This window comes from Rhodoblastus acidophilus, from assembly GCF_009720655.1.
In the GTDB taxonomy this organism is placed as follows: Bacteria; Pseudomonadota; Alphaproteobacteria; order Rhizobiales; family Beijerinckiaceae; genus Rhodoblastus; species Rhodoblastus acidophilus_A.
Genome location: NZ_WNKS01000010.1, coordinates 1 through 55140, shown reverse-complemented (window position 1 = coordinate 55140; position 55140 = coordinate 1). Strand labels below are relative to the sequence as shown.

54 protein-coding genes, 4 tRNA genes and 1 pseudogene (1 of these 59 only partly in view) are annotated in these 55140 nt (G+C 64.3%); 39 read left to right on the top strand and 20 right to left on the bottom strand.

Features of this window, described 5'->3' with window-relative positions; genetic code table 11:
* From GJ654_RS12195 to GJ654_RS12185, 3 genes are all read right to left on the bottom strand, one after another.
* Positions 1–412, bottom strand: the 5' portion of a protein-coding gene (locus GJ654_RS12195; RefSeq protein ID WP_155446433.1) for a DsbA family protein. Its footprint begins 206 nt before the window's first position; the window shows 412 of its 618 coding nt (coding positions 1–412); it begins with the start codon at positions 410–412; its stop codon lies off the left edge, out of view.
* A gap of 55 nt (positions 413–467) precedes the next feature.
* On the bottom strand, positions 468–1016 hold the full coding sequence (locus tag GJ654_RS12190) for a ferritin-like domain-containing protein (protein WP_196305536.1): 549 nt from the start codon (positions 1014–1016) through the stop codon (positions 468–470).
* Positions 1017–1175: 159 nt separating this feature from the next.
* A complete protein-coding gene (locus GJ654_RS12185) occupies positions 1176–1649 on the bottom strand; it encodes a methyltransferase family protein (RefSeq protein ID WP_155446432.1) in 474 nt (157 codons plus the stop codon).
* Between the two features lie 131 nt (positions 1650–1780).
* Between GJ654_RS12185 and GJ654_RS12180 the strand changes: the two genes are divergently transcribed.
* Positions 1781–1966: a YgaP family membrane protein gene (locus GJ654_RS12180; protein WP_155446431.1), complete on the top strand. Its 186-nt coding sequence runs from the start codon at positions 1781–1783 to the stop codon at positions 1964–1966.
* Positions 1967–2037: 71 nt separating this feature from the next.
* Here GJ654_RS12180 and ftsZ read toward each other — a convergent pair whose 3' ends face one another.
* The 6 genes from ftsZ to GJ654_RS12150 form a co-directional block, all read right to left on the bottom strand.
* Complete coding sequence (gene ftsZ / locus GJ654_RS12175) at positions 2038–3756, bottom strand: cell division protein FtsZ (RefSeq protein ID WP_155446430.1); 1719 nt, start codon at positions 3754–3756, stop codon at positions 2038–2040.
* A gap of 320 nt (positions 3757–4076) precedes the next feature.
* Positions 4077–5387 (bottom strand): cell division protein FtsA, encoded by a 1311-nt coding sequence (ftsA, locus tag GJ654_RS12170; protein ID WP_155446429.1) that lies wholly within the window; start codon positions 5385–5387, stop codon positions 4077–4079.
* A complete protein-coding gene (locus tag GJ654_RS12165) occupies positions 5384–6448 on the bottom strand; it encodes a cell division protein FtsQ/DivIB (protein ID WP_155446428.1) in 1065 nt (354 codons plus the stop codon). The genes ftsA and GJ654_RS12165 overlap by 4 nt, the downstream gene beginning before the upstream one ends.
* On the bottom strand, positions 6415–7338 hold the full coding sequence (locus GJ654_RS12160) for a D-alanine--D-alanine ligase (protein ID WP_155446427.1): 924 nt from the start codon (positions 7336–7338) through the stop codon (positions 6415–6417). Before GJ654_RS12160 ends, GJ654_RS12165 begins: the two co-directional genes overlap by 34 nt.
* Before the next feature lie 187 nt (positions 7339–7525).
* Entirely contained in the window at positions 7526–8434 is a 909-nt protein-coding gene (locus GJ654_RS12155) for an FkbM family methyltransferase (protein WP_155446426.1), read from the bottom strand.
* Positions 8435–8439: 5 nt separating this feature from the next.
* On the bottom strand, positions 8440–9114 hold the full coding sequence (locus GJ654_RS12150) for an alpha/beta hydrolase (protein WP_155446425.1): 675 nt from the start codon (positions 9112–9114) through the stop codon (positions 8440–8442).
* A gap of 89 nt (positions 9115–9203) precedes the next feature.
* Here GJ654_RS12150 and GJ654_RS12145 point away from each other — a divergent pair, with 89 nt between their 5' ends.
* Positions 9204–9662, top strand: a complete 459-nt coding sequence (locus GJ654_RS12145) for a hypothetical protein (RefSeq protein WP_155446424.1) — start codon at positions 9204–9206, stop codon at positions 9660–9662.
* A 316-nt stretch (positions 9663–9978) separates the two neighbouring features.
* Positions 9979–10104, top strand: coding sequence for a hypothetical protein (locus GJ654_RS21470; RefSeq protein ID WP_264586237.1), 126 nt, complete (start codon positions 9979–9981; stop codon positions 10102–10104).
* Positions 10105–10110: 6 nt separating this feature from the next.
* Here GJ654_RS21470 and GJ654_RS12140 read toward each other — a convergent pair whose 3' ends face one another.
* From GJ654_RS12140 to GJ654_RS12120, 5 genes are all read right to left on the bottom strand, one after another.
* Positions 10111–10656, bottom strand: a complete 546-nt coding sequence (locus tag GJ654_RS12140) for an NADPH-dependent FMN reductase (protein WP_155446423.1) — start codon at positions 10654–10656, stop codon at positions 10111–10113.
* A 76-nt stretch (positions 10657–10732) separates the two neighbouring features.
* Entirely contained in the window at positions 10733–10930 is a 198-nt protein-coding gene (locus GJ654_RS12135) for a hypothetical protein (RefSeq protein ID WP_155446422.1), read from the bottom strand.
* 90 nt (positions 10931–11020) lie between these two features.
* The gene (locus GJ654_RS12130; protein WP_155446421.1) at positions 11021–11581 is read right to left on the bottom strand and encodes a hypothetical protein; all 561 of its coding nucleotides are present in this window, start codon (positions 11579–11581) and stop codon (positions 11021–11023) included.
* On the bottom strand, positions 11581–12582 hold the full coding sequence (locus GJ654_RS12125) for a patatin-like phospholipase family protein (protein WP_264586238.1): 1002 nt from the start codon (positions 12580–12582) through the stop codon (positions 11581–11583). The genes GJ654_RS12130 and GJ654_RS12125 overlap by 1 nt, the downstream gene beginning before the upstream one ends.
* Positions 12567–14390: an extracellular solute-binding protein gene (locus tag GJ654_RS12120; RefSeq protein WP_155446420.1), complete on the bottom strand. Its 1824-nt coding sequence runs from the start codon at positions 14388–14390 to the stop codon at positions 12567–12569. The genes GJ654_RS12125 and GJ654_RS12120 overlap by 16 nt, the downstream gene beginning before the upstream one ends.
* Positions 14391–14624: 234 nt before the next feature.
* On the opposite strand from GJ654_RS12120, the gene GJ654_RS12115 reads away from it, so the two are divergent.
* Entirely contained in the window at positions 14625–15344 is a 720-nt protein-coding gene (locus tag GJ654_RS12115; RefSeq protein ID WP_155446419.1) for an invasion associated locus B family protein, read from the top strand.
* A gap of 152 nt (positions 15345–15496) precedes the next feature.
* On the opposite strand, the gene hspQ is transcribed toward GJ654_RS12115, so the two are convergent.
* Positions 15497–15838 carry a heat shock protein HspQ gene (gene hspQ, locus GJ654_RS12110; protein WP_425540384.1) on the bottom strand — a complete coding sequence of 114 codons (342 nt, stop codon included), beginning with the start codon at positions 15836–15838 and terminating at the stop codon, positions 15497–15499.
* Positions 15839–15949: 111 nt separating this feature from the next.
* Positions 15950–16996, bottom strand: a complete 1047-nt coding sequence (locus GJ654_RS12105; protein WP_155446418.1) for an HpcH/HpaI aldolase/citrate lyase family protein — start codon at positions 16994–16996, stop codon at positions 15950–15952.
* Positions 16997–17085: 89 nt separating this feature from the next.
* Here GJ654_RS12105 and GJ654_RS12100 point away from each other — a divergent pair, with 89 nt between their 5' ends.
* The 31 genes from GJ654_RS12100 (at position 17086) to GJ654_RS11950 (ending at position 47724) form a co-directional block, all read left to right on the top strand.
* Entirely contained in the window at positions 17086–18651 is a 1566-nt protein-coding gene (locus GJ654_RS12100) for an NAD(P)H-hydrate dehydratase (protein WP_155446417.1), read from the top strand.
* Positions 18652–18741: 90 nt separating this feature from the next.
* Positions 18742–18826 (top strand) — tRNA-Leu (locus GJ654_RS12095).
* 79 nt (positions 18827–18905) lie between these two features.
* On the top strand, positions 18906–20255 hold the full coding sequence (gene tig / locus GJ654_RS12090; protein WP_155446416.1) for a trigger factor: 1350 nt from the start codon (positions 18906–18908) through the stop codon (positions 20253–20255).
* A gap of 326 nt (positions 20256–20581) precedes the next feature.
* Entirely contained in the window at positions 20582–21217 is a 636-nt protein-coding gene (locus tag GJ654_RS12085) for an ATP-dependent Clp protease proteolytic subunit (RefSeq protein ID WP_155446415.1), read from the top strand.
* Positions 21218–21497: 280 nt separating this feature from the next.
* Entirely contained in the window at positions 21498–22763 is a 1266-nt protein-coding gene (clpX, locus tag GJ654_RS12080; RefSeq protein ID WP_155446414.1) for an ATP-dependent Clp protease ATP-binding subunit ClpX, read from the top strand.
* A gap of 246 nt (positions 22764–23009) precedes the next feature.
* Positions 23010–25436 (top strand): endopeptidase La, encoded by a 2427-nt coding sequence (gene lon / locus GJ654_RS12075; RefSeq protein WP_155446413.1) that lies wholly within the window; start codon positions 23010–23012, stop codon positions 25434–25436.
* 300 nt (positions 25437–25736) lie between these two features.
* On the top strand, positions 25737–26015 hold the full coding sequence (locus tag GJ654_RS12070; protein ID WP_155446412.1) for an HU family DNA-binding protein: 279 nt from the start codon (positions 25737–25739) through the stop codon (positions 26013–26015).
* A 176-nt stretch (positions 26016–26191) separates the two neighbouring features.
* Positions 26192–26267 (top strand) — tRNA-Val (locus GJ654_RS12065).
* 46 nt (positions 26268–26313) lie between these two features.
* Entirely contained in the window at positions 26314–26982 is a 669-nt protein-coding gene (locus tag GJ654_RS12060) for a hypothetical protein (RefSeq protein ID WP_155446411.1), read from the top strand.
* Between the two features lie 484 nt (positions 26983–27466).
* Positions 27467–27543 (top strand) — tRNA-Asp (locus GJ654_RS12055).
* Positions 27544–27851: 308 nt separating this feature from the next.
* A complete protein-coding gene (locus GJ654_RS12050) occupies positions 27852–28214 on the top strand; it encodes an NADH-quinone oxidoreductase subunit A (protein ID WP_155446410.1) in 363 nt (120 codons plus the stop codon).
* Complete coding sequence (locus GJ654_RS12045) at positions 28205–28789, top strand: NuoB/complex I 20 kDa subunit family protein (protein WP_155446409.1); 585 nt, start codon at positions 28205–28207, stop codon at positions 28787–28789. Before GJ654_RS12050 ends, GJ654_RS12045 begins: the two co-directional genes overlap by 10 nt.
* A 139-nt stretch (positions 28790–28928) precedes the next feature.
* Positions 28929–29570 carry an NADH-quinone oxidoreductase subunit C gene (locus tag GJ654_RS12040; protein WP_155446408.1) on the top strand — a complete coding sequence of 214 codons (642 nt, stop codon included), beginning with the start codon at positions 28929–28931 and terminating at the stop codon, positions 29568–29570.
* A complete protein-coding gene (locus GJ654_RS12035) occupies positions 29570–30106 on the top strand; it encodes a DUF2059 domain-containing protein (protein ID WP_155446407.1) in 537 nt (178 codons plus the stop codon). Before GJ654_RS12040 ends, GJ654_RS12035 begins: the two co-directional genes overlap by 1 nt.
* Before the next feature lie 8 nt (positions 30107–30114).
* The gene (locus GJ654_RS12030) at positions 30115–31305 is read left to right on the top strand and encodes an NADH-quinone oxidoreductase subunit D (protein WP_155446406.1); all 1191 of its coding nucleotides are present in this window, start codon (positions 30115–30117) and stop codon (positions 31303–31305) included.
* Positions 31302–31511 (top strand): hypothetical protein, encoded by a 210-nt coding sequence (locus GJ654_RS12025; protein ID WP_155446405.1) that lies wholly within the window; start codon positions 31302–31304, stop codon positions 31509–31511. Before GJ654_RS12030 ends, GJ654_RS12025 begins: the two co-directional genes overlap by 4 nt.
* Positions 31508–32176 carry an NADH-quinone oxidoreductase subunit NuoE gene (gene nuoE / locus GJ654_RS12020; RefSeq protein ID WP_155446404.1) on the top strand — a complete coding sequence of 223 codons (669 nt, stop codon included), beginning with the start codon at positions 31508–31510 and terminating at the stop codon, positions 32174–32176. Before GJ654_RS12025 ends, nuoE begins: the two co-directional genes overlap by 4 nt.
* Before the next feature lie 10 nt (positions 32177–32186).
* Positions 32187–33488, top strand: a complete 1302-nt coding sequence (nuoF, locus tag GJ654_RS12015) for an NADH-quinone oxidoreductase subunit NuoF (protein ID WP_155446403.1) — start codon at positions 32187–32189, stop codon at positions 33486–33488.
* Between the two features lie 120 nt (positions 33489–33608).
* Positions 33609–35666, top strand: coding sequence for an NADH-quinone oxidoreductase subunit NuoG (gene nuoG, locus GJ654_RS12010; RefSeq protein WP_155446402.1), 2058 nt, complete (start codon positions 33609–33611; stop codon positions 35664–35666).
* Between the two features lie 4 nt (positions 35667–35670).
* Positions 35671–36681, top strand: a complete 1011-nt coding sequence (gene nuoH / locus GJ654_RS12005) for an NADH-quinone oxidoreductase subunit NuoH (protein WP_155446401.1) — start codon at positions 35671–35673, stop codon at positions 36679–36681.
* 7 nt (positions 36682–36688) lie between these two features.
* Positions 36689–37177, top strand: a complete 489-nt coding sequence (gene nuoI / locus GJ654_RS12000) for an NADH-quinone oxidoreductase subunit NuoI (protein ID WP_155446400.1) — start codon at positions 36689–36691, stop codon at positions 37175–37177.
* An 89-nt stretch (positions 37178–37266) separates the two neighbouring features.
* A complete protein-coding gene (locus GJ654_RS11995) occupies positions 37267–37878 on the top strand; it encodes an NADH-quinone oxidoreductase subunit J (RefSeq protein ID WP_155446399.1) in 612 nt (203 codons plus the stop codon).
* Positions 37879–37889: 11 nt separating this feature from the next.
* A complete protein-coding gene (nuoK, locus tag GJ654_RS11990) occupies positions 37890–38198 on the top strand; it encodes an NADH-quinone oxidoreductase subunit NuoK (protein WP_155446398.1) in 309 nt (102 codons plus the stop codon).
* 7 nt (positions 38199–38205) lie between these two features.
* The gene (gene nuoL, locus GJ654_RS11985; protein ID WP_155446397.1) at positions 38206–40206 is read left to right on the top strand and encodes an NADH-quinone oxidoreductase subunit L; all 2001 of its coding nucleotides are present in this window, start codon (positions 38206–38208) and stop codon (positions 40204–40206) included.
* A complete protein-coding gene (locus tag GJ654_RS11980) occupies positions 40207–41718 on the top strand; it encodes an NADH-quinone oxidoreductase subunit M (protein ID WP_155446396.1) in 1512 nt (503 codons plus the stop codon).
* 12 nt (positions 41719–41730) lie between these two features.
* Positions 41731–43167, top strand: a complete 1437-nt coding sequence (nuoN, locus tag GJ654_RS11975; protein WP_155446395.1) for an NADH-quinone oxidoreductase subunit NuoN — start codon at positions 41731–41733, stop codon at positions 43165–43167.
* A gap of 3 nt (positions 43168–43170) precedes the next feature.
* Positions 43171–43941, top strand: coding sequence for a biotin--[acetyl-CoA-carboxylase] ligase (locus GJ654_RS11970; RefSeq protein WP_264586239.1), 771 nt, complete (start codon positions 43171–43173; stop codon positions 43939–43941).
* 11 nt (positions 43942–43952) lie between these two features.
* Positions 43953–45620, top strand: coding sequence for a ribonuclease J (locus tag GJ654_RS11965; protein WP_155446394.1), 1668 nt, complete (start codon positions 43953–43955; stop codon positions 45618–45620).
* Positions 45621–45776: 156 nt separating this feature from the next.
* Entirely contained in the window at positions 45777–46181 is a 405-nt protein-coding gene (mce, locus tag GJ654_RS11960) for a methylmalonyl-CoA epimerase (RefSeq protein WP_155446393.1), read from the top strand.
* On the top strand, positions 46182–46613 hold the full coding sequence (locus GJ654_RS11955) for an acyl-CoA thioesterase (RefSeq protein WP_264586240.1): 432 nt from the start codon (positions 46182–46184) through the stop codon (positions 46611–46613).
* A 58-nt stretch (positions 46614–46671) separates the two neighbouring features.
* Positions 46672–47724 carry a potassium channel family protein gene (locus tag GJ654_RS11950; protein ID WP_155446392.1) on the top strand — a complete coding sequence of 351 codons (1053 nt, stop codon included), beginning with the start codon at positions 46672–46674 and terminating at the stop codon, positions 47722–47724.
* A 7-nt stretch (positions 47725–47731) separates the two neighbouring features.
* Here the strand turns inward: GJ654_RS11950 and GJ654_RS11945 are convergent, their stop codons facing one another.
* Together GJ654_RS11945 and GJ654_RS11940 are read right to left on the bottom strand one after the other, a co-directional pair.
* Entirely contained in the window at positions 47732–48778 is a 1047-nt protein-coding gene (locus GJ654_RS11945; RefSeq protein ID WP_155446391.1) for a COX15/CtaA family protein, read from the bottom strand.
* Between the two features lie 136 nt (positions 48779–48914).
* Entirely contained in the window at positions 48915–49478 is a 564-nt protein-coding gene (locus GJ654_RS11940) for a Spy/CpxP family protein refolding chaperone (RefSeq protein WP_196305535.1), read from the bottom strand.
* Positions 49479–49606: 128 nt separating this feature from the next.
* On the opposite strand from GJ654_RS11940, the gene GJ654_RS11935 reads away from it, so the two are divergent.
* On the top strand, positions 49607–49816 hold the full coding sequence (locus GJ654_RS11935) for a DUF2842 domain-containing protein (RefSeq protein ID WP_155446389.1): 210 nt from the start codon (positions 49607–49609) through the stop codon (positions 49814–49816).
* Between the two features lie 7 nt (positions 49817–49823).
* Here GJ654_RS11935 and GJ654_RS11930 read toward each other — a convergent pair whose 3' ends face one another.
* Both GJ654_RS11930 and GJ654_RS11925 read right to left on the bottom strand, forming a co-directional pair.
* Positions 49824–52343: a cation-translocating P-type ATPase gene (locus GJ654_RS11930; protein ID WP_155446388.1), complete on the bottom strand. Its 2520-nt coding sequence runs from the start codon at positions 52341–52343 to the stop codon at positions 49824–49826.
* Between the two features lie 90 nt (positions 52344–52433).
* The gene (locus GJ654_RS11925) at positions 52434–53471 is read right to left on the bottom strand and encodes a polysaccharide deacetylase family protein (protein WP_155446387.1); all 1038 of its coding nucleotides are present in this window, start codon (positions 53469–53471) and stop codon (positions 52434–52436) included.
* Between the two features lie 54 nt (positions 53472–53525).
* On the opposite strand from GJ654_RS11925, the gene GJ654_RS11920 reads away from it, so the two are divergent.
* The 3 genes and pseudogenes from GJ654_RS11920 to GJ654_RS21235 all read left to right on the top strand — a co-directional run.
* Entirely contained in the window at positions 53526–54653 is a 1128-nt protein-coding gene (locus GJ654_RS11920) for a GNAT family N-acetyltransferase (RefSeq protein ID WP_155446386.1), read from the top strand.
* Positions 54654–54693: 40 nt separating this feature from the next.
* Positions 54694–54769: transfer RNA gene (locus tag GJ654_RS11915), tRNA-Lys, on the top strand.
* Between the two features lie 213 nt (positions 54770–54982).
* Positions 54983–55140, top strand: a pseudogene (locus GJ654_RS21235) (IS630 family transposase); the annotation flags it as partial.

Below are 55140 nucleotides of genomic sequence, written 5' to 3'. Positions count from 1 at the left end.
CGCCCAGCGCCTTGGTCATGTCCTCCTCCGTGCGCGGTCCCGACAGGGCCATGAGGGTCTTGTGGGCGACCTCATGCTTGCCTTGGTAGCGCGCTGCCAAAGCGAGCTTGGCGCTGACCACCGAAGTCTTCGAAAGAATCGGCCAGTCCTTGTAGATCAGTTTTATATGGCCGTCGTCGCGCGCGAGGCGCGCCAGTTCCGGCATGGCCTTGCGGCAGGAGGGGCAGAGATAGTCGAAAAAGATGACGATGGGGACGTCGCCCTTGGGGTCGCCGCCGACCGGCGCGTCGGGATCGTCGAGGATGGCGCGGACGTCCACCGGGCTTTTTTTGGCCTGAGCCAGCGCGGGCGCGGCGCCGAGCGCGGCGGCCAAGACGACAATTCCATTGCGCACGATCAGCCGGCGATCCATCAGTTCTCCCCTTCCGCGGAGGTCAGGTTTGCGCCTTTCCGCGACGTCCCGCAAGCTATGCCGGCGCCTGCGTCAGCGGCCGCTTCATCCGGTAAGCTTCGGCGAACGAGCGGAAGGCCGGCAGATGGCATTCGCGCGACGCCCGCATCAGGGCTTCAAAGACTTGCGCGATGACCGGATAGGCCGCGACCTCCGGAAGAAGCTCTTCCGCATAGAGGCGGTCGTTGCGAATCTCGTCCTCGACCGCCGCCTCGCAGGCGCAGGCCAGCGTGCCGGGCACGCTCTCCAGAATTTCGGGGCTGTCGAGATGGGGATTGGGCGGCGTCGGCGCGCCATAGGCGTCGAGGATGCTGGTCAGGGCGGCGGCGTGGCGCTCCTCGGATTCGGCGATGGGCAGGAAGGGCAGGGCGTAGGGAAATTTGCCGAGCACGGCGCGATAAAAAGCCTGGGCGCGGTATTCGTCGTCGAGCGCGCGGAGCACGGCCTTGTGCGCCTCGGCGGAGAGCGGCGTTTCCGGGATGCCGATCGTCGGCGCGCACGCGGCGCGCAGGCTCGCCGCCTTGCATCCCCACCAGCCCTGACCGCCAGAATGACCGCACCGCATGACGGACCCCAACGAAATTCTTTTTCGCGCCCGCCGGCCGTGAACCAGGGCGCGCGTCGAACGAGAAAAAATCGACGGAAAGATTGGGCCGGTCAAGCTCGAGCGTCAACAGCGTTCGGCGGCGACCTGTGCGATCAAACGACGCAAGGCCGACGCAGCTTACCAGAACCAGCGGGGCGTTTTCGCCGCATAGGAACTCCACGCCGCTCCAAAGCGGGCGGCGAGATGCGCCTCCTCCCGGCGGATCGCCAGGCGCTCGACGAAATAAGCGGCGGCGAAGGCGAGCGGCACGAACCACAGGGCGCCCAGCCCCAGGCCGATGCCGAGCGTGACCAGGGTGTTGCCGAAATAGATCGGGTTGCGCGTCCAGGCGAACGGGCCGGAGGTCACCAGATGCGCCGCGCCATGGTTGGGCATGATGTTGGTGCCCGCCGAGGTCATGGTTCCCATCGCCCAGAGGTCGAGCGCGATCCCGGCCGCCGCCATCACCCGGCCGATCGTCAGCGCCCAGTGCGGCAGCACGTCGCCTGTGGGCGCGAACTGCTCCAGGGCGAAGCCGACAATCCAGGCGATGCCAAAAATGACGGGAGGCCAAGGCAGCACGTTCGGTCGCGAATGAAGATCGAGGGTCAAGCGACACCGCCTTCTTTTCACATGAGCCTAACGGATCGGCGCCTGGAGTAAATGACGCCGAACGCCGCAGCCCGCTTGATTTGACTCTCATACATTAATATAATCGAATATATAAGACAAGGAGCCCGCTCATGACACTCAACAACGCTGTTCGCGCGCTGGCCGGGACGATGGTGCTCGTCTCGGTCGCGCTGGTCTATTTCGTCTCTCCCTGGTTCCTGCTGTTCACGATCTTCATCGGGCTCAACCTGATCCAGTCGGCTTTCACCGGCTTCTGTCCGCCGGAGTTCCTGTTTCGCAAGATGGGCCTGAAGTAGGGCGGTCCCAAGGCCATCGTCCCCAAACAAAAAAACCCGCCTCGCGGCGGGTTTCTTGTTGGTTTCTCGCCTCAGCGGCTCTGCCGGCGCAGGAAGGCCGGGATTTCCAGCTGGTCCTCCTCGGGGCGCGGCAGGGCGCGGCCGTCGGCGGGGCGCTGCTGTTGCGGGCGCGGGGCATATTCGGCGTGGACGGGCGCCGGCCTCTGCTGCGCGTAGCCCTGCGGCGGGGCGATCTGCGGCTGCGGGGCGCCCTGGTGGGCGCGCAGCTCGTCGGCGCGGCTCATGCCGAAATTGGCGAGACGCTCCAGAAGGGTGCGGCGCTTGGTCTCGGGCTCCGCCTCGACCGGCTGCTGGCCGCGCAGAAGATTCTGGCCGGGAATCGGCAGGTCGTCGATGCTGGGCATGCGGCGGCTTTGCGGCTGTTCGGCGGCCGGCGGAATGTACATCTGCTGCTGCGGCGCCTGGGCCTGGCGAACCTGCGGGACGGGCGCAGGCGCATGATAGGGCTGCTGCGCCACGCGGGTGATCTGCACGTCGGCGTGCTGCGGGGCGTAGCCCTGGTCGGCCGGCGCGGGGTAGTAGGCTTGCGCGGCCTCCATCTGCGGGGCCGGAGCGGGCTCCGGCGCATACATCGGCTCCTGGGTCGGCGCGGACATCTGCTGCGCGGGCGTCTGCTGGATCGGCATCTGGGCCGGCGCCGGCGGCTGGCCCTGGGCGCTGCGGGCGGCGTTCTCGGCGCGGGCGGCGGCCTGGGCGGCGGCCTGGGCGCGCAGGCGCTCGCCGGCTTCGGCGAGGCGCTGCTCGTTAACGTCATAGGCGCCCAGCGGCTTGTCGATGCCGGTGGCGACCACGGAGACGCGGATGATGCCGTCGAGGCTGGAATCGAAGGTCGCGCCGAGGATGATGTTGGCGTCCTCGTCCACTTCCTGGCGGATGCGGCTGGCCGCCTCGTCCACCTCGTAGAGGGTGAGGTCGTTGCCGCCGGTGATCGAGATCAGCAGGCCGCGCGCGCCCTTCATCGACACTTCGTCGAGCAGCGGGTTGGCGATGGCGGCTTCGGCGGCGAGAATGGCGCGGCGGTCGCCGGAGGCTTCGCCCGTGCCCATCATCGCCTTGCCCATGTCGCGCATGATGGCGCGGACGTCGGCGAAGTCGAGGTTGATCAGGCCTTCGCGCACCATCAGGTCGGTGATGCAGGCGACACCGGAATAGAGCACCTGGTCGGCCATCGAGAAGGCGTCGGCGAAGGTGGTGCGCTCGTTGGCGACGCGGAACAGGTTTTGATTCGGGATGACGATCAGGGTGTCGACGGCCTTGTGCAGCTCTTCGATGCCCTGGTCGGCGACGCGCATGCGCCGGGCGCCCTCGAACTGGAACGGTTTGGTGACGACGCCGACGGTGAGGATGCCCATGTCGCGGGCGGTGCGCGCGATCACCGGGGCCGCGCCGGTGCCGGTGCCGCCGCCCATGCCGGCCGTGACGAAGCACATGTGCGCGCCGGTGAGGTGGTCGCGAATTTCCTCCATGGCCTCTTCGGCGGAGGCGCGGCCGATTTCCGGCTGCGAGCCGGCGCCCAGACCCTCGGTTACCTGCAAGCCCATCTGGATGATCCGCTCGGCCTTGCTGCTGGTCAGCGCCTGAGCGTCAGTGTTGGCGACGATGAAATCGACGCCGGCAAGGCCGGAGGCGATCATGTTGTTGACCGCGTTTCCGCCGGCGCCGCCGACGCCGCACACCATGATCCGGGGCTTCAGTTCGCGCAACTGTGGCGCTTGCAGGTTAATCGTCATGTCGGCCTCTTGTCCTCACCAGGTCTGGGCAGTTCTGGGCAGCGCAGGTGGAATGATCCCAAGCTTGTATGACTTCGCCGCAATATCGTTAGAATTTCGTTAACGCCGTTAACTTTTCGTCCACCACATTGCGGAGACTTTGATGCGCAAGGCTCGCCGCGCGTCGAAATTTTTACCGGCCTCGCCGCAGCCGCGTCGGTCTTGAACGCGTCCGCTCACGAATCGCAGATCAAGCTCGCCATGATTCGCTTGCGCGGGGCTTGACCAAGCCCGTCGAACGGGCGCGCCAACCCCGACGGCCAGGGACGACGACAAGCAGATCAAAAACTCTCGCGCAGCCAGCGGCCCATCCGTCCAAAATAGCCCTTCGAAACCGGCGCGGACACGCCGGAGCGGCCGGGCTCGAAATATTCGCCGGCCGAAAATTGCGGATAGATCAGCAGGCCGACCGCGACGGCGAAGCCGGGATTCTTGGCCGAATCCGGCAGGCCCTGCACGCCGAGCGGGCGGCCGATGCGGATTTGTCCGCCGAGAATCCGTCGCGCCGCGTCCGGCAGGCCCGTGAGCTGGCTGGCGCCGCCGGTGAGAACAACCCGTCGCCCGGCGACCGGATGTCCCGCCGCGTTGAGGCGGTCGCGGGCCAGCTCCAAAATTTCTTCGACGCGCGGGGCGATGATCCGGTTGAGATGGGCGCGCGGGATGTGAGCGGGATTGTCGCGGTCTTCCGCAACCTGGACGATCGGCAATGTCTCGCGCTCGTCGGAGGGCGAAAAAATCGCGCTGCCGTGCAGCGTCTTCAGCCGCTCCGCATCGCGAAGCGGGATGTTGAGGACGCGGGCGATGTCCATGGTCACATGGCGGCCGCCGAGTGCAAAAGCGTCGGCGTGGACGAGCTTGCTGTCCTGAAACACGCCCGTGCTCACCGAACCGCCGCCGATGTCGAGCACGATGGCGCCGAGCTGTGCCTCATCGTCGACCAGCACCGACAGCCCCGCCGCATAGGGCGTGGCGACCACGGCCTCCACCGAGAGGTGGCAGCGCTCGATCGCCAGCATCAGATTGCGCAGCGCGGCGGAATCAGCCGACACCACGTGGAATTGCGCGCCAAGCTTTTCGCCCATCATGCCGCGGGGATCGCGGATGCCCGAGGCGCCGTCGAGCGAAAAGCCGTTGGGCAGGCTGTGCAGCACGGAGCGGCCCGGCTGCGCCGTGCGCAGCGCGGTCGCCTCCAGCACGCGGTGCAGGTCGTTGGCGGTGACCCCCGCGCCATAGATCGGCACATTGGCCTGGAAACAGGCGGCCGACAGCCGCCCGCCGGCATTGGCGACGATGACGCTCTCGACCTGAACGCGCGCCATGCGCTCGGCGGCGTCCACGGCGAGGCGCACCGAGGCCTCCGCCTCCTCCATGTTGACGACCACGCCCGCCTTGACCCCGCGCGAGCGCTGGTGGCCGATGCCGAGAATGCGGGCGCGATGGGTGCGACCGCGCAAGGCGTCGGAGCTTTCCACCGGCTCCAGCCGCGCGATCAGGCACACGACTTTCGAACAGCCGATGTCGAGCACGCAGAGCGTGGCGCTCTTGCGCGGCGAAAGCGGTTTGAGACGCGGAAGGACGAGCGGTTGGGTCATTTGGGCGCTCCCTTGTGCGGCGCGCTTGCGGCGCGGGCGGCGGCGGCCTCTTCCGTCAGCCGCACGAACAGCCGTCCGGGGGTGCGAAAGTCGAGCGACACGATGTCCTTGTCGAGAATGCGGCTGTCGGACTGGAGCCGCGCCAGCTGGCGCAAGGCGGCGGCCGCATCCTTCTCCGGCAGCATCACCTCGACGCCATTGCTCATCGACAGGGTCCAGCGTCGCTTGGACACCAGGATCCCCGCGCGCACCTTGTCCTTCAATTCTCCGGCCGCGTCGAGCAGCGCCAGATATTCGCCGATTCGGTTGTTGGCGTCCTCGCCCACCACGAAGGGCAGGCGGGCGTGGCGGGCCTCGTGGAAATCATCGATCGGCGCGCCATCGGCGGCGACGATGCGGATCACCCCGTCCTTCTGCCAGACGGCGTGCGGCGTGCGTTCGGTGATTTCGATGATGAGCCGGTTGGGCAGCAGTTTGCGAATCTGGGCGTTCTTGACCAGCGGCATGGTCATCAGCCGCGCGCGCAGCTCGCCGGCGTCGAGGAACGGCAGGGATTGCAAGCCGTTGACGCCGGCCCCCTTGAGAATTTGCGCCTCGTTCAGTTCGAGCGTCCCTGAAATGGTGACGGTGTCCAGCCCGAAGCCAAGCGCCCGGGCGACGATGTCGGTGGGGGCGCCGTTCGCTTTCACGAAAGCGTCGTACTGGCCGCCGCGCTGCGCGCCAAAAAGTCCGACGGCGGCGAAAAAGGCGAGGCCGAGGCTGAAGGTGACGCCCGGCCGGGCGAGAAAACGGGCGATCGCCGCGCGTGTGTCGCCGCGCTGGCTCTGCCGGGCGCGGGGGAAGATTTTGGTCGGGCGCGACGGGCGAGCGGCGGTCGCGCCGGCAAAGACCGGCTGGCCCGCCGGGGACGCGCCGGCAAAAGCCGGCCCTTTGCCAGTTGCGGACGCGCCGGCAAAAGCCGGCCCATTACCTGAAGCGGACGCGCCGGCAAAAGCCGGCGCTATGGGGGGCGCCAGCCGAAACCGGATTAACGATCGCAGGAAGCGTCCCGCACCATCCATTTCACCAACTCGCCGAATGTCATGCCCGCATGGGCGGCCATTTCGGGCGCGAGCGAGGTCTCGGTCATTCCGGGCTGGGTGTTGACCTCCAGCACGACGAGTTCCCCAGTACCTCCGGGGGTGTCGTCGTAACGGAAGTCAGTCCTGCTGATGCCGCGGCAGCCGAGCGCCTTGTGCGCCTTGAGCGCCAACTCTTGAATGTTTAAGTAAATATTTTCTTTAATTTTCGCCGGAAGTTCGTGGATGGAGCCGCCCGGCTTGTATTTCGAATCGAAATCGTACCACTCGCTGGATACCGAGTTGATCTCGGTCACCCCCAGCGCCCGGTCGCCCAGCACCGCGCAGGTCAGTTCGCGTCCCGCGACAAAAGTCTCCGCCAGCATCATGTCGCCATGCGACCAGTCCGTGCGCAACAGCTCCTGCGGCGGATGCGAGCAACCTGTCTTCACGATGAACACGCCGTAGGAGGACCCCTCGGAGACCGGCTTCAGCACATAGGGGGGCGGCAGCACGTGGGCTTTCGCCGCCTCGAAGCGCGTCACCGTCTTTCCCGAGGGAACCGGCACGCCCGCGGCGGCCATCACCACTTTCGCCTTGTCCTTGTTGGCGGCAAGGGCGGAAGCGAGGACGCCGGAATGGGTGTAGGGAATGCGCAGGACTTCGAGGAGGCCCTGAATCGCCCCGTCCTCGCCGCCCGGCCCGTGCAGGGCGTTCAGCGCGACGTCGGGTTTGAGCGCCGTGAGCACGGTCGCCACATCGCGGCCGACATCGACGCGGGTGACTTGGAACCCTTCGGCCTCCAAGGCCTTGGCGCAGGCCTCGCCGGAGCGGAGCGACACGCTGCGTTCGCTCGACAGCCCGCCCATCAGGACGGCGACATGCTGGCTCATGAGAATCACTCCGCTTGTGAGTTTCGCGGCCAATGAAAGCGGTGCGGCGCAAATGGCAAGGAGTTTTTGTGGGCTGCGGGTGGGCGGGAGCCGTGGCGCCCGGCGCGACCGGCTGGTGGAGCTGTGCGTCGCTCGCGACGCGCGGCGTGGGCGCGTGCAAAGAGACCTCCGGCGGAAGCGCCGGAGTTCAGGAGGTCCCAGGAGCGCACAGCTCCACGATCTTGTCCGAGATGTCGCGATCTTCGCCAGACAAGGCGCAGACATCGTAATAGTAAACCGCCCGCTTTTTCAGCCGGCTGTTCAGGACGATGTAGTCGAGGAGTTGGCGGAGCAGGGGGCTTTGCTCTCGCGTCAGGCGCATCAGGTGCGTGCCGGCATTGTCGAAGACATGGAATGTGTCGTAGCCGGCCGCCAAAAGCTGTTCGATGGCCTCCACGCATTTTGCGTACGGACTGCTTGGCTGGCAAGGGTCCATTTCGAAGAAAATGACGGGACGCCGCCTGGAAATGAAGTTCGCGCCGGAACGCAGGACGTCGGGGTCGAAGCCGTCAGTGTCGATCTTGAGAAAATGCGCGTCCTTGAACGCGGCGCGCCGCGCCAGGACGTCATCCAGGCTGACGAGTTTGACCGCGTCGCCCGTGTCGCCGCCCAATACGATGCGCGACGTGCCCGCGCCGGTTTCCACGACGGGCGCGGCCCCGGACTCGCAATCGCCGATGAAGGCAAGCTCGAATTCGGCGTCGGGGCAGAACGACCGCACGTTTTGTTGCAAAAGCGACGAAAACCTTGCGTTGCCTTCGATGCACAGCACCCGGCAACGCGCGTCCTTGACCATGAAGGCGGCGGTGTCGCCGACATTCGCGCCGACGTCGATGGCGGTCAGGCCCTCGTATTTCTCAGCGACGAGGCCGGAGATCACCTCGATGGGCCGCTCGTAGCCGGGATGATGCGCCCGGAACTTGTCGAGCGCGTGCCCCGGCGGCAGGACGATCACATGCGCGCCGATCCGGTATCGCCGGTGAAACCGGGACCGCGCCTTGATCCACAAAAATGCGGCGGCGCGTCGAATCCTCTCGGCGCGCGTGGGTCTCCCCATCGCGCTCAGTCCGAGCGCGACGCGATCGCCACACGCGGCGGGTTGCCGAGGCGCTTGTCGAGGTAGTCGCCGACCGCGACCATCAGCTCGTCCACGCGGTTTTCGAAGAAGTGGTTGGCGCCTTCCACCACCGCGTGCTCGATGGAAATGCCCTTTTGCGTCTTCAATTTTTCGATCACGCCCGTGACCTCCTTCACCGGGGCCACGCGGTCCTGGTCGCCGTGGACGAACAGGCCGGAGGACGGGCAGGGGGCGAGGAAGGTGAAGTCGAAGCGATTCGCCGGTGGGGCGATGGAGATGAAACCCTCGATTTCCGGGCGGCGCATCAGCAATTGCATGCCGATCCACGAGCCGAAGGACACGCCGGCGATCCAGCAGGCGCGGGCCTCGGGGCTCACCGCCTGCGCCCAGTCCAGCGCGCTCGCCGCGTCGGAGAGTTCGCCCGCGCCATGGTCGAACGCGCCCTGCGAGCGGCCGACGCCGCGAAAGTTGAAGCGCAATACGGAGAAACCGCGTTCCGCGAAAGCGTAGTAAAGCTGGTAGACGATCTGGTTGTTCATCGTTCCGCCAAACTGCGGATGCGGATGCAAAATGATCGCGAGCGGCGCGCCGCGCTGCTTGGACGGATGGAAGCGGCCTTCCAGCCTGCCGGCGGGGCCGTTGAAAATCACCTCGGGCATGATATTTCCTATATGAGGGCGCGTCGCGCTTTCTTACATAAGCCCTGAGTCGAAACGCAAACATTTTCGCCAATTCTTCGGAGAGCCGCGTGCTTACGGTCATTCGCTTCATCGCCCTTTCCGCTTCGGTGGCGGGCGTCCATCTTTTCGACGGCCTCGGCTTCGGGGCTCTGGCGTTCGGCTTCCTGATCGGCCTGCTCGCCGTCCGATTCTACTGGCTGCTGCTGCCGGCCGCCGGTCTGGCCAACCTCTCCCACCTGATTTACGCGGAGAGCACCGGCTCCGGCAAAATGGAAGGCGCGCTGGGCGTGTTCCCGGTGGAGCTTTTTGTCTTCGTCATGTTCACGGGGCTTGGCTACGCGATCGGCGTCTGGTCGCGCGTCGTGCTGGCCTGGCGCCTGGAGCGGCTCAAAAGCCTGGGCGCCGCCGAGGCGGGGGAGCCCGCGGAGGCCCGAGAGGCCGTAGAGGAAGGGAACGTCCAGCCGGTCGAGGCGCAAGCCGCCCCGGCTGAACGCAAGGCGATCAGCGAACAGTCGACCCAGCCTTGAAATCTGGGCGGTGTCGGTCTGCTAAGCAGGATTTCCGAAAAGTGGCCCCCGGTTTTCGGACAAAAATCCTGCAAAAACAAAGGAACCTAAGCAAGCATTCGTTTGGCGACCAACGAATGCTTGCTTAGAGCATTTTCAAGCGAAGTGGATGCCGGTTCGCGTGAAAAAATGCGTCAAAACAAAACTCTAGAGCTTTTTCATGTTTCCATGAAACGTGAAAAGCTTTAATTCGTTTTTTCAACAAATTCCGCACATTGACGCGCAAATCGCCGCGACCGCCGGTCGGATGCGCGCCGAGGAGAAGGCGCGTGGTCGAATGCTCGCCGAGCTGGATGCATTCATCCCCACGACCGCCGTGGTCAAGGGCGCGACACTGGTGACGCGCAACTTCAAGGTTTCCGAGCGGCTCGACGTGCGGCTTCACAACCCGTTTTGCGCGTGAGCGCGGTCACGCCCGCGCAAAAGCCGCGAAGGCCGCCAGCTGCTTGCCGATAAAATCCTTCGTTCCCTGGTCGGCGAGGTCGCCGGTTTCCTTGTCGAATTTGGCCATCGCGCCCCCGACCATCACTTCCGGGGTGTTGAACACGCGCGCGTCGAGGAACACAAAGCACTGGCGCAACTGATATTGCATGCGCGCGCCGCCAAGCGCGCCGGGCGAGGCGCTCTGGATCAGGATGGGCTTGGCCTTGAACGGCTGTTCGGTGAGGCGCGACAGCCAGTCGATGGCGTTCTTGAGGCCACCCGGGATGGAATAATTATATTCCGGCGAGACGATGATCACGCCGTCGGCGGCGCGGATCGCCTCGCCCATTGCGGTGACGGCTGGGGGAAATCCTTGCGCCTGCACGTCGGCGTCGTAGAGAGGAAAAACGCCTACAGAGCCGAGCGGGACGATCTTCACGCCCTCGGGCGCAAGCGCGGGCAGGGCGCGGGCGATGCCGCCGTTGAACGAAGCTTTTCGCAGGCTGCCGAGCAGGGTGACAAATTGCGCCATGACCATCCCTCAAGAAAAAGCGGCGAGGAATCGCCGCTTCTCTCATAACAGCCAAGGCCGCGCCACGGTTCCCGGATCAGGCGCTCGCGTGGACGAAAAAGTACAGGAATCCCTGGGCGGCCAGGTAAATCAGGAAGCAGGCCACCAGCATCGTGCCCTTCTTGCTCTTCATCTTAAACGACGCCAGAAGGCCCGCCACCAGCGGCAGGACCACAATAAGCTGGAGCATGCTGAGGGTTTGCGGCGTCACGCCGATGCCAAATTGCGAGTCCAAGGCAAGTCTCCTGTTTCGTGTGCCGGACCACACCTCTAGCGCAGCGCAAGCTTCGGCTGAACTGGTTTTTCGTCAAGGCGGGCCTGCGGGTTATTGTCGCGCCTGAACCGCTAGAGCATTTTCAAGCGAAGTGGATGCCGGTTCGCGTGAAGAAAATGCGTCAAAACAAGAATCGAGAGCTTTTTCATGTTTCCATGAAACGTGAAAAAGCCTCGGGCGGACCAGTTTTTCGAGCACCTCGGCCTTGAGCGTGAGCGTCGCGAGCGCCGGGGCGCCGACGATCAGGGTGATCGCCTCGCCCCACAGCAACTTGGCCTTTTCGGTCTTGACGATGTCACGCCAGGGGATGCGAAGATTTTGCTTGAGCGCGAAGGACAAGGGGCGGGCCGGCGCCAGATAAAGCCCGGACTCGTCGGCGCCCACCGTCATGCAATTGCGATAAAGCACCGGGCCGATCATGACATTCTGGCGCGGCAGGGCGCCCTGCGGAGCCGGACCCGACGTCGGATATTTTTTCGCCAGATCGCGCCAGCGCCCGCCGCCTCTGCCAAAGGCGCGTTCGATATGCGGCGCCACCCAGGCCAGAAACACCACGGCGACCAGCAGGGCGTCCACGCCCATGTGCAGGGAGAAGCCGAAGTCCGAATCCATCAGGCCTCCTGAGCGATCCAGCCCTCCGCGGCGGCGCGGCCGGCGTCGCGCAGCTTGCTGACGAACGACCAGCTCAAGTTTCCGGCGCTCTGCTGGGCCAAAGCCTCGACCTCGTTTTCGGCGGCGATGCGGTCCAGACGCAGCCGCGCCCACTTCCCGGAGGAATCGCCGGCGGCGCAAAGAGGCGCCAGTTGTCGGATCGCGTCGATCTCGCGGTCGAGGGTCGAACAGAAATTGATCTGGTCGATGCGCCGCTCGATGTCGGCGCGGCTGCGCGGCACGATATCGGCGCGCTTGGGCGAGATTTGTATGATGAGCACCGTGCTGGCCTCTGTCTTGACCACCAGCGGGGTCAGAGGCGGATTGGCGACATAGCCGCCGTCCCAATAATGCTCGCCGTTGATCTCGACGCTGTGCTGCAACAGCGGCAGGCAGGCGGAGGCCAGCACGCAGTCCACCGTCAGTTCGTCGCGCGAAAAGATGCGCAGGCCGGCGTCGGAGATGCGCGTGGCGCCAATCAGCAGCTTGGGGCCGTTCGCCTTGCGCAACAGCTCGAAATCGACATGGGCGTTGAGCGCGTCGCGCAGCGGATTCAGGTCGAAGGGATTGAACTGGTAGGGGGTCAGCGCCTTGGTCATGAAGTCGAGCGGAAGACGCGCGATCGGCAGGAACAGATTAGGATGGCTGACGTGCGTCCAGAAATCGTCCAGAATTTTTCGCGCGCCGTCGCGGCCGCCCGAGGCGAGGCCAGAGGCGAGCAGCACCGCGTTGACCGCCCCGGCGCTGGCGCCCGAGATCGCGTCGAAGGAAATCGCCTCCTCCTCCAGCAGGCGCTCCAGCGCCCCCCAGGTGAAGGCGCCGAACGAGCCGCCGCCCTGCAAGGCGAGGGCAAGCCGGCCGGGAGGCCAGGGCCGGCCGGGTCCTGGTCTGCGAATTCTCAGGTGTTTGAAGAAACCCATCGCGTCAAGATGGGCGTGCGGAGGGCTCAGCGCAAGCTCCACGTCTCCAGCGCGTCGTCGAACAAGGGCTGGGCGAAGCGCGGCAGTTTTTGCGGAAAACCGATGCGGCGGCGCCAGGCGACCCACTGGGAATCGCGGTGGAAGAGGGGAACGGCGTAAAATCCCGACAGCAGCGCGCGGTCGAGCGCGCGGGCGGCGGCGACAAAGTTTTCGCGGGTGTCGGCGGCGACCAGCGCGGCGATCAGCGCGTCGAGCGCCGGGTTTTTGGCGCCTGAAAAATTGTAGGAGCCCTCGCGGTCGGCGGCCTCGGCGCTCCAGCGGTTGCGCTGCTCGTTGCCGGGCGAGGCCGAGGCCTGCCAGAGCGCAAAAGTCATGTCGAAATCGAATTTTTGTCGCCGGCGCTGGAATTGCACCTCGTCCACCGGCCGCACCCGCGCCTCCACGCCGATGCGGCGCAATTGCCCGGCATAATTGAGGGCTATGCGCTCCTGGTCGCGGGTCTGCGTCATGATCTCGAACGAAAGGGGGTGCCCGTCCCTGCGCAGCGCGCCGTCTTCCATGCGCCAGCCCGCCTGCTCCGCCAGGGCCAGCGCCCGGCGGGCGATGTCGCGGTCGCGCCCCGAACCGTCCGCGACCGGCGGCGCCCACGCGCCCGCAAGGATGTCGGCGCGCACGGCGCCGGGGAAGGGGGCGAGTAGCGCCAACTCGGCTTCGCTCGCCGGCCGTCCGGCGCTGGACAGTTCGGACTGGTCAAAAAAACTCTTGGTCCGTGTGAACAGGCCATCGAACAGGTTGGCGTTGATCCATTCGAAGTCGAACATCATCGCCAGCGCCTCGCGCAGGCGCGGATCGCCAAAAATGTCGCGGCGGGTGTTGAAGGCCAAAGCCTCCATGCCCTTGGGCCCCCCGAGCGGCAGCGCCTCGACCAAGACTTCGCCGCGTTCACGCGCCGGGAAGGCGTAGGCCTTGGCCCAGCGATGCGGATCGCTCTCCATGCGCACGTCGATGAGGCCGGCCTTGAACGCCTCGAACAGGCTGTTGTCGTCGCGGCCGTACAAAAACTCCACCCGGTCGAAATTGGCGAAGCCGCGCATGGACGGCAGGTCGCGGCCCCAATAGGTTTCGTCGCGGGTCAAGACCAGCTTTTCGCCCGGCTTGACCTGCGTCACCTTGTAGGGTCCGGAGCCGAGCGGAACGCTCAAGCCGTTGTCCAGGAAAATTTTTTCTGTCAGCGCGTGCGCCGGAAACACCGGCATCAGCGCCAGGATCAGCGGCAGTTCCCGGTCGTTGGCGCCGGTCAGGTCGAAGCGGACCGTGCGCTCGTCCGGCGCGGTGACGCCGGCCGCCAGCCCGAAGGCGGCGCGCGTCTGCGGGCGTCCGTGATTTTTCAGAAGGTTGAAGGAAAACAGCACGTCACGCGCGGAAATTGGGGCCCCGTCGGAAAAACGCGCCTTGGGGTTCAGCCGGAAGACGACAAAATCCCTGGCCTCGTTGGTCTCGATGCTCTCCGCCACCAGCCCGTAGAGCGAGAACGGCTCGTCGAGATTGCGCGCCATCAGGCTTTCGTAGACCGGTCCGATCAGGCCCTGCGCGGTCGAACCGGCGTTCACGCCAAACGGGTTGAGATTGTCGAAGGCGCCGTAGGCGCCGAGTTTCAGCACGCCGCCCTTTTTCGCATCGGGGTCCGCGTAGGGGAAGCGCGCGAAATCGGGGGGCAGGGCGGGCGCGCCGTGCATGGCGAGTCCATGGGTGATTCGCGCGGAAAACCCCTGCGCCCGCGCATGATCAGCCGGGGCGGTGAAGAACAGCGCGCAGACCAGCGCGAAAGTCGCCCGCGAAAACCGCAACATTTCGAAAACTTAAGGCAACGCGTGCGACAAGGCCAGATAATCGTGGGTTCGAGCACATTTGGCGGCTGGAAAAACCGGGCCGAAGGGGGTATTAAGGCGCCGTCGATTTATCGCCCCATTTGGGGGCGAAGAGCGCGCGCCCCGCTTGGAACGCGACGCGACGGGTCCGGCGCGGGGATAATCTTGCCGGCGGCGTGGATGCGGCCTTGTGAGGATCAGCTGAAAGGATTTTGGATGTCTCTGTCTTCGTCCCGCTTTACCGCCGCTCTGGTCGCGGGCGCCCTGCTTGCCTCGCCGGCCTTCGCTCAGGCGCAGAAGCCTGCCGCTCCGGCGGCTCCGGCCGCGCCTGCCCCCGCCGCGCCGGCGGGCCAGCCCGCCGCGCCGCAGGGTCCGATGAAGGTCGATCTTCAGCCGTCGCAGCCGCAATGGACCAAGGTCTGCGGCAAGGACCAAGCCGCGGGCAAGGAAATTTGCTATACGACCCGGGACTTCGGCGCCAAGGCCGACCAGCCGCCGGTTCTCGCCCTCGCCGTCTATGACGTGAAGGGCGACGACATCAAGATCGTGCGCTTCCTGATGCCGGTCGGCCTGATGCTGCGCCCCGGCTTCCGCTTCGCCGTCGACAAGGGCCCGGTGACCGAAGGCGCCTACGAAATCTGCTTCCCCAACGGCTGTTTCGCCGAAGCCAAGGTGAAGAAGGACGTGGTGGAAGCCGCCAAGAAGGGCACGAACATGGCGGTCTCGGTGAAGAACCAGGCCAATATGGAAGTCGTGTTCAATCTGCCGCTCGCCGGCTTCGGCGCCGCCTTCGACGGCCCGGCGGTCGATCCCAAGGTTTTGGAAGAGCAGCAGAAGAAGCTCGCGGAAGAGCTGCAGAAGCGCGCCGAGGAAGAGCGCAAGAAGCTCGAATCCCAGCAGCCGGCCGCTCCCGCCGCCCCCGCCGCGCCGAAGTAAGCGTTGCGGTCACTTGCTTTGAGAAGCGCCCGGAGTGATCCGGGCGTTTTTATTATGTGATCAGATGGTTACGTCCTGATCGCGACAGCCCGGCCCTGGCGACATGGCGTTGGATGGATTCCGGGAGATCCTCGTCATTGGGCGCCGGGCCCTCAGTTCATCACCTGGCAGCGCTTCACATAGCGCCCGGTGGGGCTGCGCAGGAAGACGACATCCACCTGCGGATTGCGCAGCGGCGCCCCGTTGTCGTCGGGCAGCAGGTTCTGTTCCGAGACGTAGGCCGTGTATTCGGTCTCCGCATTCTCGGCGTAGAGGTGATAAAATGGCTGGTCCTTGGCCGGGCGCACGTCCTCGGGGATCGACAGCCACCATTCCTCGCTGTTGGCGAACACCGGATCGATGTCAAAGATCACGCCGCGAAACGGATATTTGCGGTGCTTCACGACTTCGCCGATGCCGTATTTCGCCGCCCTGGGTTTCATCGCTTCGCCCATCGCGCTTCCCATTGCTTCAGCAGGAAATCTTAATCTCAAGCTCTCCTGAGTCAATGTGGCGCAAAAAAACTCCCGGCGAACCGGGAGCTTAGCCATTCTTTTAACCCGCGCTCAGAACCCGTAGGCGGCGGCGAATTCCGGGTCCTTGGCGGCGACCTGCTTGGCGCAGTCCACCATCACCTTGGCCTGTTTCCAGGTGGCGTCGTCCTGCATCTTGCCGTCGATCATGGCGACGCCGGAGCCGTCGGGCATGGCCTCCAGAATCTTTTTGGCGAAGGCCACTTCCTTGGGATCGGGCGAAAACACCCGTTTGGCGATGGCGACCTGGTTGGGATGCAGCGACCACGCCCCGGCGCAGCCGAGCAAAAAGGCGTTGCGGAACTGCACCTCGCAGGCGGCGAGGTCGGCGATGTCGCCGAACGGGCCGTAGAAAGACTTGATGCCGGCGCTCTGGCAGGCGTCCACCATTTTGGCCACGGTGTAATGCCAAAGATCCTGCTGGTAGACGGCGCGCGGCGCCGAGCCTTCCGGATCGGCCAGCACTTTGTATTCGGGGTGGCCGCCGCCGACCCGGGTGGTCTTCATGGCGCGCGAGGCCGCCAGATCGGCCGGGCCGAGGCTCATGCCATGCATGCGCGGCGACGCCAGGGCGATCTGCTCGACATTCTTCACGCCTTCGGCGGTCTCCAGAATGGCGTGGATGAGAATGGGCTTTTTCACCTGATGCCGCGCCTCAAGCTGGGCCAGCAGCTGATCGAGATAATGAATGTCCCAGGGGCCCTCGACCTTGGGCAGCATGACGACGTCCAGTTTGTCGCCGACCGCCGCGACGATTTCGGTGATGTCGTCCAGCGCCCAGGGCGAGTTCAGGCAGTTGACGCGCGTCCACAGGCCGGTCGAGCCGTAATCGTGCGCGGCCGCCATCTCGATAAACCCTTTGCGGGCCGCCTCCTTGGCGTCCGCCGGGATGGCGTCTTCCAGATTGCCGAGGATGACGTCCACGGTCGGGATCATGTCGCCGATTTTCGCCCGCACTTTTTCCAGATGCGGCGGGACGAAATGGATCATGCGCTCCACCCGCACCGGCAGCTCGCGATAAGGTTCGGGGGCGCCGATGGCGAGCGGTTTCAGAAAATTGCGCGGGCTTTTGACGGTCATGAAAAACTCCCTGGTTTGCGCTGGGCCTTAGGGGAAAAGCGGCGGGGCCGCAATTGCATTTCCGTAGGGACGGGCTCAGACTTCGGGCCATGGAAGCCATCGAATTGCTGACGCCCGAGGAAATGGGCCGCGCCGACGCGCTCGCCATCGCCGGCGGAGTTCCCGGCTATGCGCTCATGCTCAAGGCGGGGAAAAACGTCGCCGAGGCCGCGGCCGCCCTGCTGCGCGACAAAGGCAGTCGGCGGGTCGCCGTGTTCTGCGGCCCCGGCAACAATGGCGGCGACGGCTATGTCGCCGCGCGGCTGTTGCGCGAGACCGGCTTTGACGTGGAGGTCGGCGCGCTCGGCGAGCCGCGTTTCCTGCGCGGCGACGCCAAACAGGCTTTTGAGGATTGGGCGGGCGAGACCTGCGCCGCCGAGGAGGTCGATCCGGCGCGGGCGGATGTGGTGATCGACGCGCTGTTCGGCGCCGGCCTTTCGCGGCCGCTCGACGGCCGGGCGTTGGAGCTGGTCGAGCGCCTCAATGCGGCGGGCAAGCCGATTCTCGCGGTCGATGTGCCCTCGGGGCTCGATGGCGCGACCGGCCTCGGTCCAGGCTGCGTCCAGGCGCAAAAAACCGTCACCTTCTTCCGCAAAAAGCCCGGCCATGTGCTGCTGCCGGGCCGTCTCGCCTGCGGCGATCTTTTGGTGACTCAGATCGGCATCGACGCCGGCTTTTTGGCCGACATTGCACCCAAAACATTTGAAAATCTCCCGCCGCTCTGGCTCGGGCTCATGCCGAAGCCGCAGGTCGCGGGGCACAAATATTCGCGCGGGCATCTGCTGGTCGCCTCGGGGCCCATGACCCGCACCGGGGCGGCCCGGCTCGCCGCGCGCGCGGGTCTGCGCGCCGGCGCCGGGCTGGTGACGGTCGTCAGCCCCGCCGACGCCCTCGCCGTCAACGCCGCGCATCTCACCGCGATCATGCTGCGCGCCGCCGATGGCGCGGACCAGTGGCGCGACTTGCTCGCCGACCGTCGCTTTAGCGGCTGCGTGTTCGGGCCGGCTTTCGGCGTCGCCCCGGAAACGGCTGAAATCGCGGCTGTTCTGCTGGCGGCGGCGACGCCGGATCGGCCGCTCGGGCTGGTGCTCGACGCGGACGCGCTCACCGCCTTTTCCGGCGACTGGCGGGCGTTGGCGCGATGCATCACATCGAGCGCCGCGCGCGTCGTCATCACGCCGCACGACGGCGAATTTTATCGTCTTTTCAATGAGCAGGCGGAAAAACCTCAGCCTGCTCAGCCGGATGGGCATGACCTAACGTCATCTCGCAGGACGGAAGCACAACCTGTTGATTGTAGATCGAAATTGGACAAGGCGCGCGTGGCGGCTGAGAGGCTGGGCGCGGTGATCGTGCTGAAAGGCCCCGACACCGTGGTGGCGAGTCCCGACGGCCGCGCCGCGATTGCGGCCAATGCCCCGCCGACGCTGGCGACGGCCGGCTCGGGCGACGTGCTCGCGGGGATCATCGGCGGCTTGCTGGCGCAGGGAATGCCCGCCTTCGAGGCGGCAGCCTGCGCGGTGTGGCTGCACGGCGAGGCGGCGAACGCCTTTGGGCGGGGCCTGATCGCCGAGGATTTGTCCGAGATGCTGCCGAGGGTGCTGGCGCATCTTTGACATTCTTGTGGGCGAGAGAGCGCGATTCCGCCATTTTTTTGCTGCGTGCGCCTTCGCCCGTTGCTATAGAGCGCCCCTTGCACACAGCGCGCGGGCGTGGCGGAACTGGTAGACGCGCCGGATTTAGGTTCCGGTGGCGAAAGTCTTGGGGGTTCGAGTCCCTCCGCCCGCACCACTGCGCCGGGTTGAATCAAACCCGTGTTCCCAGGTTTCGATGGTCCGGGCCAGCCCGGCAGTAAAAAAGGTTTTGTCAGATGCAGGCTACGGAAACGCTTTCGCAGGGGCTGAAGCGCGAATATCAGGTGGTTCTCCCCGCGGGCGAACTGGCCGAAAAGCTCGATGCGCAGATCGCGTCCATGAAGGACAAGGTCCAGATCAAGGGTTTTCGTCCCGGAAAGGTCCCGGTCGGCCACCTCAAGCGCGTCTATGGCAAGTCCATCATGGGCGACGTCGTCCAGGAGGCGGTGAACGCCGCCCAGCAGAAAATCCTCGACGACAACAAGCTGCGCCTCGCCGCCGCGCCGAAATTCAACTTTCCCGAAGACAAGGGCGAGATGGAAAAGGTTTTGGAAGCCAGCGGCGACCTCACCTTCTCCATCGCCTTCGAGGTGCTGCCGACCTTTGAGGTCGGCTCTTTCGACGACATCGAGGTCGAGCGCCTGGTCGCCGAAGTTTCCGACGGCGAGATCGAGGACGCCATCAAGCGGCTGGTCGATCGCAACCGCGTTTACACTGCCCGTGAAGAAGGCGCCGCCGCCGAAAATGGCGACAAGCTGACCATCGATTTCGTCGGCAAAATCGGCGACGAGGCTTTTGAAGGCGGCGCGGCGCAGGGCGTCGATCTCGTGCTCGGCTCCGGCTCGTTCATCCCGGGTTTCGAGGACCAGCTGATCGGCGCCAAGGCCGGCGAGGATCGCACGGTCAACGTCACCTTCCCCGAGGACTATTCGGCGGCGAATCTCGCTGGCAAGGACGCCGTGTTCGACGTCAAGGTGACGGCGGTGGCGGCGCCCGGCGAACAGGCCGTTGACGACGAATTCGCCAAGGGATTCGGCTTCGAAGGCGCCGAAAAGCTGCGCGAGGCCATTGCCGAGCGCCTCAAGGGCGATCACGACAAGGCGTCGCGCGAAAAGCTGAAGCGCACCCTGCTCGATGCGCTCGACAAGCGCTATGCCTTCGATTTGCCGGAGGAACTGGTCAGCCACGAGTTCGACGGCATCTGGAACCAGCTCCTGGCCGAGCAGCGCTCGACCGGCAAGTCTTTTGAGGACGCCGGCACGACCGAGGAGGCGCAACGCGCCGATTACCGCCGCATCGCCGAGCGCCGCGTGCGTCTCGGTCTCGTGGTCGCCGAAGTCGGCGAGAGCGCCGGCGTCAAGGTGACCGACGACGAGGTGACGCGCGGCATTGTCGATCAGGCCCGCCAGTTCCCCGGCCAGGAAAAGCTTTTGTGGGAATACTACCAGAAGAACCCGCAGGCGCTCGCGCAGATTCGCGCGCCAATTTTTGAAGAGAAGGTCATCGACCACATTCTTGGGCAGGCCAAGGTCATGGACAAGACCGTGTCCAAGGAAGAATTGTTCAAGCCGCAGGACGATGAATGAGCTTGAGCTGAAGTCCAGCTCCGGAACGACGCGCCCGCGCCCCCGCGCGGGCGCGTCTCTTTTTGGCACTCCGCAGCGTCAGCGCAAAGTGCTGCAAGCCTTCGGAATCTTTAGGGTTTATTCAGTCGCGGGCGGCTAGAGTTCCCGGATATTTTCGTCGACCCCGGCCTTGGCGTCGGGGGGAGACGCAAACCGGCCCCGGATTTGCATGACGGTTTCATGCAACCAGCACGGCCATTGCCACGGGCCGAAAGCACATTATGTTGGCAGATATAGGAATGCGGTCGAAGCCCAAGGCGCGGCCGTCAAGGTTCAAGGGATGATCCATGCGCGATCCGATCGAAGTGTATAACCAGTATCTCATTCCGCAGGTCATCGAGAACACGCCGCGCGGCGAGCGTGGGTTTGACATCTATTCCCGTCTGTTGCGCGAACGCATCGTCTTCCTCACCGGCCCGGTCGAGGATGGCATGGCTTCGGTGATCATCGCCCAGTTGCTGTTCCTGGAAGCGGAGAATCCCAAGAAGGAAATCTCCATGTACATCAACTCGCCGGGCGGCGTGGTGACGGCGGGCATGGCGATTTACGACACGATGCAGTTCATCAAGCCCAAGGTATCCACCCTCTGTGTGGGCCAGGCGGCGTCGATGGGCTCGCTGCTGCTGTGTGGCGGCGAGGCCGGCATGCGCTTCGCCCTGCCGAACGCGCGAATCATGGTTCACCAGCCCTCTGGCGGCTTCCAGGGGCAGGCTTCGGATATCCTTCGCCATGCTGAAGACATAATGAAGGTGAAGAAGCGGTTGAATGATGTTTATGTGAAGCATACCGGTCAGGACTACGACACGATCGAGCGCACGCTCGACCGCGACCATTTCATGTCCTCCGACGAGGCCAAGGATTTCGGCCTGATCGACAATGTTCTGAGCAAGCGTCCGGACGACAAGACCGACGAGAAGAAGTGAACCGCGCCTATTCCCAAAAAGCGGTTCCGGTTTTTGGACACGAATATGCGTAGCTGAATGAGCCGGGCGCCCGCGGCCGGTCTTCCTGAAACGCCGTGAATTCGGCACAGCTTGTCATTGGCGTCGAACGGCTTAAACTGGCCGGTCGACGCGAATGAACCGGGAGCGTCGAGGGGCGCGCTGATCGTCGGTCCGGCGGCGGAGTTTTGGGGCGCGGCCTGGCCGCAGGAGCCCAGAGAAGCGGCAGGCCGGTTTCGAACCGGCGGCTAAGGAGAGATTTATGAGCAAGGTTGGCGCCAGCGACTCCAAGAACACGCTGTATTGTTCCTTCTGCGGCAAGAGCCAGCACGAAGTGCGCAAGCTGATCGCAGGGCCGACGGTGTTCATCTGCGACGAATGCGTCGAACTGTGCATGGATATCATTCGCGAGGAGAACAAGTCCGCGCTGGTGAAAACGCGCGACGGCATTCCCACGCCGAAGGAAATCTGCAAGGTCCTCGACGATTACGTGATCGGCCAGTTCTCGGCCAAGCGCGTGCTGTCGGTGGCCGTGCACAACCATTACAAGCGGCTGAACCACGCGACCAAGCATTCGGATGTCGAACTGGCCAAGTCGAACATCCTGCTGGTGGGCCCCACGGGTTCGGGCAAGACGCTGCTGGCGCAGACTCTGGCGCGCATCCTCGACGTGCCCTTCACCATGGCGGACGCCACCACGCTCACCGAAGCCGGCTATGTCGGCGAGGACGTGGAAAACATCATCCTCAAGCTGTTGCAGGCGTCGGACTACAATGTCGAGCGCGCCCAGCGCGGCATCGTCTATATCGACGAAATCGACAAAATTTCCCGCAAGTCCGACAATCCCTCGATCACCCGCGACGTCTCGGGCGAGGGCGTGCAGCAGGCCCTGCTGAAGATCATGGAAGGCACGGTGGCTTCCGTCCCGCCCCAGGGCGGCCGCAAGCACCCGCAGCAGGAATTCCTGCAGGTGGACACGACCAACATCCTGTTCATCTGCGGCGGCGCCTTCGCCGGCCTGGACAAGATCATCTCGAATCGCGGCAACAAGACCTCCATCGGTTTTTCGGCCAATGTCGAAGGCCCGGATGAGCGCCGCAGCGGCGAGATTTTCAGGCAGGTTGAGCCGGAAGATTTGCTCAAGTTCGGCCTGATCCCCGAATTCGTCGGCCGTCTGCCGGTGATCGCCACTTTGGAAGACCTCGACGAGGAGGCGCTGAAACGCATCCTTACCGAACCGAAGAATGCTCTGGTCAAGCAGTACCAGCGGCTGTTCGAGATGGAGAATGTCGAGCTGTCGTTCCAGGACGAGGCGCTCAACGTCATCTCGCGCAAGGCGATCGATCGGAAGACCGGCGCGCGCGGGTTGCGCTCGATCATGGAAGGCATCCTGCTCGACACCATGTTCGATCTGCCTGGGCTCGAGGGCGTCGAGCAGGTGGTGATCGGCCCCGAAGTGGTCGATGGCAAGGCGAAGCCGCTCTACATCTATGCGGAGCGCGCCGAAAAGACCGGCGCCAGCGCATAAGTCCAATGGCCTGGGCGCAAAGTCCAGGCCATGGACGAAAGCAGGGGCGAACTTGAAACTGGGGCGGAGACGCCCCATTTCCGTCGGTAAGCCCAACGCCCCCGAGGCCTAGAACCGGATCGGACGGCGCACGGAAGGCGGTTCGGCGCTCGCGAGGAGGCCGCTCCGGTCCAGTCCGTGGGCGGCCCGGACCTTGCAACGGTAAGACGACCAAGGTCAGGTCCGCCGTGACCAAAGGATGAAGAGATGACCACCACAAAGCGCGAACTGCCCCCCGCCGGCGTAACCGAGATGTTTCCGGTTCTGCCGCTGCGCGACATCGTCGTCTTCCCGCACATGATCGTGCCGCTGTTCGTCGGCCGCGAAAAGAGCATTCGCGCGCTTGAAGAGGTGATGAAGGCCGACAAGCACATCCTGCTCGCCACCCAGATGAACGCGGCGGACGACGATCCCAAGCCGGAAGCGGTGTTTTCGGCCGGCGTGCTCGCCAGCGTGCTGCAATTGCTGAAACTGCCCGACGGCACCGTGAAGGTGCTGGTCGAGGGCGTGGCGCGCGCGAAAGTCGGCAAGTACGTCCGCACCGACGAATTCTACGAGGCCGAGGCGACCGTCACCCCCGAGGACAAGGTCGACGTGGTCGAGGCGGAAGCGCTGGCGCGCTCCGTGGCCTCCGAGTTCGAGGGCTACGTCAAGCTGAACAAGAAGGTCTCGCCGGAAGTGGTTTCGGCCGTGGCGCAGATCGACGATCCCAGCAAGCTGGCCGACACCGTTGCCTCGCATCTGTCGGTGAAGATCGGCGACCGCCAGGCCGTGCTGGAGATGACCTCGGTCGTCAAGCGGCTGGAAAAATGCCTTGCGCTGATGGAAAGCGAAATCTCGGTCCTTCAGGTCGAGAAGCGCATCCGCACGCGCGTAAAACGGCAGATGGAGAAGACCCAGCGCGAATATTATCTGAATGAGCAGATGAAGGCCATTCAGAAGGAGCTGGGCGACGAGGACGGCAAGGACGACCTCTACGAACTCGAAGAGAAAATCAAGCGCACCAAGCTGTCGAAGGAGGCCCGCGACAAGGCCACCGCCGAGCTGAAGAAATTGCGGCAGATGTCGCCGATGTCAGCGGAAGCGACCGTTGTGCGCAACTATCTCGACTGGCTGCTGTCGATCCCGTGGGGCAAGAAATCCAAGATCAAGAAGGACTTGGCTTCGGCCCAGGATCTTTTGGACGCCGAACACTACGGCCTGGACAAGGTCAAGGAGCGCATTGTCGAATATTTGGCGGTGCAGAGCCGCGCCAATAAACTGACGGGACCGATCCTGTGCCTCGTCGGGCCTCCCGGTGTGGGTAAAACCTCGTTGGGCAAGTCGATCGCCAAGGCGACCGGACGCGAGTTCGTGCGCATGTCGCTCGGCGGCGTGCGCGACGAGGCCGAGATTCGCGGTCACCGCCGCACCTATATCGGCTCGATGCCCGGCAAGCTGATCCAGTCGATGCGTAAGGCCAAGACCAACAATCCGTTGTTCCTGCTCGACGAAATCGACAAGATGGGCATGGATTTCCGCGGCGACCCGTCCTCGGCCCTGCTGGAGGTGCTGGACCCCGAGCAGAACGCCACGTTCAACGACCATTACCTGGAGGTCGACTACGACCTGTCCAACGTGATGTTCGTGACCACGGCGAACACGCTCAACATCCCGGCGCCGCTGATGGACCGCATGGAGATCATCCGCATCGCCGGCTACACCGAGGACGAGAAGGCGGTGATCGCGCGCAAGCATCTGATCCCCGCCGCCACGGCCAAGCATGGCCTGGGCGCCGACGAGTGGATTCTCGAGGACGCCGCTCTGATCAAGGTGATCCGGCGCTATACGCGTGAAGCCGGCGTGCGCAACCTTGAGCGCGAGATCTCAAATCTCGCTCGCAAGGCGGTGAAGGACATTTTGCTGTCCAAGCCGAAGAAGGACCGCATCGTCTTCACCGAGGAGAACATCGAGACCTATCTCGGCGTGCCCCGCTATCGCTACGGCGAGGCGGAGTCCGAGGACCAGATCGGCGTGGTCACGGGCCTCGCCTGGACGGAAGTCGGCGGCGAATTGCTGACCATCGAAGGCGTGATGATGCCCGGCAAGGGCCGCATGACCGTCACCGGCAATTTGCGCGACGTGATGAAGGAATCGATTTCCGCCGCGGCGTCCTACGTGCGCTCGCGCGCCATCGATTACGGCATCGAGCCGCCGGTCTTCGAAAAACGCGACATCCACGTGCACGTGCCGGAAGGCGCGACGCCCAAGGATGGTCCGTCGGCGGGCGTGGCCATGGCCACGGCCATCGTGTCGATCATGACCGGCATTCCCGTGCGCCGCGACATCGCCATGACCGGCGAGGTCACGCTTCGCGGCCGGGTGCTCCCCATCGGCGGCCTCAAGGAGAAGCTGCTGGCGGCGCTGCGCGGCGGGCTGAAGAAAGTTCTGATTCCCGAAGACAACGCCAAGGATTTGGTCGACATTCCGGATTCCGTGAAGAACAACCTCGAGATCGTTCCGGTCTCGCGCATGGAGGAGGTGCTGAAGCACGCTCTGCTGCGCATGCCCGTGCCGATCTCCTGGGAGGAGGGCGCGGTCAAGGCGGACGGCCAGGACCGCGAGGAAGACGGGGTCGGCGTGGTCGCGCACTGAGACAACGCAAGGATTTCCTGCGGGAAGCGGGGGCCGGGGCCATTTTGGCTCCGGCCCTTCGTCTTTGCGAAGGCCGAGGGCGTAAAAAGCCCGATTTTGCTGGGATTTTTTGGCGATTCTCCCGCCCGGTCCCTTGCCTTGGCCCGGATTCGCATCAAAAGTAGCGCCATCGTCCGGTTACGATTCGAGCAGCGCCGAGCGGCGCGCTTTTCGTGGCGGCGATCAAGCTTCCATCCGGACAGCGGCCCGGGAAAAACAAAGGTTGCGTCTGAGCGCGCGCAGCAGAGACAGGAGTTTCATATGACCAACAAAGCCGAATTGATCGACGTGGTGGCGGAAGCGACGGAATCCTCGAAGGCCGCCGCGGGCGCCGCCCTCGACGCCGTGATCGACGCGATCTCGCAGGCGCTTAAGAACGGCGAGGAAGTTCGCCTCGTCGGTTTCGGCACCTTCTCGGTCAAGGAGCGCGCCGCCGGCAAGGGCCGCAATCCCGCGACCGGCGAGGAGATCAAGATCCCCGCTTCCAAGAGCGTGCGCTTCAAGCCCGGCGCCCAGCTGAAGACCCTGGTCAACAAGTAAGTCAACCGCGCTGTCGGAATGCGAGCCTGGCGAATCTTGATTCGCCAGGTTTTGTTTGTTTGGGCCTGGCGACGCCGTTCGTCAGGTTTTAATCTCTTTGTCCGAAAGTCTTGTCAGGGCGCGTTGCGCGTCCTAAAGCGTTTTGAGCGCCTTCGCCTCGATCGCGATGGCGCGAAGGGCGGTTAGCTCAGTTGGTAGAGCATCTCGTTTACACCGAGAGGGTCGGCGGTTCGAGACCGTCACCGCCCACCATTTCTGGAGAGTCCCCGTGTCGAACGTTTTGGGCGGAGTTGCGCGCATGCTGTCTCGATCTCTCGGCCTCATTTCGCTCGGGGCGCTCGCCGCCGGCGCGCTGGTCGCGACGCAGGCGCAGGCCATGACGTTCCGCCTCGAATCGCTCGGGGGCGCCTGCCGGGGCGGCTGTCCCATGGCTATTGTCGCCGAAGGACAGATCACCAATTCCACGCCCCACGATTTCCTGGCCTTTCTGCGCGAGAACGGGGCGAATCGCGATTTGCGGACGGTGGTGTTCCTGAATTCCGAAGGTGGCTATGTCGTCGCCTCGATGGAGCTGGGGCAGATTTTCCGCCGAATCGGCGCGGCCACCGTGGTGGCGCGGCTGGCGCCGTCCGCGGGGCGGGGAGGGCGCTTCCTGTCCGCTCATTGCCTGTCGGCTTGCGTCTATGCCTTCATGGGCGGCCGCAAGCGCGTGGCGCCGCAGGGCAGCTCGCTGGGCATCCATCGCATGTTCGCCAACCAGGTCACGGACGCCGGCGCCTTTGGCGACGGAGCGGTGGTGCGCCGTTACGACAACGGCTCGATGGCCGCGCATCTGATGGCCTATAGCGTCCGCATGGGCGTTTCCAGCGATTTGATCCGCACCGCCGAGCATATTTCGTCGTCGACGCTGCACATGGTGACCCCGTCGGAAATGACCCGCTGGAGACTGGCGAGCCGGGTTTTCTGACGGTCCTTCTTCCTCGCGGCTCCGCCGTTCACGGCTGCGGTTGACAGTTCGGTTCACCGCGGCGCTCTGTCGTCACGACCGGGCTTGTCCGGCCATCCAAGCGGCTCCGCAACGCGAACTGTTGCAGCATGTCTTGGCGGCTCGGCGTGGATACCCGCGACAAGCCCGGGCATGACGAGCCTGGATCGACAGCGCGCCCTTTCCCTCGCCGCCTGAGCGGACGCGTTGGTCCCGACGCCGGCCGTGTTTTTCGATTCCCTCTCGCAAATCCGTCTGATTCTGGCCTTCTTGATGCGCTGGAGCGTCAGGAAGGGCGCATCACCCCGGCCATCCCGCCGCTTCTGGACAGACGGGCGCCGCGCTTTCCCTAGTTATTTCACAAACCATCAAAAACTCGTCACAAGGGCGCTTGACTTGAATCGCGCCCTGCCTTACTTCGCACCCATCCGCACGACGCAAGTCACTGACGAAGCGCCGGAGACGCGGGGGAGTAGCTCAGTTGGTTAGAGCGCCGGCCTGTCACGCCGGAGGTCGCGGGTTCGAGCCCCGTCTCTCTCGCCATTTCGCAATGGCGACCCCATATCACGCGCATCGGCAAATCGTCGCAAGGTTTTCGTGCGCGTGCGCAGCGCTAGCTCCTTGAAATTTATTAGCATTCCAACGGTTTCATGCCGGTGGCGTCCCACGCGAACCCGTCCTTAGTCCTAGACGCGTGTTTCGACCTTGCGCGTATTGTCGCACTAAGATACGGAACGAGGCCAAAGAGGCGGCGGTGGCAGGGCTCTTGCTACTGAGCTACTGTCGCCGGAACGCCTTCCCGAACGCCGTCAGGTTTCGGGAGGCGCCAAAAATCGGCGGGAGGACAAAACATGTCGGTTCTCAACGATTATCTGCCGCTGGTGATCTTCATCGCCATCGCGACAGTGCTTTCGGGGGCGTTGCTCGTCGCGCCCTTCATCATTGCCTTCAAGGCGCCCGACGCGGAAAAACTCTCGGCCTACGAGTGCGGCTTCAACGCCTTCGACGACGCCCGCATGAAGTTCGACGTGCGCTTCTACCTCGTGTCGCTGCTGTTCATCATCTTCGATCTGGAAGTCGCCTTCCTGTTCCCCTGGGCCGTCGCTTTCCGTTCGATCGGCGTGTTCGGCTTCTGGTCGATGATGCTGTTCCTCGGCGTGCTCACCGTCGGCTTTGTCTACGAATGGAAAAAGGGAGCCCTTGAATGGGACTGACGCGCGAAACGCAGCCGACCCTGATCGCGCCCGCGCCACGCGGTATCCTCGATCCCCGCACCGGCAAGCCGATCGGCGCCGACGACCCCACATTTCTGGCCATCAACGACGAACTCGCCGACAAGGGTTTTATCGTCACCGCGACCGACGACCTCATCAACTGGGCGCGCACGGGCTCGCTGATGTGGATGACTTTTGGCCTGGCCTGCTGCGCCGTCGAAATGATGCATGTCGCCATGCCACGCTATGACGTGGAGCGCTACGGCTTCGCGCCACGCGCCTCGCCGCGCCAGTCCGACGTGATGATCGTCGCCGGCACGCTCACCAACAAAATGGCCCCGGCGCTGCGCAAGGTCTATGACCAGATGCCGGAGCCGCGCTACGTGATCTCGATGGGCTCCTGCGCCAACGGCGGCGGCTACTACCACTATTCCTATTCGGTGGTGCGCGGCTGCGATCGCATCGTGCCCGTCGACATTTACGTGCCCGGCTGTCCGCCTTCGGCGGAAGCGCTGCTCTACGGCATCATGCTGCTCCAGCGCAAAATCCGCCGCACCGGCACGATCGAACGCTAGAGTTTTTTCACGCTTCATGGAAACATGAAAAAGCTCTAGATTCTTGTTTTGACGCATTTTCTTCACGCGAACCGGCATCCACTTCGCTTGAAAATGCTCTAAACCCAGATTCCGCCCGTTGCGGGCGAGGGAATTCGAGATGACGGACGCCACACATCCGGTCGAACATACCCACGCGGAGATTTTGCGCGGGCAATTGCGGGCGATCCGCGAAAAAGTCGAGGCGGGCCTGGGCGGCGCTTTCCTGTCCGCCGAGCTGGCCTTTGACGAGCTGAGCGTGACCGTCGATTCGGGCAAGTGGATCGAATCGCTCACCTTTTTGCGCGACAACGGCTTTATCAGCTTCATCGACCTGACAGCAGTGGATTACCCCGCGCGCGAAAAACGGTTCGACGTGGTCGTGCATCTGCTCGATCCCGCCGCCAATCTTCGCGTTCGCGTGAAAACGGCGGCCGATGACATCAATCCGTTGCCTTCGGCGGTCAATGTCTGGCCGGCGGCCAATTGGTACGAGCGCGAAGCCTACGACATGTATGGCGTGCTGTTCTCGGACCATCCTGACCTGCGCCGCATGCTCACCGACTACGGGTTCGACGGGCATCCTCTTCGAAAGGATTTCCCGCTCACCGGCTATGTCGAAGTCCGCTACGACGACGAGCAGAAACGTGTTGTCTACCAGCCGGTGCAGCTCACGCAGGAATTCCGCACCTTCGACTTCCTGTCCCCCTGGGAAGCGACGAAATACGATCTTCCCGGCGACGAGAAGGCGACCAAGGGCTGATGATGCGACGTCCCGCCTCCCTGCTGGTCCTGATGGCGTTGGCTCTTTGCGGGGCGGCGTCGGCTCAGGATTCCGCGCAAGGCTATGCGGGAAAGTTGAAGGCTTATGATCCGCAAGCGGTCGAAGCGGCGCAGGCCTACGCCAAAACCCTCGATCTGCGCGCGCTGGTGACCAAGAGCGCGCCCTTCGCGGCTCAGCAGGTGAACCAGCGGTTGCGCGCCGCCAATCCTGGACTGGGCGAGGACCAGGCCTCCGCCTTCGTCGATCATTTCGTCGAAAAGATGCTGACCCAGGATGTGGACGCTATCGAGCGCGCCTCGGTCCTCACCCTGCTGGAGACGATGGACAAGGATGAGCTTGAGGCGCTGCGCGCCTTCCAGCAGACGCCCATGGGCGCCAAAGTGGTGCGCAAAATGCCGTTGCTGGTGGCGCGTTTGAATGAAAACATGCGCCTGATGAACGATTTTGTCATTCCGCGCGCGCTCGCCGCCGCGCGGGACGAAATGCTGAAAGCCGGCGTCGAAGTGAAAATCTGAGGCGGATGATGACCGAACAGAACATGCGCAATTTCTCGATCAACTTCGGTCCGCAACATCCGGCGGCTCATGGCGTGCTGCGCCTGGTGCTGGAGCTGGACGGCGAAGTGGTCGAACGCGTCGATCCCCATATCGGCCTGCTGCATCGCGGCACGGAAAAGCTGATGGAGACGCGCACCTATTTGCAGAACGTGCCCTATTTCGATCGGCTCGATTATTGCGGGCCCATGTCCCAGGAGCATTCCTTCGTCCTCGCCATCGAGAAGTTGTTGGGCGTCGTGGTTCCGCGCCGCGCGCAATTGATCCGCGTGCTCTATGCGGAAATGACCCGCATCCTCTCGCATATGCTGAACGTCACCACGCAGGCGATGGACGTCGGCGCGCTCACCCCGCCGGTCTGGGGGTTTGAAGAACGCGAAAAGATCATGGTGTTTTATGAGCGCGCCTCCGGCGCCCGCATGCACGCCAATTATTTCCGGCCGGGCGGCGTCGCCAAGGACCTGCCGCCCGCTCTGATCGCCGACATCGGCGCCTGGCTCGATCCGTTCCTGAAACTCATGGACGATCTGGAAGAGCTGTTCGTCGAGAACCGCATTTTCAAGCAGCGCAACGCCGACATTGGCGTGCTCACGGCGGAAGAATGCTGGAAGTGGGGTTTTTCCGGTCCGGTGCTGCGCGGCTGCGGCGTCGCCTGGGACCTGCGCCGCGCGCAGCCCTATGAGTGCTACGAGGAAATGGAATTCGACATTCCGGTCGGCAAGCATGGCGATTGCTACGACCGTCAGGTCGTGCGCCTCGAAGAAATGCGACAATCCGTGCGCATCATGCGCCAATGTGTCGAAAAGCTTTCATTGGCGGAAAATCAGGGGCCGGTGCTCACGCCCGACCACAAGATCACCCCGCCGCGCCGCGCCGCGATGAAACAGTCGATGGAAAGCCTGATCCATCACTTCAAGCTGTTCACCGAAGGTTTTCGGACCCCGGAAGGCGAGGTCTATGTCGCCACCGAAGCGCCGAAAGGCGAGTTCGGCGTCTATCTGGTCTCCGACGGCACCGACAAGCCCTACAAGTGCAAGATTCGCGCGCCGGGCTTCGCTCACCTCCAGGGCATGGACCTGCTGTGCCGCAACCATATGCTCGCCGACGTCTCCGCCATCCTCGGCGCGCAGGACATCGTGTTCGGCGAGGTCGACCGATGACGGTTTTGGAATCGCTGCGCAAGAACGCGCGTTTTCTGATCAGCGGATTGGGGTCCGCGATCCTCGTCCTCGTCCTCTGGCGGGCCGTGAACGGCTCAGCCCTGATCCAGCCGCAATCCGACTTCGGCATTCTCCTCGGCGGTTTGGCCGTCGCGGCTTATGTCGTCATCCAGGACATGCGCGAATCCAATGGAAAGAAATCATGAGCGCCCGCCGTCTCGCCGAGCAGCAGCCTGACAGTTTCGAGTTCACGCCCGAAAACATGGCGTGGCTGGACAAGCAGATCGCCAAATATCCGCAGGGGCGTCAGGCCTCCGCCGTGATCCCGGCCCTGTGGCAGGCTCAAAAACAGCATGATTACTGGCTGCCGCAAAAAGCCATCGAAAAGGTCGCGGACATTTTGGGCATGCCCTACATCCGAGCGCTCGAGGTCGCGACTTTTTATACGATGTTCAACCTGGAGCCGGTCGGTAAATATTTTGTCCAGGTGTGCGGGACCACGCCCTGCATGCTGCGCGGCTCCGACGCGCTGATCAAAGTCTGCGAAGAGCGCATCGGCGAGCAGCGCCATGTCACCGCCGACGGCCTGTTTTCCTGGCTTGAGGTCGAGTGCCTCGGCGCCTGCTGCAACGCGCCCATGGTGCAGATCAACGACGATTATTATGAGGATTTGACCGCCGAATCCTTTTCGAAACTGCTCGACGATCTCGCGGCCGGGCGTCCCACCCATGTCGGACCGCAGAACGGCCGCAACCGTTCGGAGCCGCTGGGCGGGCTGACCGCTCTCACGGAATTCTATGGCGCCGATGGCAAGAGCGGTCCGCTGAGCGACCCCGCCGCCGCCGCGCAGCCGGCCCATCCGGGCAAGTAAGGAGAAGACGATGCTTCAGGACAAGGATCGCATCTTCCAGAACCTTTACGGCTACGGCGACTGGAGCCTCGCCGGCGCGAAGAATCGCGGCGCCTGGGACAACACCAAGGGCCTGCTGGAAAAGGGCAAGGACTGGATCATTTCGGAAATGAAGGCCTCGGGCCTGCGCGGACGTGGCGGCGCCGGCTTTCCGACCGGCCTCAAATGGTCGTTCATGCCCAAGCCCGATCCGGCGCGGCCCTCCTATCTGGTCGTCAACGCCGACGAATCCGAGCCGGGCACCTGCAAGGATCGCGAAATTCTTCGCAACGACCCGCATCTGCTGGTCGAAGGCTGTCTTGTCGCGGGCTTCGCCATGGGGGCTTCCGCCGCCTACATCTATGTGCGCGGCGAGTTCATCTGGGAGCGCGAGCGCCTGCAGGCGGCGGTGGACCAGGCCTATGAAGCCAAGCTGATCGGCAAGGACAATATCCACGGCTATCCCTTTGAAGTGATTGTGCATCACGGCGCCGGCGCCTATATCTGCGGTGAGGAGACCGCGCTGCTGGAGTCGCTTGAAGGCAAGAAAGGCATGCCGCGCCTCAAACCGCCGTTCCCGGCGAATGTCGGGCTCTACGGTTGCCCGACGACGGTCAACAATGTTGAATCCATCGCGGTGGCGCCGACCATTTTGCGGCGGAGCGCGGCGTGGTTCGCGTCGTTTGGCGCGAAAAACAATTCCGGGACCAAACTGTTCAGCATTTCCGGGCACGTCAACAAGCCGTGCAATGTCGAAGAGGCCATGTCGATCCCGTTCCGGGAGCTGATCGAAAAGCACGCGGGCGGCGTGCGCGGCGGCTGGGACAATCTGCTGGCGGTGATCCCCGGCGGCTCCTCGGTGCGCTGCGTGCCGGCGCATCAAATCATCGACACGCCCATGGATTTCGACTCGCTGTCGGCGCTGAAATCCGGCCTCGGCACGGCGGCGGTGATTGTGATGGACAAGAGCACGGACATCATCCGCGCCATCGCCCGTCTCTCGCATTTTTACAAGCATGAGAGCTGCGGGCAGTGCACGCCGTGTCGCGAAGGCACCGGCTGGATGTACCGGATCATGCAACGCATGGTCGAAGGTCGCGCACAAAAGTCGGAAATCGACCTGCTGTTCGATGTGTCGAAGCAGATCGAGGGCCACACGATTTGCGCTCTGGGCGACGCGGCGGCGTGGCCGATCCAGGGCCTCATCACGCATTTCCGCCCCGTGATCGAGGCGCGGATCGATTCTTACACCGCCCGCGCCGACAAGGACGCGGTCAAGGTCGCGGCGCAGTAGGCGCCCAAAAGGCGGGGTTCTTGCATCGGCGCGCCCGGTGTTAAAGCACCCTGAAAAAATGGTTCGGAGCTGGACCGGCGCGCGGAACACCCCGCCGCGTCCGGCGCAAAGGGAAGAAACATGGCGAAAATCATCGTCGATGGGATCGAAGTGGATGTCCCGGCGGAGTACACGCTGCTTCAGGCGGCGGAGACCGCCGGCAAGGAGATTCCGCGCTTCTGTTTCCACGAGCGCCTGTCGGTCGCCGGCAATTGCCGCATGTGTCTGGTCGAGGTGAAGGGCGGCCCGCCCAAGCCCACCGCCTCCTGCGCCATGTCGGTGAGGGATTTGCGGCCCGGCCCGAACGGCGAGCCGCCGGAAATGTTCACCAATTCGCCGATGGTGAAGAAGGCGCGCGAAGGCGTGATGGAATTCCTTCTCATCAACCATCCGCTGGACTGCCCGATCTGCGACCAGGGCGGCGAATGCGATTTGCAGGACCAGGCTTTGGCCTTCGGCCGCGACCGCTCGCGCTATAGCGAAAACAAGAACGCGATCGAGAACAAATATATCGGCCCTCTCGTGAAGACCGAGATGACCCGCTGCATCCAGTGCACGCGCTGCGTCCGCTTCACCGCCGAAATCTGCGGCACCTCCGACATGGGCAATATCGGCCGCGGCGAGGATTCCGAGATCACCACCTATCTGCAATCGGCGATGCGCTCGGAATTGCAGGGCAATGTCACCGATCTCTGCCCGGTCGGCGCGCTGCTGCCGCGTCCGCAGAATTTTCGCGCCCGTCCGTGGGAATACACCAAGACCCCCGGCGTCGATGTGTCCGACGCGCTCGGCGCCAATATCCGCATCGACACCCGCGGGCGCGAGGTCATCCGCATCCTGCCGCGCCTCAATGACGCGGTGAACGAGGAATGGATTTCCGACAAGGCCCGCCAGAGCGTCGATGGGCTGAAGCTGCAACGTCTCGACCGTCCCTATCTGCGCGAGAACGGACGTCTGCGTCCGGCGAGTTGGACGGAAGCGTTCAACGCCATTGCCGCCAAGGTGAAGGCGGTCTCGCCTGAAAAGATCGGGTTCATCGGCGGCGACCTGTCGTCGGTCGAGGATTTGTTCGCCGCCAAGGCGCTGGCCGACAAGCTGGGCGTGAACAACGTCGATTGTCGCCAGGACGGCGCGAAAATTCATCCGAAGAATGGCCGCGCCACTTACCTGTTCAACGCCACGGTCGAGGGCATCGACGCCGCCGACGCGCTCTTGATTGTCGGCTCGAACCCGCGCTGGGAATCGCCGGTGCTCAACGCCCGCATTCGCCGCCGTTGGCGCGCGGGGGATTTTCAAATCGCCGTCGTCGGGGAAAAACACGACCTCACTTACCCCTATGAGCATCTCGGCGCCGGTCCCGACACGCTGGCCAAGGTCGCTCGTGGCGAAGGTTTTGGGGCCGTTCTGGCGAAGGCCGAACGTCCGTTGATCCTGGTCGGCGCCGGCGCTCTGGCCCGCGAGGACGGCGAGGCTATCGCCGCGCTCGCCGCCAAGCTCGCCGTGAAGGGCGACTGGAACGGTTATTCCGTGCTGCATGCCGCCGCCTCGCGCGTCGGCGCGCTCGATATCGGCTTCGTGCCGGGCGAGGGCGGGCTTTCCGCCGCCGCCATGGCCAAGGCCGGGGCGCTGGACCTGCTGTTCCTGGTCGGCGCCGACGAAATCAACGTCGAGCCGGGGGCGTTCGTCGTCTATGTCGGCACGCATGGCGACCGGGGCGCGCATCGCGCCGACGTGATCCTGCCGGGCGCGGCCTATACGGAAAAATCCGGGCTTTACGTCAACACCGAAGGCCGCGTCCAATTGACCGATCGCGCCGGCTTCCCGCCCGGCGACGCCCGCGAGGACTGGGCGATTTTCCGCGCCCTGTCCGCCGTGCTCGGCAAAACCTTGCCGTTCGATTCGCTGGCGCAGCTTCGCGCGCTGCTCAACAAGGCTGTTCCGCACATGGCGCGGATCGACCAGATCGAAACGGCCGATGCGGGCGCTCTGGCAAAACTGCCGGCGGGCGCGCTCACCGGCGCGGCTTTCGTGTCGCCGATCACCGATTTTTATCTCACCAACCCCATCTCGCGTGCGTCAAAAGTCATGGCGGAATGTTCGGCCCTGGCCAAGGGCGCGCTGAAACAAGCGGCGGAATGAGATCATGGAAACCTTGCTCCCGCTCCTCCTCATCATCGGCAAGAGCCTTCTGCTGCTCATCCTCGGCCTGACGGCCATCGCCTATTACCTGCTCGCGGATCGAAAAATCTGGGCGGCGGTGATGTTGCGAAAAGGCCCCAACGTGGTGGGGCCCTGGGGCATCTGGCAAAGCTTTGCCGACATGATCAAATTCATGGTGAAGGAGCCGATCATTCCGGACGGCGCCAACAAGGGCGTGTTCATGATGGCGCCTTTGGTCACGGCGGCGTTGGCGCTGTCGGCCTGGGCGGTGATCCCCGTCAATGACGGCTGGGCCATCGCCAATTTGAACGTCGGCGTTCTCTACATTTTCGCCATCTCGTCGCTTGGTGTGTACGGCATCATCATGGGCGGCTGGGCGTCGAATTCGAAATATCCGTTCCTGTCGGCTTTGCGCTCCGCAGCGCAAATGGTGTCCTATGAAGTCTCCATCGGTTTTGTGATCATCACCGTGCTGCTTTGCGCGGGTTCTCTGAACCTCAACGACATCGTCAAGGCGCAGGACACGCAATGGGGGATGCTCGGCTGGTACTGGCTGCCGCTGTTCCCGATGTTCGTGATCTTCTTCATCTCGGCGCTGGCGGAAACCAACCGTCCGCCCTTCGATCTGGTCGAGGCGGAATCCGAACTCGTCGCCGGCTTCATGGTGGAATATTCGTCCTCGCCGTATCTGCTGTTCATGCTCGGCGAATATGTGGCGATCATCACCATGTGCGCGCTGCTGGTGATCTTGTTCTGCGGCGGCTGGCTGCCGCCCGCCAATATCTGGCCGCTGACCGAAGTGCCCGGCGTGATCTGGTTCGTCCTGAAGCTGACCTGGTTCTTCTTCCTGTTCGCCATGGTGAAGGCTTTTGTGCCGCGCTACCGCTACGACCAGCTGATGCGCCTGGGATGGAAGGTCTTCCTGCCGCTGTCGCTCGCCGCCGTCATCGTGGTCGCGGGTGTGCTGCAATTCGCCGGCTTTGCCGCGCAGTGAGGGTTTGATGCAAATCGCCGCCGCAATCAAAAGCCTGTTCCTGAAGGAGTTCTTCGGAGCTTTCTTCCTGACGTTCCGCTATCTGCTGAAGCCGAAGCCGACGATCAACTATCCGCACGAGAAGAACCCGCAATCGGTGCGCTATCGCGGCGAACATGCGCTGCGCCGCTATCCCAACGGGGAAGAGCGCTGCATCGCCTGCAAACTGTGCGAGGCCATTTGTCCCGCGCAGGCCATCACCATCGAGGCGGAGCCGCGCGGCAATGACGGCACGCGCCGCACCACGCGCTACGACATTGACATGACCAAGTGCATCTACTGCGGCTATTGTCAGGAAGCCTGTCCGGTGGACGCCATCGTCGAGGGGCCGAACGCGGAATTCGCGACCGAAACCCGCGAAGAGCTTTTTTACGACAAGCAGCGCCTGCTTGCCAACGGCGACACCTGGGAGCGCGAAATCGCGCGCAACCTCGCGGCCGACGCGCCGTACCGCTAATCCTCGCGCTTTTTTCAGGCGCGAAACGATCGAATGACCGTCGCCCCGAGCGACGCAACGAAACGGCCCGAAAGGGCGCAAGGTGGACCATGAGCGTAGCCACGGCCTTCTTCTACCTGTTCTCCTTCATCACCATCGCCTCGGCGGCCATGGTGATCCTGGGGCGCAATCCCGTTCACTCCGTGCTGTTTCTGATCCTCGCCTTTGTCAGCGCGGCGGGCCTGTTCGTGCTGGCCGGCGCGGAGTTCCTGGCGATGCTGCTGGTCGTCGTCTATGTCGGCGCCGTCATGGTGCTGTTCCTGTTCGTCGTCATGATGCTCGACGTGGATTTCGCCGAACTGCAGAAGAGCATGCGCCGCTACCTGCCGGTCAGCGGGTTGATCGGCCTCGTCGTTCTGGTCGAGTTGGTGCTGGTCGTCGGCTCCTGGACCGTGGCGCCCCAGGCCGTGCTGTCGACGCCGACGCCGGACGGGATGAGCAACACCGCCGCGCTCGGACAGGTGCTCTACACACAATATGCCTATCTGTTCCAGGCGGCGGGGCTTGTGCTGCTCACCGCCATGATCGGCGCCATCGTGCTGACGCTGCAACATCGTCCCAACGTCAAGCGCCAGAACATTTCCGCGCAGAACGCGCGCACCCGCGCCGGCGCCATCGAAAACAAGCAGGTCCCGTCCCGCACCGGCGTGCCGGTTCCCTGAGGAGCGCCAAAATGGTCATCGGTCTCGAACATTACCTGATCGTCGCGGCAATCGTGTTCACGCTGGGCGTCGCTGGCATCATCCTCAACCGCAAGAACGTCATCATCATCCTGATGTCGATCGAACTGATCCTGCTGTCGGTGAACATCAACCTCGTCGCCTTCTCGGCGCATCTGCGCGATCTCACCGGGCAGGTGTTCGCGATGTTCATCCTGACGGTCGCGGCGGCGGAAGCGGCCATCGGCCTCGCCATTCTCGTCACCTACTTCCGCAATCGCCACACCATTGCGGTGGAAGACATCAATATGATGAAGGGCTGAGCGAAACATGTATTCGGCAATCGTCTTCCTCCCCCTTCTCGGTTTCCTGATCGCCGGACTCGGCGGCAAGAAACTCGGCGACCGTCCCGCCGAAATCATCACGACCGCGCTGCTGTTCGTCTCCTGCGCGCTGTCGTGGATCACTTTTGTCGACGTCGGTTTGCATGACGGCCATTTTTCAGCTCCGGTGCTCGCCAATTGGATGACCTCCGGCGAGCTGAAGGTCGACTGGGCGCTACGCGTGGACACGCTGACCTCGGTGATGCTGATCGTGGTCACCACCGTGTCGGCGCTCGTGCATTTGTATTCCATCGGCTACATGCACGAGGACCCGTCTCGTCCGCGCTTCTTCGCCTATCTGTCGCTGTTCACCTTCGCCATGCTGATGCTGGTGACGGCGGACAATCTCGCGCAAATGTTCTTCGGCTGGGAAGGCGTCGGCCTCGCCTCCTATCTGCTGATCGGTTTTTGGTATGAAAAGCCGTCGGCCAATGCGGCGGCGATCAAGGCGTTCGTCGTCAATCGCGTCGGCGACTTCGGCTTTTCGCTGGGCATTTTCCTGGTGTTCATGCTCACCGGCTCGATCGCCTTCGACACGATTTTCGCCGCCGCGCCCGGGTTGGCGAACAAGAGCGTGCATGCGTTCGGGCTCGACTGGAACGCCATGACGCTCACCTGCCTGCTGCTGTTCATGGGCGCCATGGGCAAGTCGGCGCAGTTCCTGCTGCACACCTGGTTGCCGGACGCGATGGAAGGCCCGACCCCGGTCTCCGCGCTCATCCATGCCGCGACCATGGTCACCGCCGGCGTGTTCATGGTGGCGCGTTTGTCGCCGCTGTTCGAGCAGTCGGCGACCGCGCTCACCGTGGTCACGCTGGTCGGCGGCATCACCGCCTTCTTCGCCGCGACCGTCGGTCTGGTGCAGAACGACATCAAGCGCGTCATCGCCTATTCGACCTGCTCGCAGCTTGGCTACATGTTCGTCGGTCTGGGCTGCGGCGGCTATGCGCTCGGCATTTTCCACCTGTTCACCCACGCCTTCTTCAAGGCGCTGCTGTTTTTGGGCGCCGGCTCGGTGATCCACGCCCTGCATCATGAGCAGGACATGCGCCGCATGGGCGGATTGTGGAGCAAGATTCCCGTCACCTTCGCCTGCATGACCATCGGCACACTGGCGCTCACCGGTTTTCCGATGACGGCGGGTTATTTCTCCAAGGACGCGATCATCGAGGGCGCCTTCGCCGCCGGCGGTCACAGCTCTGCCGCCATGCTCGCCTTCGTGCTGCTGGTTCTCGCGGCGGGCATGACCTCGTTCTACTCCTGGCGCCTGGTGTTCATGACCTTCTTCGGCGAGCGCCGCTGGTCGGAGCAGTATCGCCTGCTGCACGGCCACCACGACGACCATGGGCATGACGACCATCATCACCATGTCGGCGAGCCCCATGAATCGCCGCTGACCATGATGGTTCCGCTGTTCGTGCTGTCGATCGGCGCGCTGGCCGCGGGCTATGTGTTCAAGGGCGAGTTCATCGGCCATGCCGCGGGTGAATTCTGGCGCAGCTCGCTGTTTGCCGGCGAGCACAACCATATCCTGCACGACATCCATGAAGTTCCGGAATGGGTCGGCATGGCGCCGTTCGCCATGATGGTCGGCGGTTTTGGTGTCGCGCTGTTCATGTATGTGATCGCGCCGAAGGTTCCGGCGAGCCTCGCCGGACGCTTCCCCAAGCTCTACCAATTCCTCTTGAACAAATGGTACTTCGACGAGCTCTACGACAAGATCTTCGTCAAGCCGGCGTTCTGGCTGGGACGCCTGTTCTGGAAGGGCGGCGACGGCGCCATCATCGACCGGTTCGGCCCGGATGGCGTGGCCGCGCGCGTGATCGACGGCGCCGGCTTCGCCTCGCGGCTGCAAACCGGCTTCATCTATAATTATGCGTTCGCGATGCTGCTCGGCCTCGCCGCGCTGATCACCTACGGCATGTTCTCGCTGGGCGGGGGGCAATAAATGTTCGGCTTTGGCATTCTCTCCGGGCTGACTTTCTTGCCCCTGGTCGGCGCCGGCTTGATCGCTCTGGTCAAGGAGGACAATGACGGCGGCAAGAACACGATCCGTTGGATCGCGCTGTGGACCACGCTGGTCACGCTGGCTTTGTCCTTCTACGCCTGGTCGCAGTTCGTCCCCGGCGTCGCCGACTTCCAGTTCGTCGAGGAGAAGAGTTGGTTCGGCTCCGGCCTCAGCTACAAGATGGGCGTGGACGGCATTTCGTTCCCGTTCGTGGTGCTGACCGCTTTTCTCATGCCGTTCTGCATCGCGGCCTCCTGGCAGTCGATCGACGTGCGCGTAAAGCAGTATTTCATCGCCTTCCTGGTGCTGGAAACGCTGATGATCGGCGTGTTCTGCGCGCTCGATCTCGTGCTGTTCTACCTGTTCTTCGAGGGCGGCCTGATCCCGATGTTCATCATCATCGGCGTCTGGGGCGGCAAGCGGCGCATCTACGCGAGCTTCAAATTCTTCCTCTACACGCTCGCGGGCTCGCTGCTCATGCTGGTCGCCATCATGGCCATGTATGCGCAGACCCACTCGACCGACATTGTCGGGCTGCTGACCACAAAATTCGATCCGGACCTGCAAAAATGGCTGTGGCTGGCCTTCTTCGCCTCTTTCGCGGTGAAGATGCCGATGTGGCCGGTGCATACTTGGCTGCCCGACGCCCACGTCGAGGCGCCCACCGCCGGTTCCGTCATCCTGGCGGGCATCCTGCTGAAAATGGGCGGCTACGGGTTCATCCGCTTTTCGCTGCCGATGTTCCCCGACGCGTCGCATTATTTCGCGCCGCTGGTGTTCGCGCTGTCGGTCATCGCCATCGTCTACACCTCGCTGGTGGCGCTGGTGCAGGAGGACATCAAGAAACTCATCGCCTACTCGTCCGTCGCGCACATGGGTTTTGTCACCATGGGCCTGTTCGCCATGAACCAGCAGGCGGTTGAGGGCGCGGTGTTCCAGATGGTGTCGCACGGCATCGTCTCAGGCGCGCTGTTCTTGTGCGTCGGCGTGGTCTATGACCGCATGCACACCCGCGAGATCGCGGCCTACGGCGGCATTGTCGCCAAAATGCCTGTCTATGCCGCCATCTTCATGGTGTTCACCATGGCCAATGTCGGCCTGCCCGGCACGTCAGGTTTCGTCGGCGAATTCTTGACCCTGATCGGCGCGTTCAAGGCCAACACCTGGGTCGCCCTGTTCGCCACCACCGGCGTCATCCTCTCCGCGGCTTACGCGCTCTACCTCTACTGGCGCGTGGTGTTCGGCAAGCTGGAGAAGCCCAGCCTGCAAGGCCTCGCCGACCTTTCGGCGCGTGAGTTCGCGATCCTCGCGCCGCTCGTGCTGCTGACGATCTGGTACGGCGTGCAGCCCAATCAGATTCTGCACGCCTGTTCCGGCGCCGTCGCGCAATTGATCAAGAATTACAACGCGGCGCTCGCCGTCACCCGCACGGCCGCCCTTTCGCTGTACTGAGAGTTTTGTCTCATGGAAACGCTGCAACTTGCCCTTGTCCACGCTCTGCCGGAAGTTATTCTGGCCGTTGGCGTGATCGCCATGGTCCTCGTCGGCGCCTTCCGGGGCAAGTCCGACGACGGGCCGATGAGTGAGATCGCCGTCGTGCTGCTCGGCGCGGCGCTGGTCGCCATCGTGCTGAAAACCCCGGGGGTCAGCGGCGTCGTCTTCGACAATGCTTTTGTTGACGACCGCTTCGGCGACTTCATGAAGGCGCTGGCGTTGATCGGCTCCATCGTCACCCTGCTGATGGCCGGCGATTTCTTTCGCGGCGAGGGCATCAACAAGTTCGAGTTCCCGATCCTGGTCGTGCTGGCGACGCTCGGCATGCTGATGCTGATCTCGGCCAACGGGTTGATTTCGCTCTATCTCGGCCTCGAACTGATGTCGCTCGCCCTCTATGTCACGGCGGCGCTGGCCCGCGACGACGCGCGGGCGTCCGAGGCGGGGCTGAAATATTTCGTTCTCGGCGCGCTGTCGTCGGGCATGCTGCTCTATGGCGCCTCGCTGCTCTACGGGTTTTCCGGAACGGTGTCGTTTACCGGCATAGCCGCCGCCATCGGCGACCATCCCAATGTCGGCGTGATTTTTGGACTCGTGTTCCTGTTCACGGGACTTGCGTTCAAAATGTCCGTCGTCCCGTTCCACATGTGGACGCCCGACGTCTATGAGGGCGCGCCGACGCCGGTGACCGCCTTCTTCGCCTCGGCGCCGAAAATGGCGGCGGTGGCCATCGCCACCCGCGTCATCTACACCGCCTTCCCCGGCGCGACCCACCAGTGGCAGCAGATCGTCATCTTCATGTCGATCGCATCCATGGCGCTCGGCGCCTTCGCCGCGATCAAGCAGGACAATATCAAGCGCCTGATGGCCTATTCCTCCATCGGCCACATGGGTTTTGCCCTCGTCGGTCTCGCGGCGGGCACGGAAGAGGGCGTGAAGGGGGTTTTGTTCTACATGGCGATCTATCTCGTCATGACGCTCGGCGCTTTCGCCGCCATCCTGTCGATGCGCGTCAACGGCAGGCCGGTGGAAAAGATCGCCGACCTCTCCGGCCTCGACAACACCAACCGGCCCATGGCGCTGTTCATCGCGCTGCTGATGGTGTCGCTGTCGGGCGTGCCGCCGCTCGCGGGCTTCTTCGCCAAATGGTACGTGTTCCTGGCGGCGGTGCAGGCCAATCTGTTCGCCCTCGCGGTGATCGGCGTGCTGTGCTCGGCCGTGGCCGCTTTCTACTACTGGCGCATCATCAAGGTGATGTATTTTGACGACGCCGCGCCGGCCTTCGACAAGCCCAGCCTGACGCTGCGCGCCGTGCTGGCCGTTTCCGCCGTCTCCATGCTGCTCTACTGGGTCTATCCGGCCCCGCTGGTGCAGGCCGCCGAATCCGCCGCTAAATCGCTGTTCTGATCTGTGGAGACAGGGCAGGGCGCGGCGCGGGCGGGCTACCGCCTGGAGTATTTTGAAGAGCTGGGCTCGACCAACGACGAGGCGGTGTCGCGGATCGCCTCGGGCGATCCCGGACGGCTCTGGATTGTCGCGGATCGTCAGACCCGGGGCAGGGGGCGGCTGGGGCGTGTGTGGTCCTCGCCCTCAGGCAATTTTTTTGGCAGTCTGGTGCTGATCGAGCCGTGTGCGCGGGCGGTGGCGCCGCAACTGGGATTTGTCGCGGGCGTGGCGCTCGCCGATGCGTTGCGCGGGCTGCTCGGCGGCGACCGCAGGCTGGCTCTGAAATGGCCAAACGACGCGCTTTATGACGGCGCGAAACTTTCGGGGCTGTTGCTTGAGAGTTCTGGCGGCGCGAATTCGCCCTTCGGCTGCGTCATCGGCTTCGGCGTGAACTGCGAAACCCATCCCGACGACACGCCCTATCCCGCGACGAGTTTGAACGCAATCGGCGCCCGCGTTGGCCGCGACGCCGTGTTCATGGCGCTCTCCGATGCGCTGGCCATGTGGCTCGATTTTTGGGCGCGCGGCGACAATTTCGCTTACATCCGCCGCGCCTGGCTCGATGTCGCCGGCGGCCTCGACGCGCCGGCGGAAGTCCAGCGCAATGGAAATGTCACAAAGGGAGTCTTTCGCGGCATTGACGCGCAGGGGCGCATGCTGTTGGAACGCCTTGACGGAAATATGGAAACGATCGAGGCGGGCGATCTCAGTTTTGCGCCGCCGAATTTTGGATGAAGGGCTGATAAATGCCTTCCGCACAGGAAGAACTGGTCTTCGCCCCGCTCGGGGGCCTGGGCGAAATCGGCATGAACGCGGCGCTCTATGGTTTTGGCGCGCCGGGCAAGCGAAAATACATTCTGGTCGATTGCGGCGTGGCCTTCGCCCACACCGACATGCCCGGCGTCGACCTGATCCTGCCCGACCCCGCCTTCATCGAGAAGAACCGCAAGGACCTTTTGGGGATCGTCCTCACCCACGCCCATGAGGACCATGTCGGCGCCATCGCCGCGCTGTGGCCGCGCCTGCGCTGCCCGGTTTACGCCACCCCCTTCGCCAACGGCCTGTTGCAGACCCGCCGCCTCGCCGAACCGGGGGCGCCCAAAGTGCCGATCGAGGTCGTGCTGCAGGGGAGCCGGTTGCAACTCGGTCCGTTCGAGATCGAATTCGTCGCCATGTCGCACTCGATCCCTGAGGCCTGTCTGCTCGCGATCCGCACGCCGGTTGGAACGGTGGTGCATTCCGGCGACTGGAAGCTCGACGAAAATCCCGGACTGGGACGCCCGACCGACATCGCGCGGTTGAAGGAAATCGGCGACGAGGGCGTGCTGGCGCTGATCTGCGATTCCACCAACATTCTGCGCGAGGGCGAAAGCCCGTCCGAGGCGCATGTCGCCGAAATCTTGCGCGAGAAAATCTCCGCCGCGCAGGGCAGGGTGCTGGTCACCACGTTCGCCTCCAACATCGCGCGTCTGCGCGCCGTCTGTCTCGCCGCGCAGGAGGCCGGGCGGCAGGTGGTGCTGGCGGGCCGCGCTATGGAGCGCTCGCTCGATGTGGCGCGCGAATGCGGCTATCTCGAAGGCGTGCCGGAGACGCTGTCGCTCGAAGCCTTTTCGCGTTTGCCCGCGCAAAAAGTGCTGGTGCTGGCGACGGGGAGCCAGGGCGAGGCGCGCGCGGCCATGTCGCGCATCATTCGCGGCGACCACGCTGTCAGACTGGGCGCGAACGATCTCGCCATCTTCTCCTCGCGCACCATTCCCGGCAATGAGCGCGAGGTCGGCGCCATCGTCAACGCGCTGATCCTGCAAGGAGTCGACGTCGTCACCGGCCATGACGCGCTGGTGCATTGCTCCGGCCATCCCCGGCGCGGCGAGGTCGAGCAGCTTTATCAGTGGCTGCGGCCAAAAATCGCCGTGCCCGCGCATGGAGAGCCGCTGCATCTGAGGGTCCACGCCGCCTTCGCCCGCCAGATGGGGGTCGAGCACGTGATCACCGCCCACAATGGCGACATGATCGCGCTGGGGCCGGATGCGCCCGGCCACCTGCCGGGGATCGCCCACGGAAAGCTCTATCGCGACGGCGAGGTCATTCTCAGCGAGATGGACGATTGCTTCCGCCAGCGCCATCGCCTGGCGGCGGCGGGCATTGTCAGCATCGCCTTCGCGCTCAACGACAAGGGCGATTTGATCGGAACGCCCGACATGGTTACGTTTGGGCTGCCGCGTGTGGGGCTCGACGGTCGCGCGCTCGACGACGTGATTGACCGCGCCCTGTTCGATACGCTGGACTCCCTGCCCAAGGCGAAGAAAAGGGACCCGGACGTCGCTTGCAACGCGGTGGAGAAATCGGTGCGCGCGGCGGTCGCCGCCGTGTGGGGGAAAAAGCCGCAGGTGCATGTGCTGGCGATAGAGGTTTGACAGCGGATTCGTGGACCGCCCTCGTGCTTCGAGACGCCGCCTCCGGCGGCTCCTCAGCATGAGGGCTACTATAGAGAGAGCCCTCATGGTGAGGAGGTCGCCAAAGGCGACCGTCTCGAACCATAGCTATCGGAACGAATGCTTGAGGAGATTCGGATGATCGGACGTTTGAACCATGTCGCCATTGCGGTGAAGGACCTTGCGGCGGCCTCCAAAACCTATCGCGAGGTGCTGGGCGCGAAGGTGTCGGAGCCGAAGGCCCAGCCCGATCACGGCGTCACCGTCGTCTTCATCGAACTGCCCAACACCAAGATCGAGCTGCTGGAGCCGCTCGGCGAAGCCTCGCCGATCGCCAAGTTTCTGGAAAAGAACCCCGATGGCGGCATGCACCATGTCTGCTACGAGGTGGAGGACATTCTCGCGGCCCGCGACCGCCTGAAAGCGGGGGGCGTTCGGGTGATCGGCGACGGCAATCCGAAAATCGGCGCGCACGGCAAGCCGGTGCTGTTCCTGCATCCCAAGGACTTCAACGGCACGCTGGTCGAAATCGAGCAGGTCTGAGTGCGCGAGACGCCTCACCCTGTTCTCGACGATTTCCCGTTCCGCACCCATGAAAAGCTGCGTTACGGCGACACCGACCGGCAGGGGCATGTCAACAACGCCGTTTTCGCCACGTTTTTCGAGACGGCGCGCGTGGACATGCTCATGGCCGGCGACGTCGACCTGAAGGGCGAGACCGGGGCGTTTGTGTTGGCGCGGCTCGCCATCGATTATGTGCGCGAGATCCACTGGCCCGGCGAGGTCGAAATCGGCACCCGCATCCTCGCCGTGGGCCGCTCCTCGTTGCGGCTGGAGCATGCCGTTTTCGACAACGGGGTTTACGCCGCGCGGGGTGAGGATGTGACTGTCCTCACCGACACCGCCACGCGCAAGTCGAAACCGTTTTCGGACGAGGCGCGGGCGTGGCTCGAGGCGTGGCTGCAAAAAATCTGATTTTGCTGGATCGGAGCCGTTTCCTCCTGCATAGAAGGAAGAAATCTTCGGTTTCACCATGACTTCCGGATTTCTCGCCTCTCCGCTCCGCAACGTCATCGGCGGCGTCGCCTTCGTCGCCGTGGTGTCGGCGCTGGCCGTCGGCGCCTATGTGTCGCAGGGCTGGAGCCTGGGCGACGCCGTCTTCATGGTGCTCACGACCATTTACACCGTTGGCTATGGCGAGGTGCAACCCGTGCAGACGCCGGCCTTGCGCGCCATTACCATCGGCCTGATGGTGGTGGGCTGCACGGGCATGGTGTTCACCACGGGTTCGCTGATCCAGCTCATCACCGCCGCCCAGTTCCAGCAGGTTTTTGGAAACCGCCGCATGCAGAAGGAAATCGACGGCCTGCATGGCCACGTCATCGTCTGCGGTTTTGGCCGCATCGGCCAAAAACTTTGCCGCGAACTCAAGGCGGCGCGCGTTCCTTTCGTCGTCATCGACCATGATCCCAAGCGGATGGAATCGGCGCGCGTGTCCGACCATGTGTTCATGCAGGCCGACGCCACCGACGACGAGGCGCTCAAGCGCGTGGGCATCGGCAGGGCGAAGTCGCTCGCCACCGTTCTGCCCGACGACGCCGCCAACGTCTTCATCACCCTGTCGGCCCGCGCCCTGAACCCCGGCATTTTCATTGTCGCGCGCGGCGAATCGCCGTCCACCGAGCGCAAGCTGGTGCAGGCGGGGGCGAACCGCGTGGTGCTGCCGGCGCGCATCGGCGCGGAGCGCGTGGCGGAACTGCTGCTGTTCGACGACATCAACAGCATTGTCGCGCGCATGCGCGCCGGCGGCAGCGACCGGCTCGCCGCCGACCTGCGCCTGCTCGGCCTCGACATGGAGGTGATCGCGGTCGAGGCCGGCAGCAAATGCGACAAGCATACGATCGGCGAGATCGAAAAGCTGGGGGCCGGCGCCTTCCTGATCGTGGCGCTGGAAAAGCGCGGCGGCGGCGCGCTGATCCAGCCGGAGCCCGGCGCTTTCGTCGAGGCCGGCGACGGTCTCGCCATCGTCCGCCGCCCGGAAAAGGCGCAGATGCTGGAGGCGTTGTTCGCGGCGGGGGGCGCGTGAAACCGGGTCACCCCAGCTTGGCGCGATGCAGGGTCGCCAGCGCCAGCACGCCGACCGCCAGCGCCTGATGCGCCAGCGCGGCGGGCAGGGGCGCCGCCAGCAGCAGTGTGGTCACGCCCAAGCCCGCTTGCGCCAAAATCAGCAGCGCCAAAGCCAGCGCGCGCCGCACCGCCCGCCGCGCCAGACGCTCGCGGCTGATGTGGAAGGCGTGGAACAGGCAGAGCAGCAGCGCCAGATAGGCGGCCATGCGGTGCTGGAACTGCACGGTGAGCGCGTTGTCGAAAAAATTGGCCCAGAGCGGCGTCAGGCTGAACAGGCTTTCGGCTGGCGGGATGAAACGCCCGTCGATCAGCGGCCAGGTGTTATAGGCGAGGCCGGCGCGCGCTCCCGCCACCAGCGCGCCAAAGCCGATTTGCGCGAAAACGAGCGCCAGCAGCAGGCCCGCCTCGATTCGAAAACCCCGGGCGTCCCGGCCCATGGGATCGCGGAAGTTCGGCCGCAGTCCCTCCGCCGTCCAGAGAATCGCGACGAAGGTGAAACAGGCGAGCAGCAGATGGAGGACGAGCCGCGCCTGCGCCACTGCCGTGCGCTCCGAAAGCCCCGAATACACCATCCACCAGCCGACAAAACCCTGGAGCCCGCCCAGCGCCAGGATGAACAGCAGTTTTCCGCGCAAGGCGCCGGTTACAAGCCCCTTTAGCCAGAAAAAGGCGAGCGGCAGGGCGAAGGCGAGCGCGATCAGCCGCCCCAGCACCCGGTGCGCCCATTCCCAGAGATAGATGGTCTGGAAGCGGGACAGGTCCATGTCCGCGAATATCTGCGCATATTGCGGATTCTGCTTGTATTTTTCAAAGGCGTCGCGCCAGTCGTCCTGCGACAGCGGCGGCATGACGCCCGTGATCGGCTTCCATTCCGTGATCGAAAAGCCTGAAACGGCGAGCCGGGCGGCGCCGCCCGCCAAGACCATCAGGGCGATCAGCCCGGCGACAGCGAACAGCCAGCGCCGGACGGCGGCGAGCGGGTCGGCGACTGTGGTCTTGGCGTTCTGCAACATGGGCGCTTCCGAAAGCCCAAATCTATCCCGCACGCTGCGCCGCGGCAAAGAAAAACCGCGCCGAGGGGGGATCGGCGCGGTTTCCCTTGCTTCGGGCGGGGAACGGGGGGGGAGGCGCCCGCGCCCGAACTGAAAATCAGTCTTCGTTGACGCAGCCGCCGCGCGACTCGTGATGATCCATGCCGCCGCGCATCATTCCGCCCATCATTCCCGGGCCCATCATGCCTTCGCCCATGCCGCCGTGCGGACCGTGATGACCCCGATGCCGGCTGATCTCGTCGAACTGGCCTTTCTGGCGCTCGTCCAGGCTGTTGTAGAAGGCGAGCAGTTTCGGAGTCTCGGCCTTCAGAGCGTCCAGCCGGGCTTGCAGCCGGGCCTGGCGGAATTCGAGCCGCTTTTCAAACGTCAGGTTTGCAGGATTGGCGGCGCACATGGCCGCGCGATTGTCCGCCATGGATTTGGCGCGCACGGCCTGCACATCCTTGAACGCGGCCTTTTGCGCGTCGGTCAGCCTCAGGCGTTCCGCGAGGCGCTCGGCGCGCTGCTTCTGCATGTCGGCGAATCTGTCGCCGAATTTTTCATCCGAGCAAAAGCGCTCGTGGCGGGATCCCGGGTCGTCCCAGCCGGCCTGCGCCGGCGGCAGCGCGTAGGCGGCCAAGCCGCAGGCGAGGGCGAGGGAAGCAATTCTGAAAACACGCATTTCGGTCTCCAATGGGGCGAGCGCGGGGCTCATCCTTGACGCCTTATTTAGGATCGCCCGGCTGAATTTCACATGAACGACTTGAGGTAAAATTGTGACTGCGGGATAAGACGGCAAAAGGAGACGTCATGACCAGTCGCACGCGAAAACTGATCGGAGCCCTGATCATGGTGCCCTTCGTGGTGATCTATGCGCTGATCGCCATGGTTCTGGCGCAGTACACGGCGATGAAGCTGGAGTCGCAGGTGCTGCGCTTCCTCATTTTCGCCGTGCTCGGCCTCGGCTGGGCGCTGCCGATGATGCCGCTCATCAAGTGGATGGAAAAGCGGGACGCCTGACGCGCGATCAAGCGCTGCGTCGCGCCAAGAAGACATTGCGCGCGGCCTTTAGGCTTTCCGACACGACCAGCACGGTCAACCCTACGCCCAGCGACAGGGAGAGGTCGTCGGCGTGCAACGGGCCGAAACGGAAGAGATCGCGCAGGGTCTGCCATAGCAGCGAGGCCGCGAGCATGGCCGCCACGGCGGGAAGCGTGATCGCCAGGGCGGGATTGGGCCGCAGCACCGCCTTCAGCAGCGAGGCGTCGGTCGAGCGGTTCACCAGGATCAGCGCGACAATGGCGATGACGAGAGAGAAAAACACCAGCGCGCGCACTTCGTCGCCTGGCACGCCTCGCCCCAGCGCGATCACGTAGATCGTCGCCGTCAGCGCCAGGGCGAGCGCGCCCTGGAACAGACCCCACAGGATCATGGAAACCGAGAACAGCGGCTCGGCCGGGTCACGCGGCGGCCGGCGCATCAGGCCGTCCTCCTCGGTCTCCGCCTCGAACACCAGGGAGCAGACGGGGTCAATGATCATTTCGAGAAAGGCGATGTGGACCGGGCCGAACAGGATGGGCGCGCCCAAGAACAGCGGCGCCAGCGCGAGCCCGGCGATGGGAACGTGCACAGCGAAAATGAAACTCATCGCTTTGCGCAGATTGTCGTAGATGCGCCGTCCCAACCGCACCGTCTTGACGATGGAGCCGAAATCGTCGTCGAGCAGCACTATGGAGGAGGCCTCGCGCGCCACATCCGTCCCGCGCCCGCCCATGGCCACGCCGATATGCGCGGCCTTCAGAGAGAGCGCATCGTTCACGCCGTCGCCGGTCATGGCGACGACCTCGCCGCCCGCCTTCAACGCCTCGACGACGCGCAATTTTTGGTCGGGCATGATCCGCGCGAACACCGAGGTTTTTCGAATACGGGCGGCGAGCGCCTCGTCGGACAGGCCCTCGATCTCGCGACCGGTGAGATGGTCTTCGCTTGAAATGCCCGCTTGCCGCGCGATGGCGAGCGCCGTCGCGGGATAGTCGCCGGTGATCATCACCACGCGTATGCCCGCGCTGCGGCATTCGGCGACGGCGGCCGGAACGTCGGCGCGGATCGGGTCGGCGAGGCCGACGAGGCCCAGGAATTCAAAATTGAAGTCTTTCTGGACCTCCGGCAGGTCCGCTCCGGTAAAATCCGCGCGGGCGACGCCGAGCACGCGCAGTCCCGAAGCGGCCATGTCGTCGACCGTCGCCGCCAGTTTTGTGCGGGTGGACGGCGGCAGGCGGCAGAGCGCGACAATGTCCTCCGGCGCGCCCTTGGCCGCGACGATCCGCTCGCCGTCGGCCGTCGCCCATACCTGGGTGACGACGAGGCAATCCGGGCGCAGGGGGTAAACCCGAACAATCTCGCCGCGCGGCGGCGGCGCGCCGGTTTGCCGCGCCAGCGCCAAAAACGCCTTTTCCATGGGATCGAACGGCGCGGGCGCACAGGCCAGCGCGCCGAACGTCAAATTTTCGGCGGCGGCCGTCGGCAGGATTTTCGAGTCCGGGCCAATGGAAAACGTTTCGCCGTCGCGGCGCAATTGAGCGATGGCCATGCGGTTCTGGGTCAGCGTGCCCGTTTTGTCCGTGCACAGCACGGTGGCCGAACCCAGAGATTCAATCGCCGCAGCGCGGCGGGTCAGCACGCGCGCCTGCGAAATACGCCATGCGCCCATCGCCATGAACACGGTCAGCACGACCGGGAATTCCTCCGGCAGCATGGACATGCCGATCGCGATGCCGGCCAGCAGCGCGTCGAGGCCGTTGCCGCGCAAGATCCAGTAAAGCGCGACCACCAGCGCGCTGACCACGCCGCCGAAGGTCGCCGCGATGATCACCAGCCGCCGGGTCTGTGTTTGCAAGCGCGGCGCCTCCGTCTCCAGGCTTGCCAGCGACTTGCCGATCTTGCCGATTTCGCTGCGGGGACCCGTTGCGGTCACCTCGGCGAGTCCGCCGCCGCGCACGATCAGGGCGCCCGAATAGACCCGGTCGTCTCCAGAGACCAGGGCTTTCGTGGGCGCCGCGTCGGACGCCCGCTTGCGCGCCGGCGCGGATTCTCCCGTCAGCAGGGATTCGTCGGCCTGAAGATCCTGGGCCTCGATGAGGCGCGCGTCGGCGGGGACGCGGTCGCCCTCGGCCAGCACGATCAGGTCGCCGCGCACGACGTCGCGGCCGGGGATTCGCTGGCGTTCTCCATCGCGGATCACCAGCGCGCGCGGGCTGGTCAGGTCGCGAAGCGCTTCCAGCACGCGTTCGGTGCGCGCCTCCTGCACCACGGTGATGACGATGGAAAGGCAGGCGAAGGCCATCAGGATGATGGCTTCCTTAGTGTCGCCGAGGGCGAGATAGACGCCGCCGCCGCCGATAAGCAGAGCGAGCATTGGCTCGCGCAGCACCTCCAGCACAATGCGCGCGAGCGTGCGGCGATCGGGCTGCGGCAGTTCGTTCGGACCTTCGGCGTCAAGGCGCGCGGCGGCCTCGGCGGAGGTCATCCCGGTCGGCGAAGCCACCATGGTTCTCCTCGTTGACGCGCCGTTTGCGAATCTGGCCCGGCGACGCCGTCAAGTCTCTGTCGGAATCGACAAAACGCGCAACGCGCCCTATTAGGCCACATTGACCCTCCGCCCAAAATTCCAAAGCAGGAATGGCGCGCCAGACAGCAGGATATCGAGAGAAGCGATGTCCTGCCACAATCCGTTGACGGAAACCCGGGGCAGCGCGTGCAGATGAGCCGCATGTTCGGGAAAAATCATGCCGGGACGCGTGGTGACGGCGCTGGCGAAGCCGAGCTCTTCGGCGAGCGCGAATTCGCGGGGGCCGGCCGAGGTCGGATCGCCCACCGGATAGGCGAAATGCGGGCAGGCGCGGCCGAGTTCGCGCTCCAGAACCTCGCGGCTGCAAACCATTTCGGCGCGGGCCTGGTCTTGAGGGAGCTGCCGCAGACGCGGGTGGGTCATGGAATGCGCGCCGAAACCGGCGAGATCGCATTGCGCCAGCCGCCTGAGGCCGTCCCAGTCCAGACACAGCCGCTCGACCAGCGCGACCGGGTCCACCCCGGCGCGGTCGCGCAGCAGCGCGACGCCGTCGAGCAGCGCCTTTTCGCCCTGCGCGCGAAACGTCCAGTAGATTTTGTCGAAGGCGGCGGCTTTTTCGCCCGCGTCGCGCGCGGAAAAATTCTGGCCGCCCAGCTGGATGTGGTCCAGGCGGCGCACGGCCTCCTCCAGCTCCACCCACCACAGGCGGGCGGTGCGAGACGCGAGGCCGGGGGTGATGTAGGTCATGAAGGGCGCGCGATGGCGCTCCAGCACGGGCAGGGCGTGTTCGGCCGCGTCACGAAACCCGTCGTCGAAGGTCAGGACGGCGAAATTCGCGCCTTCGCCCGAAACCAGCCGCCGCAAGGCCTCGTCCAGCGTCACGAGGTCGAGGCCGCTGGCGCGCAGGCGCGTGAGGGCGGCGTCGAGAAAGGCGGGCGTGATTTCCAGCAGGGCGTTGGGCGCGAATTCTTGGCAGTCCGCCGGCCGCACCCGGTGCAAGGTGAGGATCACGCCGCGCCCGCGAACGCCGGCGCCGGCGAGGCGGTGCAGGCCGGCGCGGCGAAACAGCGAAAAGCCGGCCGCGACCATGTGGCGTTTCAAGCTCATGGCGAGAGCTTAGCAAGGGCGTGTTGACCCTTTGTTGCTAGACTTGCCAGCGTCATGAAAAATCCCCCCTGCGTCCAATCTTTCGACCGTGTCGACGTCTTCCGCGATCCGCGCGAGGCGCTGGCGTGCTGGCGGGTGTTGTCGGCGGATCGCTGCGGCTCGTTCTATCAATCCGAAACGTTCTTGCTGAACTGGCTTGAGGTTTACCGCGGGGTCGAGCCGTTCTTTATCGTCGCGCGCGCGGCCGGCGCCCCCGTTGCGCTGCTGCCGCTGGGTTTGCGTCGCGTCGGTCCGCTGCGCGTGGCGAAATTTCTGGGCGGCAGCCATGCCAACTACAATCTCGGCCTGTTCCGCGATCCCGACGCCTTCGCCGCCGAAGATATCGCCGCGCTGCTGCGCGCCGCCGCGCGCGCGCCGGGCGGCCCGCATCTCTATCGCCTTCTCAATCTGCCAAGAATTTGGAATGGCGTCGAGAATCCGCTGTTGCGGCTGCCGCATCAGGACGGCGCAAGCCCGGCCTATTGCACCGCGCTTGCGGATGACGGCGATGTCTGGCTCTCGCACAAACTCTCCGCCGACACGCGCAAGAAATTGCGCAAGAAGGAGAAGCGGCTCACGGACCGGGGCGCGCTCAGCTATTTTCGCGCGCCGCCGGAACGGGCCGAAACGCTGCTCGACGTCTATTTCGCGCAGAAACAGAACAATTATACGCTGGGGAGCGTCAGCGAGATCGCCCGCGCGCGCGCGTTCTATGGGCGTTTGGCGGGGCAGGGGCTGGAGCTGCATGTTCTGGCGCTCGCGGGACGGCCGATCGCGATTCTGGCGGCGGGGCTGAACGGCGAGCGGTTGCAGGGGCTGTTCAACGCATACGATGCCGATCCGGAAATCGCGAAATCGAGTCCCGGCGACCTGCTCCTGGCGCGCGTTCTGCGGGACGCTTGCGCGCGCGGGCTGAAATGTTTCGACCTGGGGCTGGGCGAGGCGCGCTACAAGGCGATGTTTTGCGGCGAGCGGGAGGCGATGGCGGATGTGGTGTTCGCCGCCACACCCTTGGGGGCGCTGGCGGCGCCGTTGTTTGTCGCGGACCTGAAGGTCAAGGCGGCGGTCAAGAACAATGCGAAGGTTTGGCGCGTTGTGCAGCGCCTGCGCCGTTACGTGGCGCGGGCGCGGAATTTGGCTTGACCACCCGCGCCAAGCCCTGTAACTCCCGCAGACCCTTTGAGAGCGCGTAGCTCAGCCGGTAGAGCATCTGACTTTTAATCAGAGGGTCCAGGGTTCGAGTCCCTGCGCGCTCACCAAGCCTTTTCAAAGGCTTAAGTGACAAAAGCCCAGCCTTTGCGCTGGGTTTTTTCGTTCTGGTAAGCATCTGGTAAGCAGATTTTGAAACTTCGGCGTCGCGGTGAAACGCACGCGAGAGCCACGGCTGATACCAAGTCTCCGAGAGACTGACTCGGCGGCGGATTCCCGAATCGGCTTTTGTTTGATTCAACAGGCGAACCTGGAGGTTCGCCATGCCGATTGCCCTTCGCACAGATTTTGACGCGCGTTCCATTCGAGTTGCCGCCAAGCGCGCGAAGGATGCGGCGCAGGCGCGACGGTTGTTGGCTTTGGCGGCGATCTACGAAGGCGCCAGCCGGGATAAAGCAGCCGAGATCGGCGGCGTGACGCG

What these genes read in the sequence shown, in the direction of transcription:
- GJ654_RS12190 (WP_196305536.1), bottom strand. Translation starts at nt 1,016, where the DNA reads ATGCGGTGCGGTCATTCTGGCGGTCAGGGCTGGTGGGGATGCAAGGCG.
- GJ654_RS12180 (WP_155446431.1), top strand. Translation starts at nt 1,781, where the DNA reads ATGACACTCAACAACGCTGTTCGCGCGCTGGCCGGGACGATGGTGCTC.
- ftsZ (WP_155446430.1), bottom strand. Translation starts at nt 3,756, where the DNA reads ATGACGATTAACCTGCAAGCGCCACAGTTGCGCGAACTGAAGCCCCGG.
- ftsA (WP_155446429.1), bottom strand. Translation starts at nt 5,387, where the DNA reads ATGACCCAACCGCTCGTCCTTCCGCGTCTCAAACCGCTTTCGCCGCGC.
- GJ654_RS12165 (WP_155446428.1), bottom strand. Translation starts at nt 6,448, where the DNA reads ATGGATGGTGCGGGACGCTTCCTGCGATCGTTAATCCGGTTTCGGCTG.
- GJ654_RS12160 (WP_155446427.1), bottom strand. Translation starts at nt 7,338, where the DNA reads ATGAGCCAGCATGTCGCCGTCCTGATGGGCGGGCTGTCGAGCGAACGC.
- GJ654_RS12155 (WP_155446426.1), bottom strand. Translation starts at nt 8,434, where the DNA reads ATGGGGAGACCCACGCGCGCCGAGAGGATTCGACGCGCCGCCGCATTT.
- GJ654_RS12150 (WP_155446425.1), bottom strand. Translation starts at nt 9,114, where the DNA reads ATGCCCGAGGTGATTTTCAACGGCCCCGCCGGCAGGCTGGAAGGCCGC.
- GJ654_RS21470 (WP_264586237.1), top strand. Translation starts at nt 9,979, where the DNA reads ATGCTCGCCGAGCTGGATGCATTCATCCCCACGACCGCCGTGGTCAAG.
- GJ654_RS12140 (WP_155446423.1), bottom strand. Translation starts at nt 10,656, where the DNA reads ATGGCGCAATTTGTCACCCTGCTCGGCAGCCTGCGAAAAGCTTCGTTC.
- GJ654_RS12130 (WP_155446421.1), bottom strand. Translation starts at nt 11,581, where the DNA reads ATGGATTCGGACTTCGGCTTCTCCCTGCACATGGGCGTGGACGCCCTG.
- GJ654_RS12120 (WP_155446420.1), bottom strand. Translation starts at nt 14,390, where the DNA reads ATGTTGCGGTTTTCGCGGGCGACTTTCGCGCTGGTCTGCGCGCTGTTC.
- GJ654_RS12115 (WP_155446419.1), top strand. Translation starts at nt 14,625, where the DNA reads ATGTCTCTGTCTTCGTCCCGCTTTACCGCCGCTCTGGTCGCGGGCGCC.
- hspQ (WP_425540384.1), bottom strand. Translation starts at nt 15,838, where the DNA reads ATGGGCGAAGCGATGAAACCCAGGGCGGCGAAATACGGCATCGGCGAA.
- GJ654_RS12105 (WP_155446418.1), bottom strand. Translation starts at nt 16,996, where the DNA reads ATGACCGTCAAAAGCCCGCGCAATTTTCTGAAACCGCTCGCCATCGGC.
- GJ654_RS12100 (WP_155446417.1), top strand. Translation starts at nt 17,086, where the DNA reads ATGGAAGCCATCGAATTGCTGACGCCCGAGGAAATGGGCCGCGCCGAC.
- tig (WP_155446416.1), top strand. Translation starts at nt 18,906, where the DNA reads ATGCAGGCTACGGAAACGCTTTCGCAGGGGCTGAAGCGCGAATATCAG.
- GJ654_RS12085 (WP_155446415.1), top strand. Translation starts at nt 20,582, where the DNA reads ATGCGCGATCCGATCGAAGTGTATAACCAGTATCTCATTCCGCAGGTC.
- clpX (WP_155446414.1), top strand. Translation starts at nt 21,498, where the DNA reads ATGAGCAAGGTTGGCGCCAGCGACTCCAAGAACACGCTGTATTGTTCC.
- lon (WP_155446413.1), top strand. Translation starts at nt 23,010, where the DNA reads ATGACCACCACAAAGCGCGAACTGCCCCCCGCCGGCGTAACCGAGATG.
- GJ654_RS12070 (WP_155446412.1), top strand. Translation starts at nt 25,737, where the DNA reads ATGACCAACAAAGCCGAATTGATCGACGTGGTGGCGGAAGCGACGGAA.
- GJ654_RS12060 (WP_155446411.1), top strand. Translation starts at nt 26,314, where the DNA reads ATGCTGTCTCGATCTCTCGGCCTCATTTCGCTCGGGGCGCTCGCCGCC.
- GJ654_RS12050 (WP_155446410.1), top strand. Translation starts at nt 27,852, where the DNA reads ATGTCGGTTCTCAACGATTATCTGCCGCTGGTGATCTTCATCGCCATC.
- GJ654_RS12045 (WP_155446409.1), top strand. Translation starts at nt 28,205, where the DNA reads ATGGGACTGACGCGCGAAACGCAGCCGACCCTGATCGCGCCCGCGCCA.
- GJ654_RS12040 (WP_155446408.1), top strand. Translation starts at nt 28,929, where the DNA reads ATGACGGACGCCACACATCCGGTCGAACATACCCACGCGGAGATTTTG.
- GJ654_RS12035 (WP_155446407.1), top strand. Translation starts at nt 29,570, where the DNA reads ATGATGCGACGTCCCGCCTCCCTGCTGGTCCTGATGGCGTTGGCTCTT.
- GJ654_RS12030 (WP_155446406.1), top strand. Translation starts at nt 30,115, where the DNA reads ATGACCGAACAGAACATGCGCAATTTCTCGATCAACTTCGGTCCGCAA.
- GJ654_RS12025 (WP_155446405.1), top strand. Translation starts at nt 31,302, where the DNA reads ATGACGGTTTTGGAATCGCTGCGCAAGAACGCGCGTTTTCTGATCAGC.
- nuoE (WP_155446404.1), top strand. Translation starts at nt 31,508, where the DNA reads ATGAGCGCCCGCCGTCTCGCCGAGCAGCAGCCTGACAGTTTCGAGTTC.
- nuoF (WP_155446403.1), top strand. Translation starts at nt 32,187, where the DNA reads ATGCTTCAGGACAAGGATCGCATCTTCCAGAACCTTTACGGCTACGGC.
- nuoG (WP_155446402.1), top strand. Translation starts at nt 33,609, where the DNA reads ATGGCGAAAATCATCGTCGATGGGATCGAAGTGGATGTCCCGGCGGAG.
- nuoH (WP_155446401.1), top strand. Translation starts at nt 35,671, where the DNA reads ATGGAAACCTTGCTCCCGCTCCTCCTCATCATCGGCAAGAGCCTTCTG.
- nuoI (WP_155446400.1), top strand. Translation starts at nt 36,689, where the DNA reads ATGCAAATCGCCGCCGCAATCAAAAGCCTGTTCCTGAAGGAGTTCTTC.
- GJ654_RS11995 (WP_155446399.1), top strand. Translation starts at nt 37,267, where the DNA reads ATGAGCGTAGCCACGGCCTTCTTCTACCTGTTCTCCTTCATCACCATC.
- nuoK (WP_155446398.1), top strand. Translation starts at nt 37,890, where the DNA reads ATGGTCATCGGTCTCGAACATTACCTGATCGTCGCGGCAATCGTGTTC.
- nuoL (WP_155446397.1), top strand. Translation starts at nt 38,206, where the DNA reads ATGTATTCGGCAATCGTCTTCCTCCCCCTTCTCGGTTTCCTGATCGCC.
- GJ654_RS11980 (WP_155446396.1), top strand. Translation starts at nt 40,207, where the DNA reads ATGTTCGGCTTTGGCATTCTCTCCGGGCTGACTTTCTTGCCCCTGGTC.
- nuoN (WP_155446395.1), top strand. Translation starts at nt 41,731, where the DNA reads ATGGAAACGCTGCAACTTGCCCTTGTCCACGCTCTGCCGGAAGTTATT.
- GJ654_RS11965 (WP_155446394.1), top strand. Translation starts at nt 43,953, where the DNA reads ATGCCTTCCGCACAGGAAGAACTGGTCTTCGCCCCGCTCGGGGGCCTG.
- mce (WP_155446393.1), top strand. Translation starts at nt 45,777, where the DNA reads ATGATCGGACGTTTGAACCATGTCGCCATTGCGGTGAAGGACCTTGCG.
- GJ654_RS11950 (WP_155446392.1), top strand. Translation starts at nt 46,672, where the DNA reads ATGACTTCCGGATTTCTCGCCTCTCCGCTCCGCAACGTCATCGGCGGC.
- GJ654_RS11945 (WP_155446391.1), bottom strand. Translation starts at nt 48,778, where the DNA reads ATGTTGCAGAACGCCAAGACCACAGTCGCCGACCCGCTCGCCGCCGTC.
- GJ654_RS11940 (WP_196305535.1), bottom strand. Translation starts at nt 49,478, where the DNA reads ATGCGTGTTTTCAGAATTGCTTCCCTCGCCCTCGCCTGCGGCTTGGCC.
- GJ654_RS11935 (WP_155446389.1), top strand. Translation starts at nt 49,607, where the DNA reads ATGACCAGTCGCACGCGAAAACTGATCGGAGCCCTGATCATGGTGCCC.
- GJ654_RS11930 (WP_155446388.1), bottom strand. Translation starts at nt 52,343, where the DNA reads ATGGTGGCTTCGCCGACCGGGATGACCTCCGCCGAGGCCGCCGCGCGC.
- GJ654_RS11925 (WP_155446387.1), bottom strand. Translation starts at nt 53,471, where the DNA reads ATGAGCTTGAAACGCCACATGGTCGCGGCCGGCTTTTCGCTGTTTCGC.
- GJ654_RS11920 (WP_155446386.1), top strand. Translation starts at nt 53,526, where the DNA reads ATGAAAAATCCCCCCTGCGTCCAATCTTTCGACCGTGTCGACGTCTTC.